This is a genomic window from Sporolactobacillus sp. STSJ-5 (assembly GCF_024385605.1).
Taxonomy (GTDB): Bacteria; Bacillota; Bacilli; order Bacillales; family Sporolactobacillaceae; genus Sporolactobacillus.
Window position 1 is genome coordinate 114,187 of record NZ_JANFOJ010000008.1, and the last position, 46,538, is coordinate 160,724.

Annotated in this window: 51 protein-coding genes (1 of these 51 running past the window's edge); 31 read left to right on the forward strand and 20 right to left on the reverse strand. The window is 45.3% G+C overall.

The genetic code is table 11. The features are described from left to right. The 6 genes in view from NOM01_RS09620 to NOM01_RS09645 are tightly spaced (at most 48 nt apart) and all read left to right on the forward strand, a layout consistent with a single transcriptional unit that may run on beyond the window. Window positions 1-40: the 3' end of an SDR family oxidoreductase gene (locus NOM01_RS09620; RefSeq protein WP_255748297.1), read on the forward strand. 767 nt of this gene lie to the left of the window's left edge; the window shows 40 of its 807 coding nt (coding positions 768-807); its start codon lies beyond the left edge, outside the window; it ends in the stop codon at window positions 38-40. A 43-nt stretch (window positions 41-83) separates the two neighbouring features. Continuing rightward, window positions 84-2,009: a BglG family transcription antiterminator gene (locus NOM01_RS09625; protein WP_255748298.1), complete on the forward strand. Its 1,926-nt coding sequence runs from the start codon at window positions 84-86 to the stop codon at window positions 2,007-2,009. 14 nt (window positions 2,010-2,023) lie between these two features. Then, window positions 2,024-2,494: a transcriptional regulator GutM gene (locus NOM01_RS09630; RefSeq protein WP_255748299.1), complete on the forward strand. Its 471-nt coding sequence runs from the start codon at window positions 2,024-2,026 to the stop codon at window positions 2,492-2,494. 5 nt (window positions 2,495-2,499) lie between these two features. Further along, window positions 2,500-3,054: a PTS glucitol/sorbitol transporter subunit IIC gene (srlA, locus tag NOM01_RS09635; RefSeq protein ID WP_255748300.1), complete on the forward strand. Its 555-nt coding sequence runs from the start codon at window positions 2,500-2,502 to the stop codon at window positions 3,052-3,054. Window positions 3,055-3,067: 13 nt separating this feature from the next. Then, entirely contained in the window at window positions 3,068-4,075 is a 1,008-nt protein-coding gene (gene srlE / locus NOM01_RS09640) for a PTS glucitol/sorbitol transporter subunit IIB (RefSeq protein WP_255748301.1), read from the forward strand. 48 nt (window positions 4,076-4,123) lie between these two features. Then, window positions 4,124-4,516, forward strand: a complete 393-nt coding sequence (locus NOM01_RS09645) for a PTS glucitol/sorbitol transporter subunit IIA (RefSeq protein ID WP_255748302.1) — start codon at window positions 4,124-4,126, stop codon at window positions 4,514-4,516. 1,069 nt (window positions 4,517-5,585) lie between these two features. On the opposite strand, the gene NOM01_RS09650 is transcribed toward NOM01_RS09645, so the two are convergent. The 8 genes from NOM01_RS09650 to NOM01_RS09685 all read right to left on the reverse strand — a co-directional run bounded on the left by NOM01_RS09650 (window position 5,586) and on the right by NOM01_RS09685 (window position 11,457). Beyond that, window positions 5,586-6,680: a metallophosphoesterase gene (locus NOM01_RS09650; RefSeq protein ID WP_255748303.1), complete on the reverse strand. Its 1,095-nt coding sequence runs from the start codon at window positions 6,678-6,680 to the stop codon at window positions 5,586-5,588. A 172-nt stretch (window positions 6,681-6,852) separates the two neighbouring features. Then, window positions 6,853-7,299, reverse strand: a complete 447-nt coding sequence (locus tag NOM01_RS09655; RefSeq protein ID WP_255748304.1) for a ferritin-like domain-containing protein — start codon at window positions 7,297-7,299, stop codon at window positions 6,853-6,855. 127 nt (window positions 7,300-7,426) lie between these two features. Beyond that, entirely contained in the window at window positions 7,427-8,191 is a 765-nt protein-coding gene (locus NOM01_RS09660) for an ABC transporter permease subunit (RefSeq protein ID WP_255748305.1), read from the reverse strand. Next, complete coding sequence (locus NOM01_RS09665; RefSeq protein WP_255748306.1) at window positions 8,188-9,105, reverse strand: ABC transporter ATP-binding protein; 918 nt, start codon at window positions 9,103-9,105, stop codon at window positions 8,188-8,190. The genes NOM01_RS09660 and NOM01_RS09665 overlap by 4 nt, the downstream gene beginning before the upstream one ends. Next, window positions 9,102-9,299: a PLDc N-terminal domain-containing protein gene (locus NOM01_RS09670; protein WP_255748307.1), complete on the reverse strand. Its 198-nt coding sequence runs from the start codon at window positions 9,297-9,299 to the stop codon at window positions 9,102-9,104. The genes NOM01_RS09665 and NOM01_RS09670 overlap by 4 nt, the downstream gene beginning before the upstream one ends. Before the next feature lie 42 nt (window positions 9,300-9,341). After that, entirely contained in the window at window positions 9,342-10,385 is a 1,044-nt protein-coding gene (locus NOM01_RS09675) for a DUF1648 domain-containing protein (RefSeq protein WP_255748308.1), read from the reverse strand. Continuing rightward, the gene (locus tag NOM01_RS09680; RefSeq protein ID WP_255748309.1) at window positions 10,382-10,771 is read right to left on the reverse strand and encodes a GntR family transcriptional regulator; all 390 of its coding nucleotides are present in this window, start codon (window positions 10,769-10,771) and stop codon (window positions 10,382-10,384) included. Before NOM01_RS09680 ends, NOM01_RS09675 begins: the two co-directional genes overlap by 4 nt. A 335-nt stretch (window positions 10,772-11,106) precedes the next feature. Next, a complete protein-coding gene (locus NOM01_RS09685) occupies window positions 11,107-11,457 on the reverse strand; it encodes a winged helix-turn-helix transcriptional regulator (RefSeq protein ID WP_255748310.1) in 351 nt (116 codons plus the stop codon). Window positions 11,458-11,574: 117 nt separating this feature from the next. Here NOM01_RS09685 and NOM01_RS09690 point away from each other — a divergent pair, with 117 nt between their 5' ends. From NOM01_RS09690 to NOM01_RS09705, 4 genes are all read left to right on the forward strand, one after another. Continuing rightward, entirely contained in the window at window positions 11,575-12,594 is a 1,020-nt protein-coding gene (locus NOM01_RS09690) for a zinc-binding alcohol dehydrogenase family protein (RefSeq protein WP_255748311.1), read from the forward strand. A 230-nt stretch (window positions 12,595-12,824) separates the two neighbouring features. Further along, on the forward strand, window positions 12,825-14,309 hold the full coding sequence (locus NOM01_RS09695) for a UbiD family decarboxylase (protein WP_255748312.1): 1,485 nt from the start codon (window positions 12,825-12,827) through the stop codon (window positions 14,307-14,309). After that, entirely contained in the window at window positions 14,306-14,662 is a 357-nt protein-coding gene (gene lpdD, locus NOM01_RS09700; protein WP_255748313.1) for a prenylated flavin chaperone LpdD, read from the forward strand. The genes NOM01_RS09695 and lpdD overlap by 4 nt, the downstream gene beginning before the upstream one ends. Next, window positions 14,659-15,216, forward strand: a complete 558-nt coding sequence (locus NOM01_RS09705; RefSeq protein ID WP_255748314.1) for a UbiX family flavin prenyltransferase — start codon at window positions 14,659-14,661, stop codon at window positions 15,214-15,216. Before lpdD ends, NOM01_RS09705 begins: the two co-directional genes overlap by 4 nt. A 683-nt stretch (window positions 15,217-15,899) precedes the next feature. Here the strand turns inward: NOM01_RS09705 and NOM01_RS09710 are convergent. Beyond that, window positions 15,900-16,718 (reverse strand): MerR family transcriptional regulator, encoded by an 819-nt coding sequence (locus NOM01_RS09710; RefSeq protein WP_255748315.1) that lies wholly within the window; start codon window positions 16,716-16,718, stop codon window positions 15,900-15,902. A 71-nt stretch (window positions 16,719-16,789) separates the two neighbouring features. After that, window positions 16,790-17,422 carry a DUF421 domain-containing protein gene (locus NOM01_RS09715; RefSeq protein ID WP_255748349.1) on the reverse strand — a complete coding sequence of 211 codons (633 nt, stop codon included), beginning with the start codon at window positions 17,420-17,422 and terminating at the stop codon, window positions 16,790-16,792. 164 nt (window positions 17,423-17,586) lie between these two features. On the opposite strand from NOM01_RS09715, the gene NOM01_RS09720 reads away from it, so the two are divergent. From NOM01_RS09720 to NOM01_RS09745, 6 genes are all read left to right on the forward strand, one after another. Continuing rightward, window positions 17,587-18,507: a ketopantoate reductase family protein gene (locus tag NOM01_RS09720; RefSeq protein WP_255748316.1), complete on the forward strand. Its 921-nt coding sequence runs from the start codon at window positions 17,587-17,589 to the stop codon at window positions 18,505-18,507. Window positions 18,508-18,613: 106 nt separating this feature from the next. Further along, a complete protein-coding gene (locus NOM01_RS09725) occupies window positions 18,614-19,660 on the forward strand; it encodes a DUF1835 domain-containing protein (protein ID WP_255748317.1) in 1,047 nt (348 codons plus the stop codon). After that, a complete protein-coding gene (locus tag NOM01_RS09730) occupies window positions 19,657-20,685 on the forward strand; it encodes an NADH:flavin oxidoreductase/NADH oxidase (RefSeq protein WP_255748318.1) in 1,029 nt (342 codons plus the stop codon). Before NOM01_RS09725 ends, NOM01_RS09730 begins: the two co-directional genes overlap by 4 nt. A 1,226-nt stretch (window positions 20,686-21,911) precedes the next feature. Beyond that, entirely contained in the window at window positions 21,912-23,384 is a 1,473-nt protein-coding gene (locus NOM01_RS09735; protein ID WP_255748319.1) for an MDR family MFS transporter, read from the forward strand. A 38-nt stretch (window positions 23,385-23,422) separates the two neighbouring features. Further along, on the forward strand, window positions 23,423-24,001 hold the full coding sequence (locus NOM01_RS09740; RefSeq protein WP_255748320.1) for a DUF4811 domain-containing protein: 579 nt from the start codon (window positions 23,423-23,425) through the stop codon (window positions 23,999-24,001). Window positions 24,002-24,187: 186 nt separating this feature from the next. Then, window positions 24,188-25,654: an MDR family MFS transporter gene (locus NOM01_RS09745; RefSeq protein WP_255748321.1), complete on the forward strand. Its 1,467-nt coding sequence runs from the start codon at window positions 24,188-24,190 to the stop codon at window positions 25,652-25,654. A gap of 21 nt (window positions 25,655-25,675) precedes the next feature. Here NOM01_RS09745 and NOM01_RS09750 read toward each other — a convergent pair whose 3' ends face one another. Continuing rightward, window positions 25,676-25,810: a hypothetical protein gene (locus NOM01_RS09750; protein ID WP_255748322.1), complete on the reverse strand. Its 135-nt coding sequence runs from the start codon at window positions 25,808-25,810 to the stop codon at window positions 25,676-25,678. A gap of 283 nt (window positions 25,811-26,093) precedes the next feature. Here NOM01_RS09750 and NOM01_RS09755 point away from each other — a divergent pair, with 283 nt between their 5' ends. From NOM01_RS09755 to NOM01_RS09765, 3 genes are all read left to right on the forward strand, one after another. After that, on the forward strand, window positions 26,094-27,467 hold the full coding sequence (locus NOM01_RS09755) for an amino acid permease (RefSeq protein WP_255748323.1): 1,374 nt from the start codon (window positions 26,094-26,096) through the stop codon (window positions 27,465-27,467). Between the two features lie 365 nt (window positions 27,468-27,832). After that, complete coding sequence (aac(6'), locus tag NOM01_RS09760) at window positions 27,833-28,270, forward strand: aminoglycoside 6'-N-acetyltransferase (protein ID WP_255748324.1); 438 nt, start codon at window positions 27,833-27,835, stop codon at window positions 28,268-28,270. A 267-nt stretch (window positions 28,271-28,537) separates the two neighbouring features. After that, a complete protein-coding gene (locus NOM01_RS09765) occupies window positions 28,538-29,923 on the forward strand; it encodes a hypothetical protein (protein WP_255748325.1) in 1,386 nt (461 codons plus the stop codon). A gap of 378 nt (window positions 29,924-30,301) precedes the next feature. Here the strand turns inward: NOM01_RS09765 and NOM01_RS09770 are convergent, their stop codons facing one another. Together NOM01_RS09770 and NOM01_RS09775 are read right to left on the reverse strand one after the other, a co-directional pair. Continuing rightward, window positions 30,302-30,931: a cupin domain-containing protein gene (locus NOM01_RS09770; RefSeq protein ID WP_255748326.1), complete on the reverse strand. Its 630-nt coding sequence runs from the start codon at window positions 30,929-30,931 to the stop codon at window positions 30,302-30,304. Window positions 30,932-31,009: 78 nt separating this feature from the next. Continuing rightward, on the reverse strand, window positions 31,010-31,888 hold the full coding sequence (locus NOM01_RS09775) for a cation diffusion facilitator family transporter (RefSeq protein ID WP_255748327.1): 879 nt from the start codon (window positions 31,886-31,888) through the stop codon (window positions 31,010-31,012). 134 nt (window positions 31,889-32,022) lie between these two features. Between NOM01_RS09775 and NOM01_RS09780 the strand changes: the two genes are divergently transcribed. Then, entirely contained in the window at window positions 32,023-32,409 is a 387-nt protein-coding gene (locus NOM01_RS09780) for a DUF2500 domain-containing protein (protein ID WP_255748328.1), read from the forward strand. A 151-nt stretch (window positions 32,410-32,560) separates the two neighbouring features. After that, window positions 32,561-33,724 (forward strand): tryptophan synthase subunit beta, encoded by a 1,164-nt coding sequence (trpB, locus tag NOM01_RS09785; RefSeq protein WP_255748350.1) that lies wholly within the window; start codon window positions 32,561-32,563, stop codon window positions 33,722-33,724. Between the two features lie 547 nt (window positions 33,725-34,271). On the opposite strand, the gene NOM01_RS09790 is transcribed toward trpB, so the two are convergent. Further along, window positions 34,272-34,772 carry a shikimate kinase gene (locus tag NOM01_RS09790; RefSeq protein WP_255748329.1) on the reverse strand — a complete coding sequence of 167 codons (501 nt, stop codon included), beginning with the start codon at window positions 34,770-34,772 and terminating at the stop codon, window positions 34,272-34,274. 27 nt (window positions 34,773-34,799) lie between these two features. Then, entirely contained in the window at window positions 34,800-35,231 is a 432-nt protein-coding gene (locus NOM01_RS09795) for a hypothetical protein (protein WP_255748330.1), read from the reverse strand. Window positions 35,232-35,318: 87 nt separating this feature from the next. Between NOM01_RS09795 and NOM01_RS09800 the strand changes: the two genes are divergently transcribed. The 3 genes from NOM01_RS09800 (at window position 35,319) to NOM01_RS09810 (ending at window position 37,480) form a co-directional block, all read left to right on the forward strand. Further along, window positions 35,319-35,885 carry a GNAT family N-acetyltransferase gene (locus tag NOM01_RS09800; RefSeq protein WP_255748331.1) on the forward strand — a complete coding sequence of 189 codons (567 nt, stop codon included), beginning with the start codon at window positions 35,319-35,321 and terminating at the stop codon, window positions 35,883-35,885. A 149-nt stretch (window positions 35,886-36,034) separates the two neighbouring features. Next, window positions 36,035-36,523 (forward strand): HXXEE domain-containing protein, encoded by a 489-nt coding sequence (locus NOM01_RS09805; protein ID WP_255748332.1) that lies wholly within the window; start codon window positions 36,035-36,037, stop codon window positions 36,521-36,523. A 15-nt stretch (window positions 36,524-36,538) separates the two neighbouring features. Then, window positions 36,539-37,480: a hypothetical protein gene (locus NOM01_RS09810; RefSeq protein ID WP_255748333.1), complete on the forward strand. Its 942-nt coding sequence runs from the start codon at window positions 36,539-36,541 to the stop codon at window positions 37,478-37,480. A gap of 75 nt (window positions 37,481-37,555) precedes the next feature. Here the strand turns inward: NOM01_RS09810 and NOM01_RS09815 are convergent, their stop codons facing one another. Both NOM01_RS09815 and NOM01_RS09820 read right to left on the reverse strand, forming a co-directional pair. Further along, window positions 37,556-38,194, reverse strand: a complete 639-nt coding sequence (locus tag NOM01_RS09815; protein ID WP_255748334.1) for an alpha/beta hydrolase — start codon at window positions 38,192-38,194, stop codon at window positions 37,556-37,558. Between the two features lie 126 nt (window positions 38,195-38,320). Further along, entirely contained in the window at window positions 38,321-39,007 is a 687-nt protein-coding gene (locus NOM01_RS09820; protein ID WP_255748335.1) for an NAD(P)H-dependent oxidoreductase, read from the reverse strand. A gap of 249 nt (window positions 39,008-39,256) precedes the next feature. On the opposite strand from NOM01_RS09820, the gene NOM01_RS09825 reads away from it, so the two are divergent. Beyond that, a complete protein-coding gene (locus NOM01_RS09825; RefSeq protein WP_255748336.1) occupies window positions 39,257-40,042 on the forward strand; it encodes a glucose-1-dehydrogenase in 786 nt (261 codons plus the stop codon). Between the two features lie 3 nt (window positions 40,043-40,045). Here the strand turns inward: NOM01_RS09825 and NOM01_RS09830 are convergent, their stop codons facing one another. Then, complete coding sequence (locus NOM01_RS09830) at window positions 40,046-40,795, reverse strand: class I SAM-dependent methyltransferase (RefSeq protein ID WP_255748337.1); 750 nt, start codon at window positions 40,793-40,795, stop codon at window positions 40,046-40,048. Window positions 40,796-40,890: 95 nt separating this feature from the next. Between NOM01_RS09830 and NOM01_RS09835 the strand changes: the two genes are divergently transcribed. Next, window positions 40,891-41,532 (forward strand): NUDIX hydrolase N-terminal domain-containing protein, encoded by a 642-nt coding sequence (locus NOM01_RS09835; RefSeq protein ID WP_255748338.1) that lies wholly within the window; start codon window positions 40,891-40,893, stop codon window positions 41,530-41,532. Window positions 41,533-41,537: 5 nt separating this feature from the next. Here the strand turns inward: NOM01_RS09835 and NOM01_RS09840 are convergent, their stop codons facing one another. Next, window positions 41,538-41,744 (reverse strand): hypothetical protein, encoded by a 207-nt coding sequence (locus NOM01_RS09840; RefSeq protein WP_255748339.1) that lies wholly within the window; start codon window positions 41,742-41,744, stop codon window positions 41,538-41,540. A 249-nt stretch (window positions 41,745-41,993) separates the two neighbouring features. Between NOM01_RS09840 and NOM01_RS09845 the strand changes: the two genes are divergently transcribed. The 5 genes from NOM01_RS09845 (at window position 41,994) to htpX (ending at window position 45,223) form a co-directional block, all read left to right on the forward strand. Beyond that, a complete protein-coding gene (locus tag NOM01_RS09845; protein ID WP_255748340.1) occupies window positions 41,994-42,770 on the forward strand; it encodes a tyrosine-protein phosphatase in 777 nt (258 codons plus the stop codon). A 118-nt stretch (window positions 42,771-42,888) separates the two neighbouring features. Beyond that, window positions 42,889-43,062, forward strand: a complete 174-nt coding sequence (locus NOM01_RS09850; protein WP_255748341.1) for a hypothetical protein — start codon at window positions 42,889-42,891, stop codon at window positions 43,060-43,062. Between the two features lie 177 nt (window positions 43,063-43,239). Continuing rightward, window positions 43,240-43,647, forward strand: a complete 408-nt coding sequence (locus NOM01_RS09855) for a hypothetical protein (RefSeq protein WP_255748342.1) — start codon at window positions 43,240-43,242, stop codon at window positions 43,645-43,647. 127 nt (window positions 43,648-43,774) lie between these two features. Continuing rightward, on the forward strand, window positions 43,775-44,320 hold the full coding sequence (locus tag NOM01_RS09860; RefSeq protein WP_255748343.1) for a LemA family protein: 546 nt from the start codon (window positions 43,775-43,777) through the stop codon (window positions 44,318-44,320). 12 nt (window positions 44,321-44,332) lie between these two features. After that, complete coding sequence (gene htpX / locus NOM01_RS09865) at window positions 44,333-45,223, forward strand: zinc metalloprotease HtpX (RefSeq protein ID WP_255748344.1); 891 nt, start codon at window positions 44,333-44,335, stop codon at window positions 45,221-45,223. 455 nt (window positions 45,224-45,678) lie between these two features. On the opposite strand, the gene NOM01_RS09870 is transcribed toward htpX, so the two are convergent. Next, window positions 45,679-46,305, reverse strand: coding sequence for an NADPH-dependent F420 reductase (locus NOM01_RS09870; RefSeq protein ID WP_255748345.1), 627 nt, complete (start codon window positions 46,303-46,305; stop codon window positions 45,679-45,681). Between the last annotated feature and the right edge of the window lie 233 nt (window positions 46,306-46,538).

Below are 46,538 nucleotides of genomic sequence, written 5' to 3' on the forward strand. Positions count from 1 at the left end.
AACGACGATTAATATTACAGGCGGAAAATCGAGAGGCTGATCATCGCCCGCCTCTCCGAGTTCGGCAATAAGAGGGGAATAAAATGAGCAGATATACGCAAACTGATCGTCTCTCAATTATTGTGGGTGAACTCCGAAAAAAAGAATTTGTGTCGATAGAAGATTTGACTAAAGAACTGTTTGTGACGGAACGAACAATACGAAATGATGTAACAGCGCTCAATCACGAATTCGGCAAGACAGCCGAAATCCAATTAAATAAAGGACAGTATGCGATACATGTCTACCGCGATCAGGCTTACCGGAGCATTGCAGAAGCATTAACTAAAGATCAAAAAACATCGGACTCGCCTGAAAATAGAGCGAAACGTTTAATCGCACAGCTGCTGGCAGCTAGTGTTCCGATAACGATGGATGATCTATCTGAACAATTAAGCGTCAGCCGTTCAACATTGGTCAATGATTTGACACGATTGCGTGTGACTCTTGATTCCTATGAATTAGTAATTAAGGGAAAACCTAATCAAGGCATCCAATTGCAGGGATCAGAGTGGCATAAGCGGCTCTATATTTTGCAAAACAATGATCATGTACTCGATCAGCCATTGGACAATAAAATGCATGATTTGGTTCGCCAATTCGCCGTCACGTTTTCGCTTGCGGAAACAACGGAACGTGAATTTGCCCGGTATGTCAGTATTGTCCTCCGGCGCTCGGCTCAGAATCCGTTGATACAGAACAGTGATGATTTTGATCAATCCTACATTGTGAAAACAAAAGAATATGAAAGAGTAAATACGCTGGCAGATCAGCTGGAGAAACGCTCCGGCAGTCTTTCCGCCGCGGAACGGGCTTTTCTAACGATTCCGGTATTGGGCAGGCGTTCGCCGGTACATCTTCCGACGGCCACGGCGGCTCCATTGCCTGAATCAATTTTGCAGCTTATCAAAGATATTGAGCAGCGCGTAAAAGAACAACTGAATATGGAAGTCAGCTTTAATAAGATCACCAAAGAGCTAGGCTATCATCTTATGTTCATGCTGAATCGATTAGTTTTCGGTGTGAGCATCCGGAACTCTCTGATGAATGAGGTTCATGAGAAATATCCGCTTGCTTGTGAGATTGCCGCCATTGCCCATGAAGTAATTGATGAACGTTATCAGATTCAAGTGACGGATGAGGAACTCAGTTATCTTGCCTATTATTTCGGCATTGTAATCACAGAGAATCAGGAGCATCTACGCAGGCTTAAGCGTGTTGCGATTGTCTGCGATACGGGAAGAGGATCAGCACGCATCATAGCGATGCAGTTGAACAAAATCTTGCCTGACCATGTGGAAAAAGAACTCTTTTCGTCTATAGCAGTCACCAAGGACTTGCTCGAACACTTTGATATGATCTTTTCCACAGTCCCTTTGCCAAGTACGGTGCAGACACCGGTTATTGAAGTAAACGATATCTTTGATGAGCGGGAACTTGCGCAAGAAATTAAGAAACGCTGTGCGCTGGACAAATTGCAGATCAAGGGTAATCAAACCACAACATCGATCATCAATCGTTTACTGAATGACGATCAATTCTATGTTCTGTCCGATCAGAAATCCTATAGCGAGAATCTGGTATTTATGATTAACCACCTAATGAAAAAGCAACTCGTTGATTCTGGATTCAAGGCGCGGCTCTTGAAAAGAGAGAAAATGAGAGCATCCATTTTTGACCAAGGCATTGCCTTCCCTCATACGATTAATCTGGGAAGTGCGGAGATCGTGCTTTCCGTAGGCATCTATCCGACCAAACAAAAAATCGGAGAAAATGAGATTCGTATGATTTTTCTTTTAGGTATACCGGAAAGCCGGCACAATGAAACCTTACTCGTTCAGTTGTACGAAGAAATGATAGCGCTTGCGAAAAATCAAAACTTGCTCGATAAAGCTTCTGAAGAGACAACATGCTCAGAGATCAGAAGACTGATTAAAAAAAGTCTACAGCAGCAACATCAACCATATTGAGGGAGTGAAGCCCTATGTTTTACTTTACTTTGATGATTTTTATCGGTGGGGCCTTCCTATTGCAAATTTTCCTCGGTTACTTTCAAATCAAGCATTTTTCTAATGTATTTGTGGAGATGCGCCGAAAAGGGAAGGTAGCAATTGGACGAAAAAAGGGACATTTCAAGTCCGGAACGATTGTCTTTTTCACCGTTGATCCTGACGGCAACATAGTAGATGCGCGGAAGATGCAGGGAGTTACTATACTAGCCCGCTTTCATGAAATGAATGAGTTTCTTCATGAGAATATTCAGCGATTGCCTGATATGAAAATAAAGCGGTGCAACAAATTGCTCCAGAAAGCTATTGCTGATAGTGTGCATAATTACACGGTTGTCGCAAATGGCGGGGTAATCAAAGAGTCTCCGAGAACTCCAGTGGCAGGCGCATCATTAATGATTAAGAGCTTATTTCAGAAAGTACGAAAATCAAATAATCAGGGGTGAGTAAAATGGATCTGTTAGTAGGTGCTGCAAAGGGATTTATCTATCTTTTTCAAATGGGCGGCAAGACGTTTATTTCGTGGATGACGAGCATCGTACCGCTTGTACTCATGCTATTGGTTGCGATGAACGCTTTAATCGGTTTAATTGGTGCTGATCGAATTAACAAGCTGGCGGCCAAATCCGCAAGCAATCCGCTCCTTCGGTACATGGTTCTGCCTTTTCTCGGCGCATTTATGCTGGCCAATCCAATGGTGCATTCGCTCGGACGGTTTATGCCTGAATACTACAAGCCAAGTTACTTTGCATCCGCAGCTTATTTCTGCCATACAAGCAACGGTGTATTTCCGCATATTAATGCGGCCGAACTCTTTATCTGGCTTGGTATCGCCCAAGGAGTTCAGCAACTGGGATTGGACACTACTCCTCTTGCAATCCGATACTTGCTTGTCGGACTCGTCGCCAATTTCTTCTGCGGATGGATTACCGATTTCATGACAGGCTGGGTATCGAAACAGCAAAATGTGACATTAAGTAAAACAGCAGATCTAAAAAATAGTTGAGAGGGTGAACAGCATGTTCAAATCAGCTCGAGTTGTCAAAGGTAGCGGCGGATATGGCGGACCGCTAACGATTACACCGACCGAAGGAAAAGATAAAATTGTCTATATTGTCGGGGGCGGCAATAAACCCGCGATTGTTGATAAGCTTGCTGAAATTACCGGTGGGGTTCCTGTTAATGGGTTTAAAACCAGTGTACCTGACGAAGAGGCTGCCGTCGTCATTGTTGATTGCGGCGGAACGCTTCGATGCGGGATTTATCCGAAAAAAGGAATCCCGACGATAAATGTCATGCCAACCGGTAAAAGCGGTCCGTTAGCTCAATATATTAATGAGCATATCTATGTGTCCAATGTTGGTGTTGATCAAATTTCTGCATGGGAAGGTGCAGTCGATTCTTCAGAAGCAAGTGAAGCGTCACCATCAGATACGCAGAAAACCTATAAATACAGTTCAGATAAGAAAATTTCCGAGACTTTAGCAGCGAGCGAACACCAAGATTTGTTTACGAAAATCGGACTTGGTGCAGGAAGAGTAGTCAGCACGCTCTACCAGGCAGGTCGTGACGCCGTTCAGACCATGATTAACACAATCCTCCCTTTTATGGCGTTTGTAGCGATGATCATTGGAATCATTCAGGGTTCCGGGATCGGAAATTGGTTTGGCAAAGTGATGTCTCCGCTTGCAGGCAACATATGGGGCTTGATGCTGATTGGATTCATTTGCTCGCTCCCATTCCTTTCACCGTTGCTTGGCCCCGGCGGAGTCATCGGGCAAGTTATCGGAACATTAATCGGTGTGGAAATTGGCAAAGGAAATATTCCACCGCAATTAGCATTGCCGGCACTTTTTGCGATTAATACACAAAATGCTTGTGACTTTGTTCCGGTCGGATTAGGTCTTGCTGAAGCGAAACCGGAAACAGTAGAGGTTGGCGTTCCGGCAGTACTCTATTCACGCTTCCTAACCGGTGTGCCGCGCGTTGTTCTTGCTTGGTTGTGCAGTTTCGGACTTTATGTCTAAAAAAAAGGTATTCGTGCATTGTGTTTAAGTATTAAAGGAGGGTGAAAAATGTTCGGTATGAAAAGAAAATCAGAGGATCGCACAGAGATCTATAAAACAGAGATTAAAAGTATCGGCAAACTGGCAAAAGAGTTTCTTCAAGAAAGAATGCTTATTTTGTTTGGCAACGAGGCACCTGAAGGATTAAAGGACTATTGCTTCGGCATCGATGTAGAGTCGGTACATGACAAAATTCAAACAGGTCAATATTTATCTATAGATGACAGCAAATTCAAAATTACGGCAGTCGGCCGCCTCGTTCAGAAAAATCTTGCGGATCTCGGTCATATCACAATGAGATTTGACGGCAGCACGAAGGCGGATCTGGCGGGCACACTATACCTTGAAAGCAAACCGATCCCAGACATTGGCATTGGAACGCAAATTGCCATTGTTGGGTAACTGATGAAAAGAGAGGGTCGCCCGAGCCGAGTTCATGCACGAAAACTGAACTTCAATGCACGAAAAGTAGGGATCAATGCATGAAAATCAAGTGTCAATGCACGAATCCGCCAGCCCAATGCATAAATAAGAGCTCGAGCCGAGTTCATGCACGAAAACTGAACTTCAATGCATGAAAAGTAGGGTTCAATGCACGAAAATCAAGCGCCAATGCATAAATAAGGGCTCGAGCCGAGTTCATGCATGAAAACTGAACTTCAATGCATGAAAAGTAGGGTCCAATGCACGAAAATCAAGCGCCAATGCACAAATCCGCCAGCTCAATGCATAAATAAGAGTTCGAGCCGAGTTCATGCACGAAAACTGAACTTCAATGCATGAAAAGTAGGGTTCAATGCATGAAAATTCAGCGCCAATGCATGAACCCGCCAGCTCAATGCATAAATAAGGGCTCGAGCCGAGTTCATGCACGAAAACTGAACTTCAATGCACGAAAAGTAGGGTTCAATGCATGAAAATTCAGCGCCAATGCATGAACCCGCCAGCTCAATGCATAAATAAGAGCCCGGGCCGAGTTCATGCATGAAACCTGAACTTCAATGCACGAAAAGTAGGGTCCAATGCATGAAAATCAAGAGTCAATGCACAAATCCACCAACTCAATGCATAAATAAGAGCTCGAGCCGAGTTCATGCATGAAAACTGAACTTCAATGCATGAAAATCAAGTGTCAATGCACGAACCTGTCAGCTCAATGCATAAATAAAAGGTTGATAAAAATTAAAGAGGATGTCTCATAGTCAAAAAATCGACTTTTGAGACATCCTCTTTTCATTTAAGCCATCTTTTGGGACAGCCTCTTTATTTGCTTTTTTAGGTAAGCTTAACGTGCTGAAAAATGCATTTCGGCAGCAGCAAGCAGCATAGGCTTCTCATGAACCCGATTAACGACTTCAAGCGCTGAACGGCAGATGCTGTGAACACGCCGATTAAGCAGGTACTGATCACGAAACCTTAACTGCAGATTGCACAAAAAAAGTGATCAGAAAGTAGGCGAAAACATCAGTTTTTAGAAGCATTCCTTCGGCACCCAGCCGACCGATCCGTCTTTTTTGACGAGCGTATAGCCCGCACATGTATCGTTGATGACGGCAACCCGATCATGTTCCGCAACCGTCAATCCGCTCGCACTGACATCGTCGTCCGCGAAAAGCGCTGCTCCCTTTTTCACCAAGAACTCATTTTTGAGCCATTGCTTGAGTCCCAGATTCACATTTTCACAGAGACTGAAATATTTTCCCTGTTTAAGCAGTCTTATCTCATAGTTCGGATAGTTCAGCGTGCCAATGAAATCCGTCGGAGCAGTATAAGCTTTTCGAACGGTTGCAGTCTGATGAAAATGATCCGCATAGGTGTAGGTGATCCGATCACCTTGCGGATGGCGTTCAATGATCAGGGCATTCAGCTGTCCGTCGAAACGCACCTGATTACCGCCGTCGATGCAAATCATCCGCTTATCGGGATCAATGATCGGATTGTGGCAAGTGACGGATTCGGCGCGATAATTGACGACCGGCCAGTGTCCGACGACCACAGTCTTCGCGCATTGATGCTTGCGTGTATAGAAATGAGGGAGCGCAGTGGCTGATCGGTGGCTCGTCTCTCGCCAATCCTTAATGTCGTCGATCCCCGCGTGAATAAACAAATAATGATCGGCTTCCAGAGCGGTCGGCAAGGAAAACAGCCAGTCTATTTCCTCACCACAGTTGCAATGGTAAAAATTCGCCAACTCTGTGACCGAATTAAAATCGGCATAGGTCCGTCCGTGTTCCTGCAGCCATTCATTCATGATCGAATGCGGATTTCGTTCCAGATGACCAAAGAATGTCGGATCATGATCGAAGGCATGATGAATCAGCCGGTCGCAGTTTCCTTCGGTTATATAGGCATTGGTATTTTCCTCGGTCAGTCTTCTGGCAAAGCGGATTACGCCCAAGCTGTTAGGACCTCGTTCGCACAAATCGCCATTGATGATCAGCGTATCTTCCGTACTATAATGAACTTTTTCAAGCAGTTCCTGAAAAAGACTCAAATCGCCGTGAATGTCGGAAATGACGATGACCCGTCCGGTTTCCGGGAACGTGATATTTTGAATGTGAAGCATAGGAAATCTCCTTCTGCAAAATGGCCGAGCAGCTCTATGGATAAAAGTTCTTCTTAATAGCTTATATTATAGCTTAATTGATGAGTTGAGGTATGGATAAACGTTCTGTAAAGAACCCCTGCCGTTTTCCATGTTCGTGGGAAGAAGGCAGGGGTTTACGGACTTGCAATGGTTAAGCTAAATTGGTTGTCATGAACCCAAAACGGATTGCATGTTTGATCTCATCTGAAAATGCACGTAATAAAATGTTTCGAACCGTCGGGTCTGACTGTGTTAAATAGAGATTCCGATATGTCTCGTAATCTTCCAGCTCATCACGATAAGCAATGCGCAAGCCTTCCGAAAAGGATTGAAACTGGACCGGCGTGATTTGATAGACCGGCTGATTGCCAGTCAACTGAACGTAAAGCCAACTGAATAATTGAAAATGATCGTGTTCATCTTGACGAATCCTAAGGATATCTGCCTTCATTTGCTCGTTTGGTGCTGCTTCAGCCAAACGTCCATAGAAATCGACAGCCGTTGCCTCACCTTTCACGGCATCGAGAACGGCAGAAGTAAATGTAGAAGAGGTGCTGCCTTGGCCGATCTGTCGGTACTGCTGATCATCGTAAAACACGAATAGTCACCACCTATTTTTTTCTCGTTATAGGCTATGGTTATTTTAGATTTATGTGAGTACCCAAGGTGAGTTGTATCTCATTCTTTTTGAATACCTTTAAAAAAGGTAATGCATAAATCGGAAATTATATGCTTTTTTTCTTAAACAACATCATGGCGAGAATTAGCGTACTCAGGATCAGGGCGCAGGTGCTCCAAGCGGTATTGAGTAACTGATCAAACGCTGCTTTGCCTGTCAATAAGGCAACGTTTTCTGAAACGAGCTTCAAAGGATTAAACGGATCCATTCTGAAAATAGCTTGGCAGATGAGTAGAATCCCCAGCCCGGCAGCGGTTACAAGAAGTCCACCGAATGCTCCTCGCGTGACGACACTTGCCAGTAGGAGAAATGCGAGAAGAAAGGCACCGAATAACCAGAGGCAGAAAAGCGAGAAAAACAAATGGCTGACAGAAATGGTTTGAAAAAAATACAGCGTGTAGCCGTAATTGATCAGAGTGGCAAGTGCGTAGCTTAATGTCCACAAAGTCAAAGCGGAAGCATATTTGGCAAGGATGACCGCATGGCGGGACAGTCCTTTTGACAGCGGGATGATTAATGTCCCTTTGGCAAGATCTTGAGACAGCAAACCACCAAAGACAAGAAGCAATACGACTGTGCCCATCTGCGAGAAATTTTTGAAAAACTGAGTAAAAGCATCGATGAATGTGGGTTCCGGAATCTTGAGAACCATTCCCTCAACGCCAACATTTGCAAGAATGTCGGGCATCATTTTGGCAGTCAGAGGACTCATCATACCGAAAATAGCGGTCACTGAAAACAAAATAAGGACTCTGTAATTTCGAATCGCTTCAAGCAGTTCTTTTTTGAAAAATGCAGTGAATCCATTCATTTGATCACATCCAAGAAGACATTTTCGAGCGTCGGTTCAAGAAGTTGATAATTCGTAATCGGTATTTGCTCATCAGAGAGCAGGTCAATAATTTTGAGCCCGTTCTTTTGTGGATCATGCAACTGCACCGTTACCGCACATTGACTGGTTTCAACAGATTGAATAAAGGAGAGCGTGCGCAGGTGTTCAAACAGACGCCTGGCCTGTACTTCATCGATGGTTTCAATGCGTACGGCTTCTTTCCGGTACGTATTTTTAACCTCGGACAGCTTCCCATGCAGAGCGAGCGTACCTTCATGCAACAGCCCGATCGAGTCGCAAATACGTTCCACGTCAGATAGGATATGTGTTGAAAAGATGACTGTTGTCTGATCGGCGGCAACAGACAAAAGGTCAAGAATTTCTTTCCTTCCTTGTGGATCGAGCGCCGATGTTGCTTCGTCGCAAATTAACAATTTCGGTGTGTTCAATAATGCTTGTGCAATCCCAAGCCGCTGCTTCATGCCCCTTGAAAAGCTGTGGATTTCCCGCTTGATTCCGTCAAGACCGACCAACGGCAGCAGCTCCTGTACACGCTCATGGATCTGAAGCTTTTTAAGACCGGTGATCCGGCCACACATAACTAAGTATTCTTTAGCAGTCATATATCCATAAAACTCAGGTACATCAGGCAGGTATCCGATAAAACGGTTGGTTGCCGTATTTCCGTAGGCAACGTTCTCTCCGCAAACAAGAATCTTTCCGCTGGTTGGTTTAAGGAAGCCCATGATCATCTTCATTGCCGTCGTTTTTCCCGCACCGTTTTTTCCGATCAGACCGAAAATAGAGTGCTCAGGAACAGTGAAGTTGAGATCGTTCAGGACGAGATGCTTGCCAAAATTTTTACTGATGTGGCGCATTTCTAAGATGTTCATGAATCTTCGCCTCTGCCGATTGCAAAATAGATGATTGGACCGATGATTTGAACAAAAAGGACAATAGCGATCCAAATGAATCGATTTGCGAATCTGAATGATCGGTGCCGGAAAATATGAATCAGTGCAGTGAGGGCAAGAATGAGTTCGAGAGCAATAATCGGAATCAGGAACGGCAGGTAGTCTTGAATCATTACATTCACTCCAATCGTAACGCTAATTTTTGAACGTCCTGTTTATCGAGAGAGCAGGATGGTGATGAGGATGATCCCAACTAGGACAATCCACGCAATCGGACGAGCCATATTGACCGTGAATCCAATTCCGACTCGTTTTTCCACAAAAATCGAGGGATCGGAGCGATTAAAATAGAAGATGCCCCAAATCCACTTGCCGTCGTCATCAAGGATCGGCCCCGATACATGTTTGCTGCGAACAAAGCGTATATAGAGCCAAATCATCGTAATCAAAAATCCCAAATTAACAAGTGATAGAATTGCAAACCACAGCGGACTGATCGGCGTGATAAAGCTGAGAACAACCAGAAAGAACAGAATCTCTGATAACAGACAAAAAATGATCAGCAAAAGAGTCATCATTTTTCGATACTGCGCATAACCCGGAGCAGCATTTGGATTTCCTTTAACTGACGCGGGTGCGCGCCGAGTAAAGAGAACAAGAGCGCCGAGCATCAGCTCCAATGCCACCGGTGACAGTACGGTATGCCATGATTTTGGTGCCCATCGGTCGGGTCCGCTGATTCCGAAATGCGTCGGAATTGAGTCAGCCATGTACGGATAACCGAACCACACGACAGCGAGGGTGGCAACGAAGACCGGAACCAAGAGAAGAACCCATTTGAGAGACAATACGGTTTCTCGGTCGCTTTTGCCCAGGTCAACAACAATCTTTTTTGTAGTTAGTTGGGCATCCGGAGCCATACTCTGCTTCAATTTTCGAGTCTGCCGGTTGGCAAGAACAAAGAGAAACGAATCGATTACAATGAGAGCGAGCATAACCATGCTAAATCCAAAGAGCCACTTTTCATCGGTTAGGATAAATGAGAGAAAAAGAAGAATAACGAACAGCGCAAGGTCAGTACCGGCAGATCTAACTAGGTAGCGGCGACGAATCGATGCTGCCTGAGCATCTCTCCAGATTGAAGGATTGGCAAAAACGACACCAAACAGAACATTCTTTCTTGAAAACCAAGGCTGCATAATCATGAGACACGCGACAAGGACATAGGTGCATATAAGAATGAGGATGTTTTCGTTCACGATTCATTACCCTCCAGTTCGTCATACATGTGATCAATCATTTGATGCAGCACGGCTCGATCAACGCGGCGTGTAACCGCCTCAGAGACAAGTGTTTTCAACGGATCACCGCAGTTTTCCAGAAACTCAGCCGCATTTTGTGCTGCATCTCCGGCTTTGATAAAGGTTCCGCGCCGCCGCTGAATTTCAATAAACCCTTCGCTTTGAAGTAATTGGTAGGCTTTATTGACGGTATGAAGATTGACACCGATTTCTGCTCCTAGAGTACGGACAGAAGGCAGTGGATCACCGTCGTTCAAATTACCGGAAGCGATTCCGTTGACAATTCCATTGCGTATTTGCATATAAATCGGCTGGTCAGAACCGAAATCGATCGAAAGGAGCATCAGTAATCGCCTCTTGTTCTATCTGTTATATATTAAGTATAACAATAAAGATGTCATTCGTCTATGAAATCATTTATTTTCAGAAAGTATGCTCCCAAAGAAAGATGATCCCTTGATTCAAGTAAATAAATCAGCATCCGGATTTTGAAATGCCTCTCTAATCGAGCATAAGGTGATTTAAACGAATAGGAAAAACGTGACACACGTAAAGTACAGCAAGTTTTGCTCATCTTTTAAACAAAATTTTAGACAAAATTTTAGACAAAATTTTAGACAAAATTTTAGACAAAAATAAATAAGGCTATGCCCGTGCTCAGTCAAGAGCATCGCATGCCTTATTTTTCTAGGAGGTCCTGATGAGTCTGCTCGTAGCGATCGCCCCAGTGCTTCATCTCTTGAATAATCGGTTTCAAGGTTTCCCCAAACGCAGTGAGCGAGTACTCTGTTTTTGGTGGAACAACTGGAAATACTTCTCGATGAATGACACCGTCTTTTTCTAATTCGCGAAGCTGAAGCGTTAACATACGCTGACTCACACCCGGCATGAGACGGCGCATCTCGTTAAATCGTCTTGTTTTCGTCATTATATGATAAAGGATGACGCCTTTCCATTTCCCGCCGATGATATCAAGGGTTGTTTCAACAGGGCAATGTTTGCAGGCGTATCCTGCTTTTCGATTCCGCATTAATAAGCCTCCTAGGTTACATTCTTGTTTCTACGTCACGACATTGTGCGTTCTACCCGATCCGCTTTAGTGCCATTATACTATAAGTGTAATCGAAATGAGGATGGGAGAGATTTGATGAAAGCATTCGGCACATTTGAAACAACAGATATTTCAAATTCAAACAGTATTGTTCCTATAGAGATTCCTGTTCAACAGCCGACAGGGCATGATCTTCTTGTTCAGGTAAAGGCTGTATCTGTTAATCCGGTTGACACGAAAGTGCGAAATGCGCAGAACGGACGAACGAACGGCGCACGGATCGTCGGCTATGATGCGAGTGGCATCGTAGTGGCAGTGGGGGAAAAGGTGACCCTGTTCAAACCGGGTGATGAAGTCTATTACGCAGGGGATGTTACGCGAAAAGGAACGAATACCGACCAGCATCTAGTTGACGAACGAATTGTTGCACATAAGCCGGAAACGTTGGATTTTCTGACTGCAGCAGGGATACCTTTGACAAGTATTACTGCTTATGAAGCTCTATTTGCTCGGTTGCCGTTTAGCGCCGAACATCATGAGAAAAATATTGGAAAACGGCTGCTCATTATAAATGGTGCTGGCGGCGTCGGATCGATTGCCATTCAGCTTGCCAAATGGGCTGGCCTTCATGTCATTGCTACGGCGTCACGGCCGGAAACGATTAGGTGGGTAAAAGATCTTGGCGCAGATGAGGTCATTAATCACAGACAATCCTTTAAAGATGAATTTGAGAAGCTTCCGTTTGATACGGTTGATGCGATTCTCTGCTTGAACGACACGAAGGGACATTGGCAGAACATGTATGACGTGATCAAACCTCAAGGCCATATCTGCTCCATTGTGGAAATTGGAGACGGCATTAATCTGGACCTGATTAAGCCTAAGAGTATTACGTTTAGCTGGGAATTCATGTTCACGCGTCCGATGTTTGAAACCGAGGACATGATTGAGCAGCATAATCTGCTTACAAAAGTTGCGAAATTGCTGGACAATGGTGTCCTTAAGCAGACCGTAACAAAGAAGCTGACACCGTTGAACGCAGAAAATCTGCGCGAAGCACATCAATTGGTTGAAAGTGGCAAGATGATCGGAAAAATTGTTGTTGGCGAAAATTAAAGAGATGAATGAACTGCCTTCGGGAACGACTCTTTAAAGAGAAGAACAAATCAGAGCAAAGCAAAGAAACGAATTAATTAAGATGAGAATAAGAATGTCGCGGGAAATCAGCCGCGGCATTTTTTTTGTACCATACGGAGCGTAGTTGACTGTATAGCTGCTATACACTGTAAAATGAGCACGGACTAATTTTGTGTGATTCATGAATTACAAAAAAGGAGTGAGTTCGTGTGGTTGAGAAAGAAGCAAAAATTACGGATATGCGGTCGGCTTTGGAGCTGTTAAAGTCGGTGTCCGGTCAGCTCATTGAAACGGATGAACCAGTTGATCCGCAGGCGGAAATTTCCGGTGTCTACCGTCATGTAGGTGCGGGCGGAACCGTGATGCGTCCAACGAGAAAAGGACCTGCGATGATTTTTAATAATGTGAAAGGGCATCCGGATGCACGTGTCTTAATTGGCTTGCTAGCCAGCCGTGAACGTGTGGCGATGATGCTTGGAACGGAGCCGGAGCGCCTCGGTTTTCTACTCAATGAAGCAGTCAAGAATCCGATTCAGCCGGTTGTCATCAATGAAAAGCCGAAATGCCAAGAAGTCGTACATTATGCGGATGAGCCGGGATTCGATATTCGCAAGCTGATTCCGGCACCTACGAATACGGAAGAGGATGCCGGGCCGTACGTCACAATGGGGATGTGCTATGCGTCGGATTCGCAGACCGGAGATTCGGATGTCACGATTCATCGACTGTGTCTCCAAAGCAAGAATGAAATTTCAATGTACTTTGTTCCGGGTGCGCGCCACCTCGGTGTCTTTCGTGAAAAGGCGGAAAAAGAAGGGCGTCCACTCCCAATTTCCATCAGCATCGGTGTCGATCCTGCAGTTGAAATCGGCGCTTGTTTCGAACCGCCGACCACTCCGCTTGGCTACAACGAGCTCAGTGTCGCTGGAGCGATCCGCAATCAGGCGGTGGAGCTTACTCCATGTCTCACGATTGATGAAAAAGCGATTGCCAATGCGGAATATGTGATTGAAGGCGAGCTGATTCCTGGAGCCTATGTGCGGGAGGATCAAAATACAAATACCGGTAAAGCGATGCCTGAATTTCCGGGCTATACGGGTCCGGCAGTCGCTCAAGTGCCGCTTATCAAAGTGAAGGCGGTCACGCATCGTAAGAATCCGATTATGCAAACCGTGATTGGGCCAAGCGAAGAGCATGTGAACATGGCCGGAATTCCGACCGAGGCGAGCATTCTCCAAATGGTAGAACGCGCAATGCCGGGCAAGGTGTTGAATGTGTACTGCCATCCATCAGGAGGCGGCAAATACATGGCGATTCTGCAATTTAAAAAAATACAGCCCAGCGATGAAGGACGTCAGCGTCAAGCGGCACTTCTGACCTTTGCCGCGTTTTCTGAAATGAAGCATGTCATGCTCGTGGACGAGGATGTCGACATATTTGATACGAGCGATGTACTTTGGGCGATGAACACGCGTTATCAGGGAGATGTCGATACCATTTTTATTCCAGGTGTCCGCTGTCATCCGCTCGATCCGACTCAGAATCCGGAATACAATCCATACATTCGTGATAAAGGTATCTCCTGCAAGACCATTTTTGATTGCACCGTTCCATATCATTTAAAGGATAAATTTCAACGGGCTAAATTCATGGATGTTGACCCAAGTCGATTCGCACCGGAGCTGTTTCAATGATCCAGTTGATGAAAAAGTCGGGACGCATCACGATTGATTTAACTGCAATAAGAATGGGCCAGGATCTATGCGTGATGCTGACGGGTGGCGACCGGCCACATTTAGGCGTTGTGACGATCGCTGCCAAAGGTATGGATGCGCAAACACTCGCTTTCGGTACGCACAAGGAGCGTTTTGTGACCGAACCGATTGCCCAAGTGTTGAGCCAAAGGTTTAGCGGACATTTTGTGATCTGCTGCGGTATTCATGTGGATCAGATTACCAAACCGGAAATTGATCAGGTAAAAGTACTATCTATGGCGCTTGCCAATGACTTGTGCGTACAATTGAACGAACGGGGAGATGACCAATGAACATTATTGTTGGCGTGACCGGAGCGTCTGGCACCATTTTTGCGGTGAAGCTGCTTGAAGCCCTGCATCAGGCAGAAGATGTGACAACACATCTGATTATGAGTGACTGGGCAAAAAATAACTTGGAGATCGAGACCGACTACGCATTTAATGAAGTAAAAAAGTTGGCGGATGAGCTCTATGACAATCGGAATCTTGGCGCACGAACCTCAAGCGGCTCGTTTCTAACCGACGGCATGGTCATTGTTCCATGCAGTATGAAAACTCTGAGCGCAGTTGCCAATGGTTATGAAGACAGTTTGATCACGCGCACAGCCGAAGTTATGATTAAGGAAAATCGCAAGCTGATTCTCTGTCCTCGCGAATCACCGCTCAGCGCAATTCATTTGGAAAACATGCTGAAACTTGCGCGGCTCGGTGTGCGCATCGTGCCGCCAATGCCCGCCTTCTATAATCATCCGAAAACATTGGACGATATGGTCAATCACCACGTGATGAAAATTCTCGATCAGTTGGGCATTCCAAATGCGCGATCCCAACGCTGGAACGGATAAAAACAATAGAGAACAGGAGCTTCTTATTGAGAGAAGCTCCTGTTTTTCGCATACGAACTATGAAAAGAAAAAATGAGAGCGAACGGCGGGGAAGTTCAACCTAAGATCGGAAAAGTAAAACCGAACGAGTCGAAAGTTTAACCTAAGATTAGAAAAGTAAAACCGAACATGAGAAGTTGAACCTAATAAGTGAAAAGTTGAACCGAACGAGTCGAAAGTTCAACCTAAGATTGGAAAAGTAGAACCGAACATGAGAAGTTCAACCTAATAAGCGAAAAGTTAATCCGAACGGGTCGAAAGTTCAACCTAAGACCGGAAAAGTAAAACCGAACATGAGAAGTTGAACCTAATAAGCGAAAAGTTAATCCGAACGAGTCGAAAGTTCAACCTAAGATTGGAAAAGTAGAACCGAACATGAGAAGTTCAACCTAAGATCGGAAAAGTAAAACCGAACGGGTCGAAAGTTCAACCTAAGATTGGAAAAGTAGAACCGAACATGAGAAGTTCAACCTAAGATCGGAAAAGTAAAACCGAACGAGTCGAAAGTTCAACCTAAGATCGGAAAAGTAGAACCGAACATGAGAAGTTGAACCTAATAAGTGAAAAGTTGAACCGAACGAGTCGAAAGTTGAACCTAAGACCGGAGATGCGAGCTTAATCACCAGGGTTCGATTCACATTTCCTTAGTGAATGTGAATCTGCAGTTGGCACAGGTCGGCATTGTGTTCACTTGCGTAGAAGGTGGCATCAAGCAAACAGACATCAATAATTGGACCGGTCACTTCAAATTTATGCTCTGCGATCCATTCGAGAAGATGTCGGGCATAGCTTAAATCGTATGGCATTCCATACTTATACATGCAAGCGTAGGATCCGCTCGGGAGTGTTATAGTTTCTGAGACCTTAGCCGTTTGATCGGGAATTTCAATGAAAACGCCGGCTTGGCTGAACGGCGTATCACCGGTCATCATTTCGTGCTTAATCAGTGTGCCAAAACGTCCCGAGGGCGTAATGCCGTGTTCATGCAACAAGCGCCAGGCACGCATCATCGTCAAATGCAATGTTGGTCTGTCGACTTCACTGTCGAAGGGCACAAAGACAACTTTGCGTTCAGGCAATTGCTCAATCACCGGGCGATAGAGTTCTTCCTTGCTCTGATCAACATTTTGATAAACCAACAATCGGTTTTTGATGGAACGACGTATGCTGAGTAACTCGTCAATTTTTTCATTGATCTTTTTTTCGTGGAACGTAAGAAGGGTCAGCGCGCTGGTTACATCGCGTCCTTTAATGTTTTGCTTGATCTCATCCAGCGGCACACCAATTGACTTTAGAAAGCAGATTTCTCTTAGAAAGGGGATTTGTCGCACGCTGTAGTAGCGGTAGCCGTTGGTGTCCTTGCTGTCTGGCTGAAACAAGCCTATTTTATCGTAATAGATGAGCGTTTGTCTCGAAATGTTATGAATTTCCGCCATCTGGCTGATCGACAATTTGCTGCTCACGATTTTTGCCCCTTTCGTTCACCTAAGTGTATCGTGAAAAACAGCTCTCAGGCAAGTGAACGATGAAGGAGTCAGCGTAATTTTTGCGGAACAGATCGTTTGTGTCCGTTCTCAATCTCAGTAAATAAATTGCTGTCCGGCTGCTTTTTTGATTGTGCGGACGGCAGCCGAACCTTGAGCGCCCGAGCGATGACATTCAGGTCGTCTCGAAGTTCAGCAATATCTGCTTTTGTTGCCGGTCTCTGACCGGAAACGAGCAAGTAGCCGATTTGTCCACTTTGTTCAACGGTTGCCATCTCGACATCTTCAATCCGTTCAATGCCCATCTGCCGAAGTTGCATCTCAATATGATCCACTGTCATCTTCATTTTTTTCAGACGAATCGGACGCAGTCTTCCATTTTTTATAATGATTTTAGCGTGTCCGGAAAAGAGGGATTCTGCCCAGTCCCATTTCAATTGAATAAGATCTATTAAAAAAAGAGTGAATACAAATATAGCACCGATGACAAAGGAAAGGGTAACACTTTTTCCGCTGATTGGTTGGACGAGCAATGTCCCAATAGAGATCATAATGACTGTTTGCGGAATGGTCATTTGTGAGATCGATTTTCTTCCTGAAATTCGAATCAGCAAAATACCAAACAGAATAATGACAACGGCTTTCCATAGCCAGCTTGGGTGAAAATCAATAAAACGCATCATAAAATTCACGAGACTCAAACCCTTCGCACCATTTTTATAGATAGTTTGGCTATTGGCGCCATTTTCTATGTATGGCTGATCAGTTGTGAGCTATTGATTGAAACGTTTATACTAGATGTAAAGTGATTTTACAGAAAAATTCACAACGATCCGGAGGAAGAGGAATGGAGATCAAGACGGTAGCGATTGTTGGGCTCGGTGCGCTGGGAATTATGTATGGAAAACAAATGGTCGATCATTTAGGTAAGGATGCGGTACGGATTGTTGCCGATCATGACCGGATCGCGCGATACAAAAGAGAAGGCATTTACTGCAACGGGGAGCTATGTGATTTTCATTATGTGGATGCAGACGTACAAGGCGATCCTGCTGATCTATTGATTTTCGCAGTGAAATACACCGGGCTTAAAGATGCAATTGAAAGTGCCAGAAACCAACACGGCAAGCAGACGGTTCTGCTTTCCGTGTTGAACGGTATCTCTAGTGAACAGATGATTGGTGAGGCATTTGGCTTTGATCAACTGCTTTATTGTATTGTCGCCGGTATGGATGCTTCGAAAATCGGCAATGAATTGACCTACAAGAATATAGGATTCGTCAGTTTTGGAGAAGCCGACGACACGCGCAGTGAAAAGGTGGACGACCTGGCCCGTCTGTTTGAAAAAACGGGAATTCCTTATGAAATTCCTGACCGCATGCTTCATAAAATGTGGAGCAAACTGATGGTCAATACAGGTGTGAATCAGTCGACTGCTGTTTTCGAAACCAATTACGGTGGGATACAGGTACCGGGCAAGCCTCGTGAAACGGTCATTGCCGCGATGAAGGAAGTGGTTAAAGTCGCCAATGCTGAAGGGGTGCCGCTTCAAGAAAGTGAGATCGCTGGTTGGTTGAACATCAATGATGCTCTGAATCCTGAAGGAATGCCTTCGATGCGGCAGGATACCTTGCAGCATCGCCCGACCGAGGTCGATCTGTTTGCGGGTACCATTCGCAAACTGGGACAGAAGCACGGGATTCCGACACCGGTTAATGATTTTCTCTATGATCGAATTCGAACTATTGAAGCGAGTTATGCAAAATAAATAGTTAAAAGCTGAATGACCATTTTGGCATTCAGCTTTTTTCAAGTCTTTATGTTTGGTGGGTAATCAATGATTTTGTTAGGATTTGAATGGAGGCGGTTTGTCCGTGTATGAAAATCTTGGCGAAGCAATAAATCAGCTAACGGAACGAGAGAGCAAGCGGATGCTGTTACATCTGTTTCAGGAAGCAGCAATAGCCGAGCAGTTTACGGATGAACAACGGCTTTCCAAGCGGATTCGTCACATGTATGAAGACTTGATTCGTTTGCAGCCGGAGCAGCCGCTGACTAAAGAAGCCTTAAATCACTGGCATATTGTGTTTGGCAATTCAACTGCCGGGAGTTTGAAGGTAGGACTTGGCAGTATCCATGCCCGGCGCGAACGGATACTTGTCATCACTTCGGATCTCTCATACGGACCATTAGCGCATTTAGATGAAGTGGATGGAGTGCACCATCGAAACGCCTGGATCAAAGATAAATTGGAAGATTATTTTTATGATGTGGATGGCAACGAAGCGTTGGTTGATCAGCTGCGCGCGATCAAGGCTATTCCTGAGCATATGCCAATCACCATTTGGGCATCGGACAATGCTTGGGATCAGTGCGGGCTGGCTCTAGTAGTCTATCTTTTGCGCGGCCGGATGAATCCAATTCAAGTCATCAATCCTTCTGCACATGAGAAACAGCTGTCTGAGGAGCTTGGGGAAGAGATACAAGCGGCATACAGCTTCGAATTGCCTTCGGAAACGCTGGCGATGTTATTTAAAAAACAAGCGCGGAATCCGTCACTGACCGAAAACGAGCGCACCCGATTGGAACGCGAATGGCTGCGCGTCTCCGCCGATCCATCAGTACTGAGAATCTGGGTGGACGACCACGTGCAGCCCGTAGCGCCGGATTACTTTGATGCCGAGATTTTACGGCACGCGCGCCGGCTAGCGCGTCAAAAGGAAAACCATAAAGGCTTTCTCTGCATGCGCTTAATTGGCGATGCAATCGGTGAACTGCATGAAAAACAGTGGGTCGGTGATACATTTATTTATTGGCGTATTAAAGCACTGATTGATGCAGGGAAAATGACGGTGATCAAGAATCCCAATCAGATTTTGCATGCCCAATTAATTCTTAATTCGAAGGAGCGACTTAAATGATTGATTTGTTTACACCATGGACGTTTAAAGGCTTGGAACTAAAGAATCGTGTTGTCATGCCGCCGATGTGTCAGTATTCCGTTGAAAAAAAGGATGGGATTGCAACGGATTGGCACTACGTGCACTATGTCAGTCGGGCGATTGGCGGCGCAGGGCTCATCATTATCGAAATGACCGATATCGAGCCGGATGGACGGATCACTGATAACGATCTTGGGCTCTGGTCCGACGAACAAATTCCGGCACTTGCACGGATTGTCGACGCTTGCCACAAGTACGGTGCGAAGGTCGCGATTCAAATCGCGCACGCTGGGCGCAAAGCGCAGGATGCTCCGGTACCGGTTGCCCCGTCTGCCATTGCATTCAATGATGAGTATAAAACGCCACGTGCACTTACAACGGATGAGGTCAAGGCGATGCCCGGCCGATACGCACAAGCTGTGAAGCGGGCGGTTAAGGCCGGATTTGATGCAATCGAATTGCATGGCGCGCATGGCTACCTGATTCATCAGTTCCAATCTGCTTTTACCAACAAAAGGACGGATGAATATGGCGAGGATCTGTCGAGGTTTGGCTCAGAGGTTGTTCAAGCGGTTAAGAAGGAAATGCCTACAGAGATGCCGCTGATCATGCGCATATCTGCGATTGAATATGTGAACGGCGGATACGGACTGGAGCACAGCATTCCGATCGCCAAGGCATATAAGGAAGCGGGTGTCGACCTGTTTCATGTCAGTGCCGGCGGCGAAGGTCCAATCGCTGCAGCAGGAAAACCGGGGACACACGCCGCCTATCAAGTACCGTTTGCTCGGGAAATTCGGAAAGCTGTCGGCACGCCGGTCATCGCGGTCGGACGGCTGGATGATCCGCAGCTGGCGAATGCAGTAATTGGCAATGAAGAAGCCGATCTCATTGCTGTTGGCCGAGGCATGCTGAGAAATCCATACTGGACTTTGGAAGCCGCTGCCAAGCTTCATAAAGAAACAGCCGTTCCGGAGCAGTACCTTGCCGGATTCGCACACTAAATAAAATGAAGTGTCTTCTCCTAATTCAGGGAGGAGGCTTTTTTTGTCTAGAAAAAAATTATAAATTATCGACTTGTGGATAAGCGATTGTGAAACGTAAATCATGGCAAAGCGAAGCAAGCGATCCTCATCAGAACTGAATCAATGCACGAAAAAGGGGTTCAATGCACGAAACTCAGAGCTCAATGCACGAACCAACGATCCCCATGCACGAACGCGGGCTCAGAGCCGAGTCAATGCACGAAAAAGGGGTTCAATGCACGAAAACCAGAGCTCAATGCACGAAAGAACGGTCCCCATGCACAAACGTGGCTCAGAGCCGAATCAATACACGAAAAAACCCATTCAATGCACGAAACTCAGAGCTCAATGCACGAAAGAACGGTCCCCATGCACAAACGCGGGCTCAGAGCCGAGTCAATGCACGAAAAAACCCATTCAATGCACGAAACTCAGAGCTCAATGCACGAAAGAACGGTTCCCATGCACGAACGCGGGCTCAGAGCCGAGTCAATGCACGAAAGAACGGTCCCCATGCACAAACGCGGGCTCAGAGCCGAGTCAATGCACGAAAAAAGGGGTTCAATGCACGAAAATCAGCGCTCAATGCACGAACCAACGATCCCCATGCACAAACGTGGCTCAGAGCCGAATCAATGCACGAAAAAGGGGTTCAATGCACGAAAATCAGAGCTCAATGCACGAAAGAACGATCCCCATGCACAAACCGCGGCTCAGAGCCGAGTCAATGCACGAAAAAACCCATTCAATGTACGAAAATTAGCGCTCAATGCACGAACCAACGATCCCCATGCACGAACGCGGGCTCAGAGCCGTGCCAATACGAAAAGTCATAGGCAATTTGACTCGATCACATTTTTTTCTTGTTCATAGGTTCCTGTTTCATTCATATATATAGGAGTTCAATACATAAGCAGTACACAATCATGCAAAAAATGGGTGCGACAGAGCGGCTTATTAAAAAAAGATATATTTGATTCTGTCGTACCTTCCTCTAATTTGGCACCAAAGGTAGGGGGCTCTGATCGAAATAATTTTCCTTAACTAATGAAAAAAATTGCATCATTCATATTAAGTTCATAATCGGGGGGTACCATCGACTGTGGACAATTCAGCTGTTTGGTTGATGTGCGAGAAATTGTGTAAAAATAATTGAGACGAATTGCAATGAAAATTCATCTGAATTAAGTAAAGGAGTTAGATGCATGACCCAAAAAAATACGACCGTTGATATTAACGGAAAACCGTATAATCGGACCTTTTTAATTATTATTTTGCTGATCGGTGCGTTCTGTACGATTTTGAACCAGACGTTGCTTGCGACAGCGCTCCCTGATATCATGAAAGATTTCGATATCACGGCAGCGACTGGACAGTGGCTGACCTCAGGATTTTTGCTGATGAACGGTGTCATGATCCCGGTTACCGCGCTACTTATTAATAAAATCAATTCCAGGGTTCTGTATATCAGTGCCTTGACCATTTTCCTGCTTGGAACGGTTGCGGCGGCTGTCGCACCGAATTTTTCACTACTCTTAACCGGCCGAATTATTCAGGCTGCGGGTGCCGGAATTATGATGCCGCTGATGCAGACCATTTCTCTATTAATTGTGCCTAGAGAAAAACGCGGTATTGTCATGGGGCTTGGCGGACTTGTTGTCGCCTTTGCACCGGCGATCGGCCCGACGCTTTCCGGATGGATTGTTGACAGCTACAACTGGCGCGTACTTTTCTATATGATGATCCCGATCGTGGCATTAGTCATTGTACTTGCCTTCACGGCTATGAAAAAAGTTGTGCCGCTTACGAATCCGCGGATTGATTACTTGTCCATTGTCTTATCGACGATTGGTTTCGGCGGTATGCTCTACGGCTTCAGCAGTGTCGGCAACTATGGCTGGTCGGATGGCCGAGTGATATGGCCACTTATTGTCGGCTGCATCTTTATCGTTCTATTCATTTGGCGGCAGCTGGTTATGAAGGAACCGATGCTGGAGCTGAAAGTATTCAAATCGCCGATCTTCACGCTGTCGGTTGTCATCAGCAGCATTGTTATGATGGCAATGATCGGTGCGGAACTGGTACTCCCACTTTATATTCAGAACCTCAGGGGCGAGAGCGCTCTGCATTCAGGGCTGATCCTGCTTCCTGGCGCTATCATCATGGGCTTGATGAGTCCGGTTACCGGCTTGATTTTCGACCGGATTGGTTCACGCAAATTGGCGATCACCGGAATTTTTCTGCTCACAGCCGGAACCTTGCCGTTCATGTTCTTGACGCAGCATACGAGCTATGCTTCCATTATTGTTCTGTATGCCGTACGTTTTTTAGGAATTTCCATGGTCATGATGCCGGTAACAACGGCTGGGATGAACGCGTTGCCTGACTCGCTGATGAGCCATGGCACCGCGGTCAATAATACAATTCGTACGGTGGCCGGCTCTATTGGAACGGCTGTACTGATCAGTATCCTAACCAATGTGACCAAGCACAACGCGCCAAGCAGCAGTTTGAAGCACACCGATCCGGCACAATTCATGCATAAATCGATTGATGCCGCACTAAATGGCATGAACACCGCATTCATGGTTGCCATTATCTTCTGCCTGCTGACGCTTGTTCTGACCTTTTTCATTAAAGGCAAGGAGAAGAATCCGGCGGCTCAAGGCGCAGATTAATTGAATAGATCTGATTTTATGAAATGGGAAGTGATGATGTGATTTTATATACGTTAATTATAAGTGTTATACTCTTCGTCATATTCATCTTCACGAGCGGTTCAAAGCTGTTCTCAAAGCATAGATGGCTTCAGTATCTTTTAGTTGCTCTGTCTTTGATCGTGTTTCTCGGCAGTGAGACTTTGTTGGTTATGAACGAGCATAGCCATTTCGGAATGAAGACGAAGGTATTTACAAAAAAAGTTTCGATCTACTCTGCAACCGGTGCGGCAGCGAATCCGCAGGTTCCGTTTATGCTGCTTCATCAAGATGCGGGTAAAGATCGGATTTACATCTATAATACGGAGAAGCAGGGCAAGCCGAAAATGAAGCATACGCAAATCACCGACAAAAATGCGGTGAAGAATACGGATCAGTCGGCTTATCTTGCGATTGAGAAGAAACGGCGCGTGTTTAAAAACGATTTTTATAAGAAATTGTTTGCGTTCAGCGGAAATAAAAATGTTCTCGTTTCAACGCAAAATGTTTTCTATGTTCCTGAAAATCATCAGGTGATGAGTGTCAAAGAACTGAAGAAAATGCAAAAAGAAATGCAAAAGAAGCAAGCGAAAAAATAAAAGCCGACTCCAATCTTGAATGGGACGGCACCAACAGGAAACGCTCACCGTTAAAGGTGGGTGTTTTTTGTTTCATGGGATTCGCTTGGTATTCGTTGCTGCAATGAGTGAACAGGTGCCGAATGAGCCATACTACAAAAATAAGAATGAAGAATAGGTGCGGATTTTTTGAAGGAGAATGATGTAATGACTGAATCTATGCGCAGTATCGATTGCGACGGAAAACCGTACAATCGATTTTTTTTGATCGTTATTCTGCTTGTCGGTACTTTTTGTGTTGTTGCCAACCATACGGCCATCACAACGGCCCTTCCGGGTATTATGCGCGATTTTCATATTGATGCGGACACCGGGCAGTGGCTCACCTCCGGATTCTTGTTGATGAATGGAATTATGATTCCGATTACGGGGTTGCTGATGCATCGCGTCAGTTCAAAAAAGCTATATATGGCCGCGATGCTGATCTTTCTGGCTGGAACCTTTCTGGCTATATCCGCACCTAATTTCCCGACGCTTTTAATTGGGCGTCTGGTTCAGGCGGTTGCAACAGGCATCATGATCCCCTTAATGCAGACAATCCTTCTGCTCATTTTTCCAAAGAGTAAGAGAGGAGTGGCGATGGGGCTGGACGGTCTTGTGCTTGCTTTTGCACGTGTGATCGGACCAACGGGTGCCGGACTGATCATCGACCATTTCAACTGGCGTGTTCTTTTTTGTGCGTTTATTCCTATTGCACTGTTGGCGGCACTCCTTGCGCCGGCAGCCATGCGAAAAATTGTTCCTCTTGAACAGAAGAGCATTGACTTTGTCTCAATCATGCTGTCAACTTTAGGCTTTGGGGGTTTGCTTTATGGATTCAGCAGTGTTGGTCATCACGGCTGGTCTTCGCCGATTGTAATCGCAGCGCTCGCATTTGGAGCAATCGGTCTTATTGGTTTTATCTATCGAGAACTGACCATAGACAATCCCATGCTGAATCTACGTGTTTTTCGATCACCACTGTTCAGCCTTTCTGTTGTTGTCGGTGGAATCTTGATGGTCGTCATGTTCGGTGCAGAGCTTGTGCTGCCGCTTTATATTCAAAATGTGCGGGGAGAAAGTGCCTTTTTTTCCGGCCTTGTGATGCTGCCCGGCGCTCTTGTCATGGGCCTCATGTCTCCGGTGTCCGGCGTTATTTTCGATAAAATCGGCATTCGTCAGCTTGCTATTACAGGTATGGGGCTGTTAACGCTGGGGACGATTCCCTTCGTTTTTCTGACGATGAGCACACAATTAGGTGCGATCATCATTCTCTATGCGGTACGTTTTCTTGGCATTTCCATGGTCATGATGCCCATGACTACTGCAGGCATGAATACATTACCTAATGTGCTTATGAGCGATGGGGCAGCAGTTACCAATACCATTCGTACCATTATCGGTTCAATCGGTACCGCCATTCTGATCAGTGTGATGTCCGATGTAACTAAAAGCGAATTGCCGGAAAAGAGCATCTATGGATCTGATCCGGCTTTATTCCATTTACTCAAAACGGATGCAGCATTGAATGGTGTGAATGCCGCGTTTCTTGTCGCAATCGGATTTTGCGTTCTGACGTGGGCGCTGACTTTTTTTATAAAGGACACCCGACAAATCACTCACCCCATTCGGTAAAAGTATGAAATTTTTCTATGATTAAGGTCGGCGAAGAGATGCCAATTTTTCTAGAAAGCCGGCGATTAAATTAAGGTCATCCGCTGTGTACTCGTTCATTAATGCCATACCTTGCCGATCCATTTCCATGTGCATCGCCTGATGACAATCAGCCACCAGCTCGCCATCCTGAGTTGTCGAGAAATAAATCTCTTTCTTATTATCGGGACGCTTCTCTTTTCGAATGAACCCGGTCGGAAAAAAACATGCGGATGCTCACAGCGGATTTGCCACGTGGCTTCTGGACAGATTATGTAAGAGGAAAGGGCTTTGACTTGGAGTGACTCTTTGAAAAAATGGGATCTTGACAGTCGAAGGGAGACGACTATAATTGAAAATACCGCCCGCTTTATCACTTTAAAGCGGGATTGTAAACCATAGAGAGAAAGGATAAGAAAAAATGGCTGCAACAGAAGGAAAGAAGGAATCACTCCGGCGCGGATTATTGCCGCGCCACATTATGCTTATGGCTATGGCCGGAATGATCGGCACAGGTATTTTTAAAGGAAGCGGCGATACCCTGAATATCGCCGGCCCGAGTGTCACGATCGCGTACTTGGTATGCGGGTTGATTTTGTTTATCGTTATGGTCGCGCTTGCCGAGATGGCGATCGCTTATCCGGGGCTTAACATGCAGCATTTGATGCATAAAGCATTCGGTTTCCGCACGTCGATCATGATCGGCTGGCTGTACTGGATCAACTGGATGATTGTGACCGTTGTTGAAGTGCTTGCAGCGGGCAGCTTTCTTAATTATTGGCTTCCAGGTGTGCCCCTATGGGTACTTGCCGGTCTATGCGGTCTGTTTATTATCGGTATCAATCTTTTTCAGGTCAGCCTTTACGGTGAATTTGAATTCTGGTTCGCCGGAATCAAAATCGGTGCGATTATCGTGTTTATTATTCTCGGCTTGTTGATTCTGTTTGGCATCATTCCGAGTCCGGCCAATCCGACGAAGAACCTGTTCGGTTACGGCGGCTTTTTCCCGCACGGGTTCGGCGGAATGATTTCTGCACTTCTCGTTGTTATTTTTTCATATGGCGGCTCCGAATTGATTGGTTTGACGGTAACGGAAGCCAAAGACGTGGAGCATGTTCTGCCGAAGGTCATAAAGAGCGTTGTATCACGGGTGATCATGTTCTATATTTTGCCGATCATCATTATTTGCGGCATGATGCCGTGGAGCAGTGTCTCTGCCACGGAAAGCAGTCCGTTCGTTCAAGTGTTTGAAGCAGTCGGTCTGCCCGGCGTACCGCATTTGATGAACTTTGTGTTGCTGACAGCCGTGCTTTCGGCAGCAAATTCAGGAATTTATGCGACAACGCGGACGCTGTATGCCATGGCTGAACGCGGCGAAGCGCCAGGCTTTGTGCGCAAGCTGTCAAAAAGTGGTGTGCCGCTTGGCGGGATTGCGTTGACGACAAGTTTTCTAGCTGTCGGTGTTGTGCTGGCGTACTTATCGCCAAGTCAGATTATCAATCAATTGATGAGCATCCCCGGATTCACCATTTGTCTTGTCTGGATCGCCATCTGCGCGGCTGAATTGAAGCTGCGCCCCAGCTATAAACAGCTTCCATTTTTCAAAATGGCCGGATTCCCATACATGACCATTGTCGGGTTGGTTTCATTGTCATTAATCTTTGTGACATTCGTCCTCAATGCAGCCAATCGGGTAGGAACGCTGACCTGTCTTGCCATTATGGTGATCTTGATTGTCGTTTCATTTCTAGTGAAAAATGAAGCAAAATCGCACGAAAGTGAAAATTTGTCTTAAATGTGGACTGAATAAAGAGGCTGTCCTTTGCGGATGGCCTCTTTTACGTTAATGACTGAATAAAATCGCAAATCTATAGGAAAAGTGATAAACAAGTGAAAGTTCAACCGAAGAGAGAAAAAGTTGAGCCGAACACTCGAAAAGTTAGGCCGAATGCATAAAAAGTTAAACCAAAGAGTGAGAAAGTTAGACCGAAAAGAAGCAGTTCAACCGAACACTCGGAAAGTTGACCCCACGCCATCAAAAGTTCAACCGAAGAGAGGAAACTTAGCAGGAATTAACAGAGAAATTATTGTTTTCCGCTTTCGCATTTCTGATTTCACGATAAAATGAAGAGAAAAGAAAGTTAGGGGAGACGATGGGCTATGGAAATTTTTAAAGGAACGATGAATCAATTGGACGCACTCGTCGATCTGGAGCTCGAATTGTGGCCGCATGACACGCGCGATCAATTGCTTGAGAAAACGCAGGAGCAGCTTCATTCCGCTGATCATGTGTTTTACATGATCAAACAAGAACGATCATTTATTGCGTTTATCCATACGTCGATCCGAAAGGGTTATGTTGAGAGAGCAGCTGCGAGCCCAACTGGATACATAGAAGGAATTTATGTGAAGCCCGATTTCAGACGAAAGGGTGTTGCACAAAATTTGGTGGAAGCAGCAGAGCTGTGGGCGAAGGCCAAGGGCTGCAAGCAAATCGGTTCGGACACGGAGCTGTCGAATCAGCCCGGCTATTCGTTTCATATTGAAGCCGGCTTTCACGAAGCGAATCGAACGATTTCTTTTATTAAAGATTTGTAAACGGTGCGGATCATCTTAGAACGGGAACATTTTGATAAAGATCCTCGCATGGTGCAGTAAGGACTGAGTGGGCTGATTTTTATGGAGAAATGATAGTTGATGAACAGGCTGTAAATACTATGACGTATAATTATACGTCAACCAATAGTTAATGTTGATTGAAATGGTATATCTGGGTTGGGGTGTCGTAGATCTTATTTGAATTGATGCTGTTTATAAATCAAGACTGTTGGTGAAATGTTCAATCAAAAAGATGGAGAATAAACAATGAACAAATCTGTCATCATAAACGCCTTGTATGATCGCTATATTACGCCAACTACTGACAAGAGAGAAAGATCTATTGGCATTGAAATTGAAATGCCAATTATTCATATGGATGCGCAGCCCGTCAATTTTTCAGTGGTACACCAACTGACCTCAGCCTTTGCCGATCGTTTTCACATGGAGGCATTGGGAAGAGATGATGAAGGACATGTTTATTTGCTTGAGAATCCCGAATTTGGTGATTCACTATCGTATGATTGCTCTTACAACACATTGGAGATTTCACTTGGAAAGGGAAGAGACCTTTTCGCTTTAAATGAGCGGTTCAGCACGTACTATCGCTTTATCAACCGCTTTCTTCGACCTTTTCGTCATTCGCTGACAGGAATGGGTGTAAATCCTTATCGTAATAGTAACCACAGCACCCCAATTCCTAATGAACGTTATCGGATGCTGTATCATTTTTTAGGACTCTATAAGCACTATACGCATCCCGATTTCTTTCATACCTATCCTAATTTTGGAATGTTTTCCAATGCATCGCAAGTGCAAATTGATATTCACGAATCAGAATTGTTAGATACCATTCAAACGTTCGAAAAGCTGGAACCGATTAAGGCACTGCTCTTTTCGAATTCGGTCATGCCTGAGGAAGAAGGCAATGCGATTTGCGTTCGTGATATGTTGTGGGAAAACAGTATGCATGGGCTGAATCCGAAGAACGTTGGTTTTTATAAGCAGAATTTGACTTCCGTAGAGGATTTGCTTGATTATATGCAGCAGGAGAGCATTTATTGTGTGATGCGGAATGAAATCTATATTAATTTTACGCCGACTCCTGTCTCTGACTATTTCAGCGGCGGTGATCGGGTTGGTGAATTTTGGAACGGTTCAGACTATCAAAAAATCGCTTTTACACCGGAAATTGAAGATTTGCAGTATCTAAGAACATTCAAGCTGGAAGATTTAACGTATCGCGGTACCATTGAGTTTCGCAGCAGCTGCTGCCAGCCTATCAAGTATAACATGACCGTAGCAGCGTTTCATGTTGGTCTTATTGAAATGCTTCCGCAACTAAAAGAACTGTTTGCGCAAGATCATGTGTTATACGGTCATGGGCAGGATGCTGAGGCGCTGCGTAAGGCTTTCTGCAAGGGGATGATGTTGGAATTCATTGACAGAGATCAATTGCAACATTTGATCCTGTCCATTCTTGATCTTGCTCAAATCGGTCTTGAAAGACGTGGCAAAAAAGAATCAATTTTTTTAGAACCGCTTTATGACCGAGCTGATCGGATGACCAATCCCGCGACCGAGTATTTGCGTGCTTTGTCAGACGGAATACCGATGGATGTGCTTGTTCGGCAGTATGCAGAAATTGACTAAGGTCGAATCATTTTTGATGTGTTCATATTGCAAATAATTCGTCTCATCTGTTTTTGGAGATGCTGATCAAAATGCTCGCCATCTGCTGGAATTAATAAAAAACCGGGCGTTTTTTTTTGCCCGGTTTTTCTTACAAGTAAAAAAAGTATAAAATTTTGCCCCGTATTTAAACGGATAAACAAGTGTCTTGGCCGAGAATCAAAGCAGAGGTGCGAGACGCCTGCGGGTGCGGTCCTGTTGATCGCGTACCAGCGAGCAACCGAAGCGATGATTCAGCACCGTAAAAACACAAACCAATCACATATGGATGGAGAATAAAAACCGGGCGTTTTTTTGCTCGGTTTTTCTTATTAATGAAATTCCTCACCCGCATTAATCTTATGAGAACGTACTCGGATTCGGATTCGCTGCAGCGGGACCGGCAAAATAACTCTGGTGCTGCTGGGTGCTCGGCTGCACTGGATGGGCATTCGGTACATTGGCGCTTGCACAGTCTGTTGGGGGACCGAGAATGGTTGACTTGCGAATCGGCGCAACGGTTTGCGCGTAGGCAGTTGGGTCAATACAATAAGCTCGGTTCATCACCTCTGCCGGTGTAAATCGCAGAAAATCAGAACCTAAAACAACATCAGGAGTGGGCACGTCAAAAATAGTGAGCAGATGGACATCATCAGTCAAAGCGATAATCCAGTGAAACCAGCCCCTCGGAAGCATCGAAACCTCGCCGGGACCGATTTGATAACTCATCAACTTTTGCGTGAAGGGGTTGAACACCGACGTAATCACGGAACCGCTGATCATGTAGACCATTTCTGAAGCATTGGGATGCCAGTGAGGCTGAATAATGATGCCACGGGTCATATGGGCATTAAAAAAACCGTTTTTTATTTCCGGAAATTGCGGACCGAACAATTGGCTGATGTAATTTTTTGTATCACGCCGTTCTGTGATCGTTTTTGTCGAGTCTGCGGATAAGCGGAAAGCGGGATCAGATGGATTTACTTGCATGCGCGTCATCCTCCATTTTTAATGGGCTAAACGCTATACCGTATGACAAGGCATGATGGAGGGTTCCTCTATTCCAAATTAATTCTGTTCGTTCGGCTCAACATGAACATGTACATCAAAAACATCGTACTTGTCCATCAGCACTTTCTCGACTTGCGATGAGATTTGGTGTGCTTCCCTAAGCCCCATGTCCGGATGGACAACGATGACTAAATCGATGACCGTATTGTTACCATAGGTCCTGCCACGGATATCGCGAACACCTTCAACGCCCGAGACAGAATGAACAATCTGATCAAACGAGCTTAAGAGTTCATCGTCAAAGCCGTCGGACAGGTTGTAGGATGACTCTCTGAAAATATCCCACGCCGTTTTGCAGATCAGGACGCCGATCAAAAGAGCAACAACCGAATCAAGCCATGGAAGATGGAGCTGCGTGCCAATGATACCGGCGCTCGCACCGACGCTGACCCATGCGTCAGACAAATTATCTTTAGCTGCCGCCAGCACGGACGCGCTCTTTGTCCGCATGGATAATCGTTTATTGTACGCGTAAACGAAAAACATGACCGCGGCACAAAATAAGCCGACCCATGCAGCGAGAAGATCCGGCCTTTCCTCATGCCCTGTAAAAATTGATTTTGCACCGTCGAAGAATACCTGAACGCCAACAGCCATCATGACAAAAGAGGCAAACAACGAAGCAATGGTTTCGCTGCGCCAATGACCGTATGGATGGTCGCTGTCTGCCGGACGCTGGGAAAGACGCAGGCCGACCAGCACGGCAGCTGATGCAACAATATCGGTCACATTATTAAATCCGTCGGCGCTGAGTGCCCGTGATCCCATGGTGAGACCGACAAATAATTTCAGTGCTGATAGAACGAGATAGGTAATAATGCTGATGATTGCGCCGCGCTCACTTAATTTTAAGTTCAAGTATTTATCTTGAATCATTACAAACACCCTAACTTTCTTTTTTGCTAAGCCGTTTACATAAAATCTTTTGCTATAATGGAAAAAATATGATTTAAGCTCATATCCTAATACCCCAAAAGAGAACGTGCAAATCCAAGCCAGGAGGTTATTTTATGATTGGCAATTCATTTGATGCCAGTTTTCAAGGCATGCAGATTTTGTTTTACATTGGATTTTTCGCTGTTATTGCAATCATCGTAGTAAGTGCTGTAAAAGGGATGGCGACGTGGTCTTCGAATGAGCAAAAACCACGACTCCGCGTACATGCCTCGGTGGTGGCGAAACGAACACAGACTTCAGGCGGAAATCAAACAATGGTTTCCACAAACTATTATGCCACATTTGAAGTCGAAAGCGGAGATCGGATGGAGTTTCGCCTAAACGGCTCTGAATACGGTGAACTAGCCGAAGGAGATCGTGGCATGCTTGATTTTCAAGGAACCAGATTTCAAGGCTTTACGCGTGAATCAGAGAACGCAGACGCGCAATATCACGATTGATGCAAAAGTTTGGAAAATTTGTGCCAGTCAATTCATTCACCTTGACTTTATCAGCAATTTATCAGAAACTTATAGAGCACCACATTTTCGGCATCTTCCATAGGGCGGATGCGAAAAAAAGAACAGGAGCTGAGTAGAGATGAGTAAGAGTATGAGCGTAGTAACAGAGGCAGGAACATTTGGTGAATTCGGCGGAAGCTATGTACCGGAGGAATTGCAAAAGGTTTTAGCGAAGATCGCCGAGGCGTTCGACAGGTACAAGGATGATCCTGAATTCAACGAGGAATTGCATTATTATTTGAAAGAATATGTGGGGCGTGAAAATCCGCTGACGTTTGCGAGGAATCTGACGGAACAAGCGGGCGGCGCGAAAATCTATCTGAAAAGAGAAGATTTGAATCACACTGGCGCGCACAAAATTAATAACACAATCGGCCAGATTTTACTGGCGAAACGGATGGGCGCAAAACGGATTATTGCCGAGACCGGTGCCGGACAGCATGGTGTCGCAACGGCGACTGTAGCCGCTCTGTTTGGATTGCCATGTACGATTTATATGGGTAAATATGATACCGAACGCCAAGCATTGAACGTCTTCAGGATGGAACTGCTTGGCGCCGAAGTCGTTCCTGTAGAAAAAGGGCAAGGACGCCTGAAGGATGCCGTTGATGTTGCATTAGGCGACTTGGTTCAAAACCATGAGACGACTTACTACCTGCTTGGTTCAGCGGTCGGACCGCATCCTTATCCGACGATGGTTCACCACTTTCAATCCGTGATCAGCGAAGAGTCGAAACGCCAGATTTTGGAGAAGGAAGGCAAGTTACCAGCTGCGGTTGTTGCTTGTGTCGGCGGTGGCAGCAACGCGATCGGTGCGTTTGCCCATTATATTGACGAACCAAGCGTCCGTCTTGTCGGTGTGGAGCCTGTTGAGGCAGCAAGCATTGCTGAAGGAGTGCCGGCGGTTATCCACGGATTTAAGTGTTACGCCCTGGTGGACGAAAATAATAATCCAAAGCCAACCTATTCCATTGCTGCTGGCCTGGATTATCCAGGCGTCGGACCGGAGCACAGTTATTTGAAGGCATCCGGCCGCGGTGAATATGTGACCGTGACCGGTCAAGAAGCGCTTGATGCATTCTTGAATCTTTCTAAGGTTGAGGGAATTATTCCGGCGCTGGAAAGCGCGCATGCCGTAGCTTATGCAATGAAACTTGCAAAGACGCTGCCGAAGGACGAAAGTATCATCGTCAACCTTTCCGGCCGTGGCGATAAAGATGTGAAGCAAGTATATGAGATGCTGCAGAAAAAATAAAAATGACTATGCGATCTGAAAAATAGATAGATGAAACAAAAAAGGCGGCTTGGCATTCAAATCGAATGCTTGGGCCGCTTTTTTTCTATGCATGCGTTAGCGAATGGTGTGGACGATCAGGTAGCGCCCAATCTGAGAAATAAAGGGAGAAATTCCGTTTAATTAAAAAATGAATGAAAAAATTGTATAAATAGACGGAGAAATTCCGCTTATCGAACCGAAGAACGTGAAAATGGAGGCTTTTTCTTTGCATAACCGGAAAAATTACCCTTATTTACCCGCGAAGCAAGTGCCATGATGCATATAAGCGGAAAATTTCCGCTTATTTTACTCGTTACTTAATTAAGGACACATTGCCTTATGAAATCGAGATGTCTGTTCAAGCACAAGGTGGATGATTCAATACTGCATTTGGAGCAAAGAAACTTTCGCTAAGAACGCGAAAACCATCACGTCCTGTGAAAGTACGTCCTGCACGCAACACGAAAGCTACCGCATCCTGCGGAAGTAAAGACCTGACGCGTTCTACTGAGTTTTTATAAATGTGTTAGTAAATGGCTTTAGCGATTGCCTCAAGTTCATCAACAACAGCATGAATTGGTTTTTGCGTATTGATTTCCAAAGTGGCCCCGGCACGAAGAAGCGGTTCAACTGCGGTACAGTCACTTATGATCCGTTCTCGATCTTCTGACGTTTTTCCAAAGGGATTATTATTACGCGTTTTGACACGCTCAAGGATGGTTTCGAGAGGTGCAGACAAGAGTACAATGACATCGAATTGAGGGTAAAATTTGCTCTGATTGCGGACGCAGCCGGAGATAAACACTATGCCTTCATCATGCTTTGAAAGAAGCTCGTTTATGCGCTCTTCATGCCACAGCTGTTCAAAACCCTGCCCACCGGCAAGCGGCACCTCCATACTGAATCCATCATAGTCGGTGTCGACAACGGTGTATCCTCTGCGCGCCAGTTCAATCAACGTGGTGGATTTTCCGGTGCCGGACATACCCGTTATGAAGATGACGTTTTTTTTCGGATGCTCGTTCATATAGAAATCTCCTTTAAATAAAGTCCGTTATTGTACCTTAACAGAGAATACATAATCAGAACTGCCGCGCGTCCATTGTGATTGGAGGAGGATAACATAGGTTCCTGGTTTTTTCGGAAGTGTGATTTGACTTTTGTGGACAGCCAGTTCCGGTCCAGTTTTACGGTCACGCCAGATGTACGCCATAAGCTTTGGATTGGAATGATCGGCAAAATTAATTTTCGCTTTTGTGCCTGGTTTGATCACTTTGGTGTGCAACATGTTAAATATAATGTCTGAATGACCGGATACTCGATTAAGATAGAATAATCCATAGTACCAATTATAATTTTTTTCTACCGTTTCTATCCGAGCATGATTCACCGTGACAATGGCAGTTGGCGGTTCATGTTTAGATAAAAGTGTGCCCCCAGCAAACAAAAGCAGTACGCACAAAATTACCCATCTAACTATTTTCATTAGATTCCTCCAGTGCTTTTTTTCCATTCTAAACTATATTGTGGTTCAAGTGATGATACAATAGAAAAAAATGAGAGGATGCGTCCTATGTTCCTTCATAAAATTGATAATGAGATCTCATTGAAACTCATTGATCTGGGTGACGCAGAGCGAATCTTTGAGATGACCGATAAGTCGCGCGATCATTTGCGCGAATGGCTGCCTTGGCTGGATATGACAAGAACCGTTAACGATACGCGTGCGTTCATTCAAGGCGCGCAAAGAGGTTATGGTGAGAATCGCAGCTTGACAACGGTCATTCTGTTCAATGGAGCGACTGCCGGAGTGATCGGGTTCAATGAATTGAATATGATGAACAAGACTGCGCAAATTGGCTATTGGCTTGGTGCCGGTTACCAAGGAAAGGGGCTCATGACACGCGCGGCTGCCGCAATGACTGATTACGCGTTCAATGAACTCGGAATGCACAAGGTGGAAATTCGCGCTGCTTCAGGCAATAAAAAGAGTCGTGCCGTGCCTGAACGGCTCGAATTTAAGCAAGAAGGCTGCATCCGCCAAGCCGAATGGCTTTACGATCATTACGTGGATCATGTCGTGTACGGAATACTTGATTCCGAGTGGAAAGCAAAGAAAAACAAGAAAGCTAACAAATGAAAATCTATACCTATCGCACAATTCTTGTCACTTCATATAGGACCCTCGCAATACATAACGAATAAAATGGAATCAACGACTTTGATGATGATTGGATGTCCGCACTCTCAAGTATCTTGCAGCCGGTTATTAACTTTTAGGAGGCCGCCATGTCCTCATATCTTTTACTACTTTTCATACTTGCCTTCTTCCTTCATAATGCTGAGGAAGCCATTTGGCTTGTGAGAAAATCTGCGCAGCCGTCGAAAATAAAAAGGCAACCAAAGCCTACGCAAGATCAATTTTTGTTCGCTGTTCTTTTTGTCACAGCTCTTGCGGTTTTGATCACGGCTTTCTATCTTTTCTATCCCGATCAATGGTTTTTGAAATATGCTTATTTTGGTTATGTCGGTGCAATGATCCTCAACGTTTTCCTTGTTCATCTGCCATCAACGATTCTTGAAAGAAGATATTCGCCGGGATTGATGACAGGACTCTTGGTGCTTGTGCCGGTGAATGGGCTTCTGATCACAAGAGTTTTTCAAATAAAACTCTTGTCACTTGCCGATTTAATTGGCGCAACAGGGATCATGGCTGCACTTTTGCTATTGGCTATTCCGTTGCTGTTTCGACTTGCGGGAACACTGATTCATTATTAAAAGGGGGAAATCGCAATGCTTGATCGATTCGACAAAGAACTTCTAGAAATCAAAGAACAAGTGAAGTACAAACGGAAATGGGAAGATCAGCTTGGGCGTCTGCAGGATGAGGCAGAGCAGCAGGAAATAAAAGTGCATATGCTTAAATCCATGCTTCATAAGGAACAAAGAGATGTAGAGCGTATGGAGTCGTTCAGCGTGCCCGCTATTCTTTATTCAATTATTGGACGAAAACTGGAAAAAATTGATAAGGAGAAGCAGGAAGCAGTGGCGGCAGAGCTGAAGTATCAGGAGGCTTGTCGCACTTCGGAGGATATGAAAAAAGAAATGGCTGAGCTAGAAAGCCAGTTAGCATCCGTGCGAAATGCGGATGAGCGCTATTCAGAGTGGATGCAGAGAAAAGAGCAACTTATTCATGACGCCCAATCACCGCTAGGCGAAGAGCTGTACAAATTAATGGACCATGAGGCGGAGCTTCGCGCAAATCTCAAAGAGTATGGCGAAGCGTTCACGGCAGGTGCGCAGGCACGCAACGCGCTTGAACGCGCACTGAAATCGTTAGGGTCTGCGGAAGGTTGGTCGAACTGGGACATGTTCGGTGGCGGCTTCATTTCGACAGCGATAAAACATGAAAAGATGGATGACGCGCATGGCGATATTCATGAAGCGCAACAAGCGCTGAGACAATTTCAGAATGAATTGAGTGATATTACCGATGCCGCGCTAACTGATCTCGAAAATGATCAACTCCTGAACTTCGCCGATTACTTTTTTGATAACATCGTGACCGATTGGATGGTACACAGCAAGATTCAGAACTCAGAATCGCAGACTAGAAAGATTCTGCAGCAAACCAATAGCCTGCTCAGCACTTTAGACGCGCAAATTACCGATCTGAAGCAGCAGCGCGATATGATCGAACAGAAAAGAGTGACACTGATCGAATCTGGACAGTGACACTTTTGGCTGGTTGTCATTCTGGCAAAAGCTAAAAAAATCCCATTCGAATTGTTCTCGAATGGGGGTTCAACCTTATGCCTCGAACTGAGCCTTCAGCCAGTTCTGAATATCGTTGACTTCATCCATAATGACACCATGAGCAGTGGGGTACTCTTTATAGGTGACACTCAGCTTCTTACCTTCGAGAAAGCTCTGCGTCGCCTGACCGATTTTTGCCGGAAAGAGAGGATCAAACTGTCCGTGTCCGACAAAGAAAGCTGGCTGCGTGCCAAATTCTGTTGTTCGGGCAGCTTCAGCGACATAACCGGGCAGACGACCGCTCAAAATCACAGCACCACTCGATTTTTCAGGATAAAGCAGAGTGTAGGACAGGCCCAAAATGGCACCTTGGCTGAAGCCAAGATAATATCTCGGTTGTTTTTCGGAGAGCCCTTCTTTTTGAATCGCTTCATCAAAGAATGTATCAAGATCATGCAAGGTGCCGTTAATCACTTCCTCTTCAGTCTGTCGTGAAAAGTCGGGCACATAGTACGTAAATCCGGAGCCATATGGCCGGTCGCCTTGTACATCTATCTGTACAAAATTTTTCTCACCATCTCCGGGAATGGAGCTGAGATCGTGATAATTGGAGCCAACGCCATGCATCGTGAAAAGGATTGGAGTCGTCTCTGTAACTGTTTCGGGCTTGGTGATTTTATATAAATAGGTCATTGTCCCACCTCTTTCTGTTGATAGCTATAGTTTATTTTCTTACAAAAAGTAAGTCAAAGAATTGTTCTTGGAGTGTAAAAAAAACCTGCGCAACGAATTCACGCAGGTCTCTTCTTATAATAAAGGTTAATTTTTCCACTCGATGACGTCTTCAATCGGCTGTCTTGTCTTCGGACGTGGGTCCTTGGCGCGATAACCAAAAGCCGCCATGCAGGCAATCCCGAAATCGTTGCCCTTAATAATGCCTTCTTCACTTAAGACTTTTTCCACCTGATCCTTGTTGAAGCCTTCCATTGGGCAGGAATCGATGCCGATTTCAGCAGCTGCAGTCATCATATTACCAAGCGCAATATAGCACTGGCGGCAACCCCATTCGAAGAAGACACGTTCATTTTCAGCCAGGGTGAAATCCACCTTTTGAAAATTAGCGATCGCATTGGTCATCATTTTGGCAACATCCGGCGGACATTGCTGAATGTCATTGATCATGTGCTGAACGTGCTCGGAATGTGCATCCAGTCCGGAGTGCAGCCGAGACAAAATCAGCACGAAGTGACTTGCAGTCTTCAGCTTTTCGGTTGCCCCCCAAGCTGCCGGGGCAAGCTTGGCGCGCAGCTCTTTATTTTGTACGACGACAAATTTCCACGGTTCAAGACCGAATGAGCTTGGCGATAAATGACCGGTTTCCAAAATGAACTGAAAATCTTCATCGCTGATTTTCTTTGCCGGATCGAATTGCTTGCAGGCGTGCCTGAATTGAAATGCGGATAAAATGTTTTCTTTAACTTGTTCCTTGTTCATGGTCTGATTCATGACTTAATTCCTCTTCCTTCATGTTGAAATAGATCCGAATTGAGTGCTTCCTAGGTTCGCGTACAACTCGGTCACAGTCAGAAACATCCATCATGTTCACAGAGATTATTATAGTCTCCATGTTTTAATAAAATAAACTAAATTGGCTCGCCTGCTTGAGGCTGCGTAAATATCGCCAACCGGTCTGACTTGATATTCCCGCTGATTTTTCTCACAATAAAAGGAACACGAAAAATTGGAGGGAGCACTATGTATTCAGATCTATTCGGAAAAACAGCTGTTGTCACAGGCGGATCTAAAGGAATTGGGAATGCAATTTCGCGCCGATTAGCCGAAGAAAAGATGTCGGTGGTCATCAACTACAACAGTGGCAGCGGGCAGGCAGAACAAACGGTTGAAGAATTAAACAAGGCCGGTGGGAAAGCCATTGCAGTGCAAGCGGATGTGGGAACCGAGAGCGGCGTCCAGTCCTTGCTGGATGCAGCAGTAGAACATTTTGGCGGATTGGATGTATGGATTAATAATGCCGGGATGGAAAATCGGGCACAGACGCATGAGCTCAGTCTTGAAGACTGGGAGAAGGTTATGAATGTCAATCTGACCGGAGTATTCCTCGGTGCGAAGACAGCGATCAACCATTATTTGGCACACAATAAAAAAGGCACAATCATCAACATGTCTTCCGTTCATCAACGAATTCCGTGGCCGACTTTTGCACACTATGCCGCCAGCAAGGGAGGCGTCAAACTGTTCACGGAAACAATTGCTTTGGAATACGCCAAACGCGGCATTCGAGTCAATGCAATTGCACCCGGTGCCATTCAAACGCCAATCAACGCAGAAAAGTTTGCGGATCCCGAACAAAAACAAAGTACCCTGAACCTGATTCCAATCAATTATATCGGCAAGCCGGAAGAAGTTGCGGCCGCAGCGGCTTGGCTCGCCTCAAATGAATCAAGTTATGTGACCGGTACGACTATTTTTGTGGATGGTGGTATGTCACTTTATCCGGAATTTTCAGAAGGAAACGGCTGATCTTTATACGCATCCATAATAGCATCGTGTTTCATTCGGAAACGAAACAGCACCGTTTTGTTCATAACGAGAGAACAGCTCCGTCAACGCTTGAACGAACGGCTGGCGGCTTGCATCGCCCGGCTTAGGGGCATAGGAAGCCGATAAATGCCGGCCGATAAAGGCATCGAGCGTATACCGGAGCGGGTGACTATAGGTTTTAACAGAATACGCGCCATCTCGGAAAAAGCGTAAAAAACTTGAACGGTCACCATCAATACCGCCGGAGAAGCCGCGAAAATTTGGGCAGAATGTCTTGCAGATTTTCGCGGTTTCTTTAATGAGCGGTGCGTTCGGTATGCGGCTGTTCCAAATAAGGGCAACTTTTTGATCCGGCTTTAAAATGCGGCAGCATTCTTTCTTGAAATCATTGACGTCAAACCAATGAAACGCCTGTGCGACCGTGACCAGATCCGCGCAATGGTCAGGAAGTTGCGTGTGCTCGGCGTTGCCGGAGACTGATGTGAACTGAGAATACGTGTTGAGTGATGTCTCCGCGGCGGTACGCATATCTTCATTGGGTTCAACAGCGATAACCTTGACGCCGCGATCGAGCAGTTGTCTGGTCAGAATGCCTGTGCCTGATCCAATATCGGCGACAATAAATTGCGGACTCGGATGGGTAAGCAGATCATCCAGCAGCAATTGCGGATAGTCGGGACGGAAGCGAGCGTAGATTGAAGCTTTACCGGTAAATTTATCAGTGTTATTCATCCTGATTCCCCATTTCATCATTAATTAAGTGCTTTCCATCATCGTACATGATTATTTCAACTTTTCATAGATACATACCCATTGGAGGGATTTGCATGAATGAGAGAAACAGCGAACGATTTAGCGATAAACCTTGGCTGAACTGGGCGATGGAGCTTCAAGCCCTGGCACAGGCCGGTCTCGCCTATTCAAAGGATCGCTTTGATCAGGAACGATTCGCACGCATTCGTGAAATTGCAGCGGAAATGCTGAGCCTGAAAACCGGTTTCTCGCTCGACCATGTCAAAGCGATTTTCTGCAATGAAACCGGCTATCAAACACCGAAGCTTGATACACGTGCGGCGATTTTTCAAGATAACCGGATTTTGCTGGTGAAAGAGAATGCCGGCACATGGTCGTTGCCCGGAGGATGGGTCGATGTGGATCAATCGATTAAATCGAATACAATCAAGGAAGTGAAGGAGGAGTCCGGACTGGACGTCGTTCCGATTCGGCTTATTGCCATTCAAGATCGCAATGCACATAATCTTCCGGTGTATGCTTATGGCGTCTGCAAAGTGTTCGTGCTTTGCACACTGATTGGCGGACAATTTGAAAAAAACATTGAAACAACTGAGACCAGATACTTTGGTATCGACGAACTGCCGCCCCTTGCTGAGGAAAAGAATACTCCGAAACAAATCAAGCTGTGCTTTAGAGCGGCGAGCGATCAGAATTGGGTCGCGGAGTTCGACTGAGCACGTTACTTTTTCGTTTTCTTCATGCCTTTAATCATTTCAGATCCAATAGCGCCAATGACTAAAATGATCAGAGAAATCACGCTGTAATCCTTGAAAAAGGTTGTAAACGGCACATGCATCAACCGGAAAATCAGCGTCAGCAGCCGGCCGAAAAGCAGAATAATACCGATAAAAAATAACCAGTTAAAGAGCTTTTCGAAAAAGATCATTCTTTACCTCCTGTTATTTTGTCGCTTTAAGGACCATTCGATGAACCCAAGGAATAGGTTTCAAGATACGGTTCTTGCGCAATTGTTGAACCCGGTCAATAGGAAGTACGCGCAGGTTGCACCATCTCCATTTAAAAAGACTAAGTAAATAAAAGTTTGACAGATCGTTAGCATTGTCGCAACAAACTGAATAACAAACTATGATAAAATAAATGAAAAAGAGAAGCTGAATGGGAAGAGGGGATGCTGATGGAAAGCAATGTATTGATGGAGCGCGTGCTGCCTCTTGAAGGTGTATATAATTTTCGCGATATGGGCGGAATAAAAGCACGAGACGGACGGAAAGTGAAAAAGGGACTTCTTTTTCGTTCTGCGGAACTGACCGGAATGACGAATGAAGATAAAAAAAATCTAAAGCCTTTGAATCTCAAACTCATCTATGATTACCGTGACAAAGCGGAAGCTGTGCTCAAGCCGGATCCGCAAATTGGCAACGAACGGCATGAACGAATTGCGGTAAATGGGGAAGATAAATTGACCGCCAGAGATGAGTGGAATCCGGAGCTTTTTTATAAAACATTTACACGTGAAAAATTCGCGCAAGTCTATCGAAAAATGCCAATTGAGAACGGTTCGTATAAACGATTGATGCAGTTGTTTAAGAAACCGGAAGAAAATTTACCGGTGCTTCACCACTGTGCCGGCGGCCGCGACCGAACCGGTGTCGGCGCAATGCTGCTTTTGCGTACCCTTGGTGTTTCCTTCGAAACCATTATGGAGGACTACCTTTTCTCAAATAAAACATTGGTTGCTTATCACCAGGAAACGTTTGCCGAAGCTGCGCAGTACGTATCCGGAGCCCAACTGAAAAATTTTGAAGAAGGCTTCTTGCTGCACGAAGAATACCTGGACGCATCGATCGGCTCCATTTTCGGCAGCTACGGCAAGTTCGGCAAGTACCTGGAGCGAGAGTTCGGCATCACGCGCGCCGATCGCGAACGGATTAAGGATTTTTGTTTGGAATAATTTTTTAAAAAGGACGGCTTGAGCAAAGAGAAGCCGTCTTATTCTTTCTATTGTGGATTCTGCAGAAAAACAGGATATACTTAAGTAAAGCATGTTAAGAGAACGGAGGTCGTTTACTTTGAACAAAAATATTGATTCTAGAGACAAAGAGATCCTTCGAATGGTTCCATACATCATTGATCGTGCACGTATCGACGGCAAGGCCAATAATACACCGATTGTTTATAAGAAAAATGGACAAATGGTTGAAGAATATCCGGATGGAACGATTAAAATCGTTAATGAGGCTTAACTTTATGTGCACACTGTACGTATTTGCCGGAAATAACGGAAGTGGTAAAAGTACTTTTCGGAGCTTAATTTTGGATAAAATGGATTCCGACATCAATGTTGACACCGACTTAATAGCCAAAAATATGAAATTAAATCATGTGAATAATCCTCAAATAAAAGCAGGGAAAAAATTCAAATGATTCACGAGTGTATTGAAAAGAAAATAAACTTTTCAATGGAAACAACGCTATCTGGGAAACTTGCAGTGAATCAAATTTTGACTGCAAAAGAAAAAGGATTTACCATCAAAATGTTCTTTTTGTTTTTACAAGACGATTCGTATAATTTAAGAAGAATTAAATATCGTGTTGAAAATGGAGGACATAATATTCCCAAAGCAGATGTATTTCGCAGAAAAGATCGGTCAATTAACCATTTTATTAAACTTATTGATGCTTTGGATGAGTCATTTTTGATTGATAATACTGGAGGTATGCCGACTACAGTAGCAATCATACAAAGTGGAAAAATCGTTGTACAACGTAAGCATGCAGTACCCTCATGGATGATCGAGTATTTTCAAAAAAAAGAAAACGAAGCATAACTTGAGCAGCATCTTACACCGTGAGGAGCTGTTTTTTCCTATTCTTATAGGAATTATTACATGAATAGGCTATGGATGACATTCAAATGCTATACTTAAATCAACAGAAAAAAAGGAGAGGGAACTTATGACAACATGGATTATTATCGCCATCCTAGCAATTATCGTGATTTATTTTATTGCTCAATACAACGGTTTGGTCAAGCTCCGCAACTGGGTGCAGGAATCGTTCAGTCAGATTGATGTGCAGCTAAAGAGGCGCCATGACCTGATCCCGAATCTCGTGGAAACGGTTAAAGGCTATGCGAAGCACGAAAAAGAAACGCTGAATCAGGTTATTGAAGCACGAAATGGTTTGATCAGTGGTACGCCGCAGCAGCGAATTGAAGCGGATAACCAGATTGAAGGTGCGTTGAAGTCAATTTTTGCTTTAGCAGAATCCTATCCGGATTTGAAAGCGAATCAGAACTTTCTGCAGCTCCAGGAAGAATTGGCGACAACAGAGAACAAGGTTGCTTATTCCCGTCAGCTGTATAACAAGACGGTGAAGGATTATAACATCAAGCGTGAATCGTTCCCATCGAACATTATCGCCGGAATGTTCAACTTCAAAAGAGAAGAGCTGCTCACAATCCCTGAGACTGAACGCGACGTGCCTAAGGTTACCTTTTAACGGAGGCTGCTCATGCTCTATCAACAAATCCAACAAAATAAGCGAAAAACGCTCGTGCTGCTCACCTTTTTCTGTTTTCTTGTCCTTGTGATCGGCTGGGCGGTTGGCTATTTTCTGAACGGGGACATGCTTTCAGGACCGATCATTGCGGCGGTGGTACTCGCATTTTATGTGCCCATTACGTTTGCAAGTGCTCGTGCTCAAGTTCTGAGCATGGCTGGCGCGCGAGAGATCAAGAAAAGCGACAATCCAATGGTGTTTAACGTGGTTGAGGAGCTGGCGCTCGCGGCGAATGTTCCCATGCCGAAAATCTACATTGTCGATGACCCGTCACCCAATGCGTTTGCGACCGGTATGAAACCGGAGTCCAGCGTGATCGCCTTCACGAGCGGCCTGCTTGAACGGCTCAACCGTGAGGAGATCGCAGCAGTCACCGCACACGAATTTTCTCACATTAGAAATTACGACATTCGTCTGATGACACTGTGTATTGCACTTGTCGGTGTGATCGTTGTTGTCGCGGACATTGGCCAGCGCATGTTTTTCTGGGGCGGCGGCCGAAGCAATAAGCGTAATAATGAAAAATCGAATCCGATCTTCATGATTATTGCCCTTGTCCTGATCATTCTCGCGCCGCTCGTCGCGCAATTCGTGCAGCTCGCGGTATCGCGCAACCGTGAATATCTAGCCGATGCATCGGCGGTGGAACTGACACGCGATCCGCAGGGGTTGATCAACGCACTGACCAAGATCAGCAGTGATGACAAAGGTATGAAGCATGTTAAGGATGCAACGGCTTCAATGTACATTTCCAATCCGTTTGGCAAGAAACGTAAGAAAACCAACTGGTTTGCGACTCACCCATCAACCGAAAGCAGAATCGAACGGCTTAAGGCGATGTAAAATAAATAAACAGCCCCCTCGCAGAAATTCTAACGAGGGGGTTTTTACTTGCGCAAAAATTCATGCGGACAAACTCGGAATTAATTGGGGAAACGATCAATTTAATCGGGGGAAAGTCCGAAACAATCAGAGAAAAAGTACACCTAATCCGGGAATCGAGTGTGTCCGCGACTTTTATCCAATCAAACTCGGAATGAATCAGGGAAAAAACAGTTTAATCCGGGAAAACTTCAGGCCAATCTGGGGAAAAGTGCATCTATTCCGGGAATCGAGCCCATGGCAACTTATATCAGGACAAATTCGGCATCAATCGGGGGAAAATTCAAGTCAATCCAGAAATAATCGCGCCTAACCGAAGAATGGATGCCAAATCACATTTTATCCAGGACGTTAAAAATCGGCACAGCGATTTTTTTTCGCTGTGCCGCCTTTAGTTTATGTCAACTAGATAGAAATCACGCTTGTTGCAGAAGATGAATCAATTCGTCACGGTTCGCACGGGCACAGTAAGCAGGAGTGCCATTTTGAAAACGATAGCCTTCATGCAGCGCGCCGGCGTCATAGACATCGAAACCAATGGATTCAATCAAGTCGATGACTGTTTTCTTTGCTTCCGCGTCGTTTCCGGCAATCGGGAGCGTTCGTCGTTGCGGATCGCCTTGCGGTTTGGCAGTTGTTTGAATTTCTGAAGCAATGATTGAGTTGAACGCTTTGACTACGCGTGCATTCGGAAAATGTTCCGCCGTCAATTCACTGGTCGTCGCCGTTCCGTCATCAAGCGATGCGATATGCCCATCTCGGAATGGATAATAGTTCATGGTATCAATAATTACTTTGCCATCCGTTCCGGAGGTTGATAATTTAGGAAGCGCATAAAGCGGTACCGTCACAACAATCAAGTCACCCTCATGTGCTGCTTGTTCCGCAGTGGCAGCTTTTGCCTTAGGACCTAATTCTTTGACCAAGTCGGACAGTGTTTCCGGACTGCGGGAATTGGACATCACAACGGAATGACCGGCACGGAGAAAGCAAGAGGCAACGGTTCGGCCGATATTGCCGCTGCCGATAAACCCGATTTTCATAATAATCGCTCCTTTCGCTATTCACGATTAGTGTAGCATTCATCAACATGAGCGTCTAACAACTTGGCTCGAAGCAAGACGAGCAGACCTTGTTTTTAGGTGAATTGTTAAAAACAAGATCAAGAGGCGCGGAACGGAATCGGTATTAGAAAACTTGGCTTCGCCAAGCCTCTGACGAAGGCGAAGACTTAGTTGCACTTATACCATTTTCCTTAAAATTTATATACTTATAG

Coding starts and splice junctions, on each gene's coding strand:
- NOM01_RS09625 (WP_255748298.1), top strand. CDS start 84: ATGAGCAGATATACGCAAACTGATCGTCTCTCAATTATTGTGGGTGAA.
- NOM01_RS09630 (WP_255748299.1), top strand. CDS start 2,024: ATGTTTTACTTTACTTTGATGATTTTTATCGGTGGGGCCTTCCTATTG.
- srlA (WP_255748300.1), top strand. CDS start 2,500: ATGGATCTGTTAGTAGGTGCTGCAAAGGGATTTATCTATCTTTTTCAA.
- srlE (WP_255748301.1), top strand. CDS start 3,068: ATGTTCAAATCAGCTCGAGTTGTCAAAGGTAGCGGCGGATATGGCGGA.
- NOM01_RS09645 (WP_255748302.1), top strand. CDS start 4,124: ATGTTCGGTATGAAAAGAAAATCAGAGGATCGCACAGAGATCTATAAA.
- NOM01_RS09650 (WP_255748303.1), bottom strand. CDS start 6,680: ATGCTTCACATTCAAAATATCACGTTCCCGGAAACCGGACGGGTCATC.
- NOM01_RS09660 (WP_255748305.1), bottom strand. CDS start 8,191: ATGAATGGATTCACTGCATTTTTCAAAAAAGAACTGCTTGAAGCGATT.
- NOM01_RS09665 (WP_255748306.1), bottom strand. CDS start 9,105: ATGAACATCTTAGAAATGCGCCACATCAGTAAAAATTTTGGCAAGCAT.
- NOM01_RS09670 (WP_255748307.1), bottom strand. CDS start 9,299: ATGATTCAAGACTACCTGCCGTTCCTGATTCCGATTATTGCTCTCGAA.
- NOM01_RS09680 (WP_255748309.1), bottom strand. CDS start 10,771: ATGCTCCTTTCGATCGATTTCGGTTCTGACCAGCCGATTTATATGCAA.
- NOM01_RS09685 (WP_255748310.1), bottom strand. CDS start 11,457: ATGCGGAATCGAAAAGCAGGATACGCCTGCAAACATTGCCCTGTTGAA.
- NOM01_RS09690 (WP_255748311.1), top strand. CDS start 11,575: ATGAAAGCATTCGGCACATTTGAAACAACAGATATTTCAAATTCAAAC.
- lpdD (WP_255748313.1), top strand. CDS start 14,306: ATGATCCAGTTGATGAAAAAGTCGGGACGCATCACGATTGATTTAACT.
- NOM01_RS09705 (WP_255748314.1), top strand. CDS start 14,659: ATGAACATTATTGTTGGCGTGACCGGAGCGTCTGGCACCATTTTTGCG.
- NOM01_RS09715 (WP_255748349.1), bottom strand. CDS start 17,422: ATGATGCGTTTTATTGATTTTCACCCAAGCTGGCTATGGAAAGCCGTT.
- NOM01_RS09720 (WP_255748316.1), top strand. CDS start 17,587: ATGGAGATCAAGACGGTAGCGATTGTTGGGCTCGGTGCGCTGGGAATT.
- NOM01_RS09730 (WP_255748318.1), top strand. CDS start 19,657: ATGATTGATTTGTTTACACCATGGACGTTTAAAGGCTTGGAACTAAAG.
- NOM01_RS09735 (WP_255748319.1), top strand. CDS start 21,912: ATGACCCAAAAAAATACGACCGTTGATATTAACGGAAAACCGTATAAT.
- NOM01_RS09745 (WP_255748321.1), top strand. CDS start 24,188: ATGACTGAATCTATGCGCAGTATCGATTGCGACGGAAAACCGTACAAT.
- NOM01_RS09755 (WP_255748323.1), top strand. CDS start 26,094: ATGGCTGCAACAGAAGGAAAGAAGGAATCACTCCGGCGCGGATTATTG.
- NOM01_RS09765 (WP_255748325.1), top strand. CDS start 28,538: ATGAACAAATCTGTCATCATAAACGCCTTGTATGATCGCTATATTACG.
- NOM01_RS09770 (WP_255748326.1), bottom strand. CDS start 30,931: ATGCAAGTAAATCCATCTGATCCCGCTTTCCGCTTATCCGCAGACTCG.
- NOM01_RS09775 (WP_255748327.1), bottom strand. CDS start 31,888: ATGATTCAAGATAAATACTTGAACTTAAAATTAAGTGAGCGCGGCGCA.
- NOM01_RS09780 (WP_255748328.1), top strand. CDS start 32,023: ATGATTGGCAATTCATTTGATGCCAGTTTTCAAGGCATGCAGATTTTG.
- trpB (WP_255748350.1), top strand. CDS start 32,561: ATGAGCGTAGTAACAGAGGCAGGAACATTTGGTGAATTCGGCGGAAGC.
- NOM01_RS09790 (WP_255748329.1), bottom strand. CDS start 34,772: ATGAACGAGCATCCGAAAAAAAACGTCATCTTCATAACGGGTATGTCC.
- NOM01_RS09795 (WP_255748330.1), bottom strand. CDS start 35,231: ATGAAAATAGTTAGATGGGTAATTTTGTGCGTACTGCTTTTGTTTGCT.
- NOM01_RS09800 (WP_255748331.1), top strand. CDS start 35,319: ATGTTCCTTCATAAAATTGATAATGAGATCTCATTGAAACTCATTGAT.
- NOM01_RS09805 (WP_255748332.1), top strand. CDS start 36,035: ATGTCCTCATATCTTTTACTACTTTTCATACTTGCCTTCTTCCTTCAT.
- NOM01_RS09810 (WP_255748333.1), top strand. CDS start 36,539: ATGCTTGATCGATTCGACAAAGAACTTCTAGAAATCAAAGAACAAGTG.
- NOM01_RS09815 (WP_255748334.1), bottom strand. CDS start 38,194: ATGACCTATTTATATAAAATCACCAAGCCCGAAACAGTTACAGAGACG.
- NOM01_RS09820 (WP_255748335.1), bottom strand. CDS start 39,007: ATGAATCAGACCATGAACAAGGAACAAGTTAAAGAAAACATTTTATCC.
- NOM01_RS09825 (WP_255748336.1), top strand. CDS start 39,257: ATGTATTCAGATCTATTCGGAAAAACAGCTGTTGTCACAGGCGGATCT.
- NOM01_RS09830 (WP_255748337.1), bottom strand. CDS start 40,795: ATGAATAACACTGATAAATTTACCGGTAAAGCTTCAATCTACGCTCGC.
- NOM01_RS09835 (WP_255748338.1), top strand. CDS start 40,891: ATGAATGAGAGAAACAGCGAACGATTTAGCGATAAACCTTGGCTGAAC.
- NOM01_RS09840 (WP_255748339.1), bottom strand. CDS start 41,744: ATGATCTTTTTCGAAAAGCTCTTTAACTGGTTATTTTTTATCGGTATT.
- NOM01_RS09845 (WP_255748340.1), top strand. CDS start 41,994: ATGGAAAGCAATGTATTGATGGAGCGCGTGCTGCCTCTTGAAGGTGTA.
- NOM01_RS09855 (WP_255748342.1), top strand. CDS start 43,240: ATGATTCACGAGTGTATTGAAAAGAAAATAAACTTTTCAATGGAAACA.
- NOM01_RS09860 (WP_255748343.1), top strand. CDS start 43,775: ATGACAACATGGATTATTATCGCCATCCTAGCAATTATCGTGATTTAT.
- htpX (WP_255748344.1), top strand. CDS start 44,333: ATGCTCTATCAACAAATCCAACAAAATAAGCGAAAAACGCTCGTGCTG.
- NOM01_RS09870 (WP_255748345.1), bottom strand. CDS start 46,305: ATGAAAATCGGGTTTATCGGCAGCGGCAATATCGGCCGAACCGTTGCC.